Source organism: Falseniella ignava CCUG 37419 (genome assembly GCF_000301055.1).
GTDB classification, from domain to species: domain Bacteria; phylum Bacillota; class Bacilli; order Lactobacillales; family Aerococcaceae; genus Falseniella; species Falseniella ignava.
Genome location: NZ_JH932300.1, coordinates 499,407 through 548,882, shown reverse-complemented (window position 1 = coordinate 548,882; position 49,476 = coordinate 499,407). Strand labels below are relative to the sequence as shown.

Below are 49,476 nucleotides of genomic sequence, written 5' to 3'. Positions count from 1 at the left end.
AGACTAATTATTGCGCTGCTTTGGTTTGGTGGGTTCGCTGCCAGACTAATCACCAAGCTACTTTGGTTTGGTGAGCCCGGGGCCAGACTAATTATCGGGTAACTTTGGTCTGGTGTGCTCTGGGCCAGACCAATTAACGCACTACTTTGGTTTGGTGAGCTCGGGGCCAGACTAATTATCGGGTAACTTTGGTTTGGTGGGCTCGGGGCCAGACTAATTATCGGGTAACTTTGGTTTGGTGTGCTCTGGGCCAGACCAATTATTGAGCGGCTTTGGTTTGGTGGACCTGGGGCCAGACCAATTAACGCACTACTTTGGTTTGGTGAGCTCGGGGCCAGACTAATTATCGCGCTGCTTTGGTTTGGTGAACCCAGAGCCAGACCAATCATCGAGCTGCTTTGGTTTGGCGAACCCAGAGCAAGACCAATTATCAAGCTGCTTTGGTTTGGTGGGCTCGGGGCCAGACTAATTATCGGGTAACTTTGGTTTGGTGAGCTCGCTGCCAGACTAATCACCAAGCTCCTTTGGTTTTGCAACTCAAGAACCATACCAATCATCAAGTGGTTTTGGCTTTATTTGGACCCCTTCCTACTTTTATCTTCTACTCTTCAATTTGCTGTAAAGTTCGAGCATCTGATCAGTGTAAGGATTCTTTTCCAATTTGAAATAATATCCTCTCTTTTCTCGTTCTAAAGTTTTGGCAAGAATCTTGTAAATCCAACCTCTATCGAGTAGTCCATCTGAAAACCGAAAAACATCCTGTGGACGAAGCGTTTCATTCGGATAGAGCGCGCTACATTCTGCAATTAGGTAATTGATTGCCAGTTTTTTCGAAATAGTATGCCCACAATGCAAACATTTAATCGTGTGCTGCATTGATTTCACACGAAAGCTCCCACAATTCAGACAGTAAACTCCACGTTTCAACTTATTAAAGTCGACTGGATTTGTATCATGAGGACTGTGCCAATCTGCAATCTGATACGCTTTTAAAATTTCATGAAGGCTCTTCGGCGAATATGCAGAATCTCCTCCTGGCGAATTAACCATTTGTCGAAAATGCTCCCGAAGTTGGTTACGTGTCATCAGCGAAACTACGTGAGTCCCGTCCGTTTCAAAACTGCCAAAGGGATGCATAAAAACTAAATGTGGTTTAACTTCCAACATAATTTTTTCTTGATGCAATATATTTTTAAAACCCTCAACAGCACGAGTAATTTGAAACAACGGGTTGTGATTCAGTCGTTTATTATCATAGAAAATTCGCCCGTCATTGATTGAACAGTGCGCGTCGTAATTCTTTACTTCGTACAAATGGATTTCGCGTTCGGTGATTACTAGCGCATCAATTTGTACAAAAGACGGGAATTCAAAAATAAAATTCTTAACTAAAATTGAGTTGTGGGGTTTAAAATTTTCAGCGATGCGATAAAAATCTTGCTCCCCATAATAACCAGCGACTAAATTTCCTAATTTGTAAGTGTTCTCTCCTCGAAAAAAACGAGACAGGTACATATTCATTTTTTGCATAGAAATTCCTCCTTAACAATAAGTACACTGAAAGGAGTCAAAATACTTTTTTATTTTATCTTTTTGGGTAAAAAGTTTATTTGTTGGAGTGGGGTTGGTTTGGTGAGTGTGGAGCGAGACTAAAATTTGATTGATATTGGTTCAGCTCACCCGAAGCTAGACCAATCCCCAAGCTACTTTGGTTTGGTGAGCTCAGTGCCAGACCAATCATCAAGCTACTTTGGTTTGGTGAGCTCAGTGCCAGACCAATTATCGCGTTTCTTTGGTTTGGCAACTGCTGAGCCAGACCAATTAACGCACACTTTGGTTTGGTGAGCCCAGTACCGGACCAATCAACAAGCCACTTTGGTTTGGTGATCCCAGTGCCAGACCAATCAACAAGCTACTTTGGTTTGGTGAACACGGTACCAGACCAATTATTGGGTGGTTTTGGTTTGGTGAGCTCTGTACCGGACCAATCAACAAGCTACTTTAGTTTGGCGAGCTCGCTGCCAGACCAATTAACGCTCTACTTTGGTTTGGTGAGCTCAGTGCCAAACTAATTATCGCGCTACTTTGGTTTGGCAAACCCGATGCCAGACCAATCACAAAGCTACTTTGGTTTGGCGAACCCAGTGCCAGACCAATCAACAGTCTTTTTTTAATTCGCCGCCTCCACCCCAGGCAGCACACAAAAACTCCACTGTTTTCGCTTAAAAACAGTGGAGTTTTTGGTTTAGAACAGGCTAAGCTGGTCTTCGTCAGGTAGGTGAGAGAGGACTTGGTGGGCGTCTAAGTATTCGATGATTGACTTTGAGGATTTACCGCGTTTTTGCAAGTCTTCTTTCGATAAGAATGGAGCTTCTTCGCGGGCTTGGACGATTTGCTCGGCCACGTTGGCTCCTAGCCCAGGCACAGCGCGAAACGGTGGGATCAAGCTGTCTCCGTCGATCACAAAGTTATGTGCTTGCGAGCGGTCTAAGTCTACCATCTTAAAGTGGTAGCCACGCTCGAGCATCTCGTTAGCAATCTCCAGCTCAGTTAATAAGTCTTTTTCTTTTTGTGAAGCAGCGAAGCCTTTTTCGTTAATTTCTTGGATCCGCTGCTTGACCATTTCCTTGCCTTGATACATAGCAGCGAGGTCGAAGTCTTTCGCCCGGACACTAAAGTAAGCACAGTAGTAGTACATCGGGTAGTAAACCTTAAAGTAAGCGACTCGCAGTGCCATTAAGACGTAAGCAGCCGCATGGGCTTTCGGGAACATATATTTGATCTTCAAGCAGGAATCAATGTACCATTCGGGCACATTGTGGGCGCGCATCTCGGCGAGCCACTCGTCGGTCAGGCCGCGTCCTTTCCGGACACTTTCCATAATCTTGAAAGCCACACTGTCTTCCAATCCTTGTTGCATCAGAACAACCATAATATCATCCCGACAGCCGATGACTTCCGAGAGCGGAACAATATTTTGATTGATTAAATCTTGCGCATTTCCTAACCAAACATCCGTCCCGTGAGACAGTCCAGAAATTTGTAGCAACTCGGCAAAAGTACTTGGGCGTGTCTCAGATAGCATCCCACGTACAAAGGCCGTCCCAAATTCTGGAATACCGAGCGTACCTGTTTCAGAACCAATCTGTTCTGGCGTCACACCAAGCACTTCGGTTCCTTGGAAAATCTTCATCACTTCAGTATCGACCGCTGGAATTGAGATTGGATCGATGCCGCTCAAGTCCTGTAACATCCGAATCATCGTCGGATCATCGTGACCGAGTATATCTAGTTTTAAGACGTTGTCGTGAATTGAATGGAAGTCAAAGTGGGTCGTACGCCACTCAGAACCGGTCGCATCAGCCGGATATTGAATCGGCGTGAAGTCAAACACATCTTTATAATGTGGAATAACAATTATCCCGCCCGGATGCTGGCCAGTCGTCCGCTTGACGCCTTCAATTCCCTTCGCAATTCGTTCGCGCTCTGCTTGTGGCAAGTACATTGCATGCTTCTCCAAATAGCCGTTAATATAGCCGTGAGCGGTCTTATTAGCAACCGTTCCGATGGTCCCAGCACGGTAGACATAATCTACCCCGAAAAGGTCTTTAGTATAGGCGTGGGCTTGACTTTGATATTCCCCTGAGAAGTTCAAGTCGATATCGGGAACTTTATCCCCGTAAAATCCTAAGAACGTCTCAAACGGAATATCTTGCCCTTCTTTACATAGTTTTTCGCCACATTTTGGACATTGTTTATCCGGCAAATCATAGCCTGATTTGGCTGAAGAACCATCGGTAAAGAACTCGCTAAATTGACACGATGGACAGTAGTAGTGCGGCGCTAAAGGATTGACCTCGGTAATTCCCGTTAAAGTCGCCACCAAACTCGATCCAACCGATCCCCTTGAACCAACTAAGTAGCCGTCATCATTACTTTTCTTCACTAATTTTTGTGAGATTAAATAAATTACCGCAAAACCGTGTTTAATAATACTATCCAGCTCTTTTTGGATCCGCGCTTCTACAATTTCCGGCAGTGGATTGCCATAGAGTTCGTAGGCTTTATTATAAGTTAACTCACGAATTTCTTCGTCAGCTCCCTCAATCACTGGTGGATATAGTTCCGAATGGATGACTTCCACCTCTTCGATTAAGTCCGCAATTTGATGGGTCGTATCAACCACAATTTGTTGGGCTTTCTCGTCCGAAATAAAATCAAACTCCGCTAACATCTCATCGGTCGTTCGGAAATGAACTGGCGGCAAGTGGATTTCACGGTTCAAGTTCGCTTTCATCGACCCCTGTAGAACTTCACGGTAAATCGCATCTTCAGGGTTCAAATAATGAACGTTTCCAGTGACTACGACCGGCTTGTCCAGTTCTTCACCTAATCGAATCATATTTTCTAAAATATGATAAACATCTTCTTGATGACGAATTAGACCGTCTTTAACCAATGGTTCATAGACACTCGGTGGCTGAATTTCAATATAGTCGTAATATTCAGCGAGTTCCTTTGCTTCGTCATACCCTTCTTGCATCATGGCAGTGAAAACTTCACCTGAAGCGCAAGCCGTTCCGATTAATAAGTCCTCGCGATATTGATTCAATAAACTACGTGGAATTCGTGGAACGCGATAGAAATAATCGACATTCGAATGTGAGACAAGCTTAAATAAGTCCTTCAAGCCCGCATTGTTTTTAACCAATAGGATGGCATGGAACGGACGGCCTTGTTTATAGGCGTCCCCTTGCCCTAACTGATTATTTAATTGATCGTGTTGGGTCATTTGGAATTGCTCTTGAGCCTGTTCCAATAATTTATAGAGCAAATAGCCTGTCGCTTCCGAGTCGTAGACCGCTCGGTGATGGTGCTCTAAGTGAATATTGTAGCGCTTGACCAATTGACCTAACCCGTGCGAACCGAAATTCGGATTCACGAGACGCGATAATTCCAGTGTATCGATAGCTGGCTGAGGTGCCGCATCAAGGCCAATTTTCTTGTAGGATTTCATAATGAAGTTAATATCAAATTTCGCATTGTGTGCGACTAGGATGCTTCCTTCGGCAAAAGCTTGAAACTTCCCTAAGACGTCGGCTAATATGGGTGCATCCTTCACGTCATGGTCGGTAATACTGGTCAGTTGGGTAATATTCGCTGGAATCGGGTAACCAGGGTTGACAAACGTCTCAAAGCGATCAATCACTTGCCCGCCTTGCATCTTGACGGCCCCAATTTCAATGATATCGTCATAAATAGCAGAAAGTCCGGTCGTTTCAATATCGAAGACCACATAGGTAGCCTCCGCTAATTCGATCGGTGCACTCTCATAAGCCACTTCCGCTCCATCGTTCACAATATTGGCTTCGAGTCCATAAATCACTTTAATACCAGCGTCTTTACCTGCCGCATATGCTTCGGGGAACGCTTGAACCCCACCGTGATCCGTGATGGCAATCGCTTTGTGTCCCCAAGCAGCAGCCTGTTTAATTAAATCTTTGGCAGAGTTGGTCGCATCAAGTTGACTCATTTGCGTATGGGCATGCAACTCAATCCGACGACAATCTTCAGGCGCTTGATCTTGACGCGAGGCTTTTATAATTTTACGAATACTGCGCGGAGCAAAGGTTAATTCATTCGAGAAACGGTCAATTGTCACGTCACCTTCCGCTCGAATCCATTCTCCTTCCTTAAACTGCTCCAACTTTTCTAATGGATTGCGTCGATTGGAGAACATCTTCAACGTAATCGAACTTGTATAATCCGTTAGATTCATCATTAACAGGTGCGACCCCGAACGAAGTGCACGTAAGTCAATACTAAAGATACGTCCTTCAATGACCACGTTGTTTTGCGGTTGATCTAATTCAACAAGCGGAATCGCTAACTTATTCGAAGGTTCACGCCCAATCAATAAATCTTCATCTTGTGGCGCTTCTTTGTGCGGCGCTTGTTGTTCACGTGCTTTTTCAATTTCAAGCGCAGCAATTCGATTGGCTTCGTCTTCTTCATTCAAACGTTGCATCGTTTTTTGCGACATTTGTTCATAGCGCGTCTCATCCAAATAGACTTCAAAAGTGTAGTCAGCTAGCCCCGCTTGTTTAAACCGTGCTAATAAGAGTGGTTCGTAATGCGTCTGGAAAGTTTGAATATATTGGGCACTTGGTACACCCAGGCGAATCATTGAGGGGTCAACCATTAAAGCACTTTGGTGTAACATGGTTCTTAATAACGGTAAATCACTGGCACAAGAATGCATAATTGCTTGAGCATACGCTGCTAACGACTGAGACGTTGGCGTTTCTTGGTATTCCCACCAAATTTCAACCGAACCCATTTGCTGGAAATATTCCCGCATCACTTGTTCAAAATACACAAACTGATCGACGGGTATTTGATTCGGTGTTAAAAAATGAAAATGCCAAGTCCGAGACTGAACTAACATCTCAACTTTTATTAATTCTGTTCGAGATAAAGTTTCCAGCAAGTCTGAATCATTAATCTTTAAGTGATCTAATAATAATTCAAATAAGTGCCGATTTTTCGACATAAATCCCCCTCCTATTCGCTAAGTTCAAATGAAAACAGGCATTTCGTTTCAGCGAGATGCCTGATAATGTTTGACTAGAAAAATGCTCTCATAATATCATTCCAAGTAACGGCAATCATTAAAATCATCATAATGACCGCACCAATCAAGGTGATCATACCTTCTTTCGATTGAGAAAGTGGCTTGCCTCGAACGAGTTCAATTAAGTTTAAGACAATCTTACCGCCATCTAACGCTGGAATTGGGAATAAGTTGACTGCCCCAATATTGGCTGATAGCATCGCTAAGAACCATACCATCGTACTGAAGCCTGATTGAACGACTTGACCGGTCATTTGAGCAATCGCGACCGGACCCCCAAGATTATTTAAGTTAAATCCTCGGACAAACATGCCGCCAATCATCGCCAACACGCCGGTAGCAACTTGCCATGTCTCACTAAACCCGTAGGCTAGTTTATCTAAAAAGCCAGTCTTGCGTGATACATGGATACCAATTTGACCGTAGGATTGTTCGGTTGCTTCATCGATCACTTTGTTAATTGTAATCATTTCTTCATGGTTTGCACCGTCTCGTTCATAGCTGATCGGCACTGTCTCACCCGGTAATTGTTGAATTTGACTAATTAGTTCTTGCCAATTATTCACCGATTGGTCATTGATTGATACAATCCGGTCTCCAGCAACTAAGCCGGCCGCTTCAGCAGGCGAACCTGCAACAACGTCTCCAACCGTATTCTCATTACTTGGAATTCCCCCAACCAAAAAGGCAAATAACGTAAAGCAAACAATCGATAATAAAAAATTATTCACAGGACCCATCACATTGGTTAAAATTTTGCTGGTTACCGAAGCCGCCTCATAGCGTTGTTCATATGGCGCTACCCGTAAGCTCGTACCGTCGGGCTGAATAATCCGACAATCTGGGGAAACTGAATAAACTTGCATTTCCTCTTGCCCCACCGGGAGCCCTTCAATCGTCATTTGATGAACTAAATCAAAATCATTCACCCGAATCGGTAAACTTTCGTCCGACACATGTTGACGTAGATCAATCGCTTGGACAATCCCTGCTTCATCTAAGCTCAGACTCACTTCCATTCCTGGCTGAATTTCTTCCTCTTCATAGAGTCCAGCTAGACGGACATACCCCCCAAGCGGCAACATTCGCAATGTATAAGTCGTTCCTTGATCATCTTGCGTTGAGAAAAGTTTCGGGCCCATTCCAATCGCAAACTCACGCGCTTGAATCCCACGCTTTCGTGCCATTAAGAAGTGACCTAATTCGTGAATAATCACGATAATCGAAAAAATAACTAAAAATACAATGATTGTTTTCAAATCCGACACCTAACCTATCTTGTAAAATTTACCCATAACATTAAGATAATACTCGCAAATAATGTACTATCAAACCGGTCTAAAATACCTCCATGACCGGGAATCAATCGTCCCGAATCTTTCACTTGGAAATGACGCTTCATCGCAGACTCTACTAAGTCACCAAATTGTCCAATAAATGAGACTGCAACAATTAAGAACCAGTTGGTCTGATTAATTGCGATGGGTGGCTGAACCGTATAGAGATAGATAATCCCTACAATTAATGCAATAATGGTCCCTCCAAATGCTCCTTCAATCGTCTTATTTGGACTAATCTTTGGCGCTAACGCTTGTTTACCAATTGCTCGTCCAACACAATAAGCTCCAATATCCGTCGCCCAGACAATCGCGAATAAAAACATTAACGAAGATAATCCCGCATCTCGCATTCTAATTAACGTCTGAAAGCCAAGGCCGAGATAAAACATCGCTAAGACAAGAACAGCTGCTTTTTCGATATTAAATCGCTCCGGATCAAACACCGTAATTGTCATTAAAGCAACCATTGAGATATAAAGAACATTCTGTGTCATCCCGTTCGTAACCCAACCTGGCCAATAATAGTGCGGAATTAAAACGGCTGTCAAACCAAGCGAAGAGATAAATCCGATATAACTTTGGTAATTCAGCTTCATCATCGAACAAAATTCTTGCATGCCAATTAAGCCTAATAACCAAATAAATAACATAAAGTACGTTCCCCCCAATAGTATGAAAGGAACAAACACGCATAGCGCCGCAATGGCGCTAATCACGCGCACTTTCATATGAGACCCTCCTCTTCTAGACTAAAGCTTCCCATAACGGCGATGGCGTTCAGCGTAACTTGCTAAAGCTAGTTCAAATTCTTTCTCTTTAAAATCAGGCCAATAAACGTCGGTAAAATAAAATTCACTATATGCTGCTTCCCATAGCAAAAAGTTACTTAGACGTAATTCACCACTCGTTCGAATAATTAAATCAGGACATTGTAATTCCCCTAACTTTTCAGTCGCTAAATTTCGACTCAATCGCTCTTCAGTTAGTGGCTGCGTAGCACCTTCCTCTATATATTGGTTGACCGCATGGACAATATCATAACGTGCCCCATAGTTAATCGCAAAATTCAAAATCATGCCATCACAATGCGCTGTCCGCTGACGTGCCTCTTCGATGGCTGATTGGGTCTTATCCGGCAGCTGCTCGAGAGCACCGATTGCTTGAATTTGAATGTTATTTTCAATCGCTTCAGGAACAAATTTTTCAAAAAACTCAAAAGGCAATTCCATTAAATAGTTAACTTCTGCCTCAGGTCGATTCCAGTTTTCCGTTGAAAAAGCATAAAGCGTTAGAACCTTGATGCCCTTCCGACTTGCTATAGCCGCTATCGTACGAATATTTTTAGCACCTTCACGATGACCAAAGTTACGTGGCATCCACCGTTTTTTTGCCCAGCGACCATTGCCATCCATAATCATCGCGACATGCTGAGGGACCTTATTTGGATTCATAATATCATCTTTCTGAATGTTTTTCGTTTGTTTTATCGAATTCTATCTAATTATAGCAAACTATTCGCTATGTGAGAAACATTAAACGAATTCATTCGATTCATTTCTCGATTCGCAATAAAAAAACCCTTCAAAAACGAAGGGATAATCATTTATAAATAACTTATTTCGCGTCATATTGATCGAATCGGTAATAAGGACGGAATTCTTCCGGCGCCTGTTCTACCGTTAAGCGATGGACAACCAATTCTGCTGAATCCTTTGAAGTTTCACCATTCCAACTAAATAAAAAGCGAAAATCAATATGGTGATGGACACCTTCGGCTTTTGCAGGATTAGCGGGAATTGAATGTTGATTAATATCAATCAACTGACCTGAAATGGATGGATTCAAGCGATAACCTGTCTCCTCATGAAACTCACGACGAGCGGCCTCCTCAAAGGTCTCGCCCACTTCGACATGACCTGCGGGTAATAACAATCGGTGCAAATAAGGATGTTCAATAAAGAATGCACGACCATGTTGACAAACAAAAGCTGACGCAGTAAAGTGTAGCTTCGTTGAACGGTCAATCAATGATTCAGCGGAAAGTTGTTCAATTTGCTCCGCCATCGCCATTAATTGTGCTTGATCCACCCAAGGATAATCTTGTTCTTTTACTTGTTCGATTGCTACTTTCGCAGCTTCTTTAATATTCATCACGCCACATCCCTCTGACGCATTTAATAAGGTGGAATGACCCCAATATAATAATCGGATCGTGTTGTCGGTCTAACGCATCAGTTACGGCTTCTCGTGGATCCGTAAAGGTTGGCGCTTCAATGCCTTCTGCTTTAAATATTTTTGCTAATTCATCAACTGGTAATGTTCGCTCTGGGAAATCCGGTTGCGTCAAGATAAAATCTGCATCAAGCTGATGCAACAAATGCACCATCGCTGTTACATCTTTATCCTTGAGAAAACCACAGATAACGTGTAGGCGTTGCCCCTTAAATTCACGTTGCAATGTTTCAAGCGTTGCAGCAACAGCATCCAAATTATGGCATGCATCCAAAATGATCGTCGGCTCAGAGCTTACACGTTCATAACGCCCTGGTAATGAAATATCTTTTAATACTGTTTTTAAATGATCCGGATCCAATGCATGACCTTGCGCTGTTAACCAAGCTTTATAAAACAACATTGCTGTTGTTAGATTCTCTGCTTGGAAATTTCCCCGCAAGCCTAACTGCATCGTAAAAGGTTTCACGTCGGGTAGTGCGACTTGATAAGTCGATCCCTCTTGCAATTTTGTTAAAGGCTTTGCTAAATAAATCCACGAATTATCGAATTCGTCGGCTCGCTCAATCAACGCCTTAACAACCTCTGGCTGTTGGTTAGGCGCAATAATGACTGTTTGATTCGGACGCATAATGCCGGCTTTGGTCTGAGCAATCTCTTCAATGGTGTCCCCTAGTAAGTTCACATGATCAAGCCCAATCTTTGTGAAGATGCTATACTCACTTCGCCCAATCGCATTGGTGGCGTCCAATTCGCCGCCTAAGCCACATTCTAGCACAACCCAATCACACGCTTCTTGCGCAAAGTAACACAGCGCCACGACAAAGGTTAATTCAAACTGGGATAATCGCTGCTCGTCCGGAAGATTCAATGCAGATTCAACTTGCGAAATTTTATTGAGCAAGGCTTGAAATGTTGATGCATCAATAAGTTGTCCATCTACTTGAACCGACTCACGTTCGCTATATAAATGCGGACTTGTAAATAACCCGACCCGCATTCCGTGACTTCTTAGAAGTTGGGCAATCATCGTCGATGTAGACCCTTTCCCATTCGTTCCAGCTAAATGGACGATCTTAACTTTTTGGTCAGGATTGCCTAAAGCTTGAATCACTTGGCGAAGGGGTGCTAAGCGGTCCCCTTGACCATAAAGCATGGCAGGAATCTGTTCAGATAAATCAGACATTATTGACCCACCCTCGGAATTGATTGTAAGAATTCATTACGTAATTGCGCATTATTCTTGAATTCACCAGCATAGAAAGTCGTTCGAGTCGTTGAATTCACTTTTTGAACTCCGCGCATCTCAACACACATATGGCGTGCATCTACGATCACTGCTACACCACGCGCTTTGGTAATATCCATTAAAATTTGACCGACATCACGGGTAATATTTTCTTGAACGTTCAATTTTCGTGAGACGTAATCCACTAGACGTGGGATTTTGGATAAGCCAATAATTTGTCCCTCAGCCGGTAAATAAGCTACTGATACGGTACCAAAGAAAGGTAACATATGGTGCTCACACATTGAGTAAAATGGAATATTATTGACTGAGACCATTTCATTATCTTCACAAAATTCTGTAGGGAACATTTTCCCTTCAGTAAATTCACTTAAACGAGTGGAACCCGTAATAAAGTCTAGAGCTTTGGCTACTCGTTTTGGTGTTTCAACTAACCCTTCACGACCTGGATCTTCTCCAATCTCAATCAAAATCTCACGCACTAACTCCTCAATTTTCGTTAAATTCATTTCTGTCATTTACTTCACTCTTTCTATGCTTTGATCTGTATTTGATTCTAAGTGTTCGATGGCTTTTTGGACTTTTTCAAATTGGTAAAAGTCCGCATCGATAATTTCTACTAACGGTACTAATACAAATAAACGGTTAAACACTTCTGCATGGGGAATCGTTAATTTTGGATCGGGCATCAATACTTTATCGAAGAATAAAATATCGATATCGATCGTACGAGGCCCCCAATGAATTAGGCGTTTACGATGTAATTGAGATTCAACTTGATGGATATACTCGAGCAATTCATACGGATCGAGTGACGTCTCAATATGCATCGCTTGATTAATAAAGTCATCTTGTATTACGCCTCCCACCGGTGAAGTTTGATAATCGCCAGATACTTTGATGACGTTAATTTGTGGGTGTTGTTCGAGTAATGTTTGAGCTTTTTGCAAGTTCCCTTGCCGATCACCCATATTCGAACCTAAACTTAAATATACTTGATGCATTGCTTACGCCTCCAATTCAATCTCGGCACTGTCCAAAATTCCTTCAATCGGCAGTTGAAGTTTACGAACATTAACTTTTACTTTCTCAATTTTATCTGGGCTAGCTTGTTTGATTAGCTTCACAATATCAAATGCCAGCGTCTCAATTAGATCAGCTCGACTCTCATCAATATATGCCGCAATGATATCATAGAAATGCGCATAAGAGACCGTCTCATCTAATTGGTCTTGTTGAATTTCATTTTTAATCGTTACAGTTAAATCAATCGCAATCCGTTGTCCCAACACTTTCTCTTCTGGAAACACCCCAATATGCGAGTGAAATAGCATATTATTTAATTTTATTTTAAACATAATCTCTCCTTACTTTTTCTGATAAGCTCCAAAATTTTGATCCTCTAATTGATCGGCTAAGCGAATATTCGACCCAATTAGACTAGCAATAACGTGCTCTTGCGCGACATGCACCCGAACGACTTCGACCCCCATATAAGCAGCAATCGCCGTTAAGGAGGCAGAAGCTTCATCACGCAGTTTAAATCCTTCTTCCGTTTCAGTATCGACATTATAGCCCGCTTCAGCTAACGTATTTTGAATAAATCGTTTGCGTGAAACACCTAAGAAGCAAGGATAGCCCCAACGGTGAATTTGTCCGACTTCTTTAACCAGATGATAGTTTTCTCGTTTGGTTAAGCCAAAACCAATGCCTGGATCTAACATCAGACGGTCCGATGAGAGTCCCGAATTTTGGGCGATTTCTAACGTTTTATCGAAATAAATTTCCATTAAAGCTAAGTCATCTAATGTCGCAAAGTCTTCTAACTCCTTGGCCGAAAAAATCCCTTCAGCACCAAACTGCGGAAAAATCTTCGCGGACGGATGATCGGGTCTAACAATCACCGGATTAAACATCGCAACACACCCGACATTTGAAGAAGCAATCACTTGCGCCATGTTGGGGTCTCCAAGTAGTCCGGTAATATCATTAATGATATCCGCCCCGGCTTCAATCGCAGCTTTAGCTACGGGTGCTTTCCAAGTATCTATTGAAATAATCACATCGGATTGTTCACGTAATTGGCGAATCACAGGAACGACGCGATTAATTTCTTCTTCGATTTCGACATAGGTTGACCCTGGCCGAGTCGACTCCCCGCCAATATCAATCATCTGACAACCAGCTTCGATTAATTCCATAGCGCGGTTAACTGCCTTCTCTACGCCAAACCATTGGCCACCATCGGAGAAAGAATCCGGTGTGACATTGACGATACCACAAATCATCGTAGAATCGCCATGACGAATCACCGAATCTTTAAAGTAAAAGTCTTGAACTTTATCTTTTATTTTCATCTATATCCCTCAAATTCTTATGAATTCATCAGAAAAAGAGCACCTTAGTTATACTAAGGTGCCCCCGCAACCGATAACAGCGGAGGCAATGGCCGACCGCGCGCACAAAGCACTTCGTCCACTGGCAACATCCCATCCAGTGGCACTTAACGTAGACCATTTACTCTGTTCTTACTTCTTCATTGTAGACGTTTTGTCACCATATTACAATCATAAAGGCTAGTTAAATCAAGGTTATTTGTCTGTCACATAAGCTTTTTCATAACATCATCAAAATTATGGTAGCACTATCATAGTTTGTGAAAATAATTTCAACGCGTTATATCATTGATTACTCATCATGATCGTTTTATTCTTGATGTACTGAAAGATAATTTAAATTTTATTATTGAAACCGTTTTTTTATGTGTTATGATATTATCAAGCTATATATTGATAGCTTTATATGTTGGTTAGATTTTTTAGAAAGGAATGAAGTAGATGAAAAAGCGATGGATAAAGTTTTGTTTACTGCTGATAAGTTTTGTTACTTTGAGTTGGCATATTGATTCTGTTAAGGCGAAAGAAATCAATTACGCTGATTTCATTGGCACTTATCAAGTTGATAAAGATTCACAGTTACAATATCTAGAAATTACTGAAGATGCTGTCATATTATATTCTAACGAATATAACCCATTTGGTGCGGTTGAATCGAAGGATCCCTATCACTTATTACTAGAAGCGATTTACAACTTGATTGTTAATCCACATTTATCTTCTTTAGTTGATCCAACGGATCAACAAGATTCACCTGAAGTCACAATCGAATGCCTTCCATATGATGATGAGTCTGCGAAAAAATTTACTTTTGAAACCGACTATCTCACCCGCATAGAAGCGGAACCCGACTACTTTATTTCAAAATCCAATGAAAAATTTAAGATTAAACTTAACAAGAATCATGCTTCGCTCTTACTTCAACTCAACGAAGACGGCGACTTAGAAGACACCGAGTCTCAAATTACTTTCAAACGAATTGACGTTCCGACGGAATAAAATTCTTACAAAATAAAAGACAGCACGCTGAACCATCAGCGTGCTGTTTGTATGATAAAAGATTAATCGTTCATAATTTCGTCTATTTTTTCTTCAGCCAATTTATCGATTTCTTTGGTTGATTGGTCAGTAATTTTTTGAATTTCTTCTTCGTAGTTACGTAATTCGTCTTCGGTTAATTCTTTGTTCTTTTCAGCTTTTTTCGCTTCATCGATACTATCACGACGAATGTTACGAACTGCGATTTTCGCATTTTCTTGTTCTTTACCAACAACTTTGGATAATTCTTGACGGCGCTCTTTGGTTAACGCAGGAATAATCAGACGAATCACATTCCCGTCGTTTGAAGGGGTGATACCGACATCACTTTGAAGAATCGCTTTTTCGATTTCGCCAAGACTTGATTTGTCGTAAGGTGTAATCAAGAGCATGCGCGCTTCTGGGCTTGCGATACTTGCTAATTGGTTCAATGGCGTAGGCGCTCCATAATATTGGACTTGCACTCGGTCTAAAATTGACGCATTAGCGCGTCCAGCACGAATCGTTCCAAGTTCACGTTTGAATGATTCAATTGATTTACTCATACGCTCACGTGTTGTTTTTAATAATTCACTTGAGTTCATAATTTCCTCCTGAATAAGTTGTATCTTAATAAGTTAATTATATATTACGGCTGACTGTAGTTCCAATGTTTTCGCCCATCACCGCGCGACGAATATTACCAGGTTCGTTAAGATTGAAAACAACCAATGGGATGTCATTATCCATACTTAATGAGCTAGCTGTAGCATCCATCACTTTCAAGCCTTTATTAATCACATCTAGATGTGTTAAGTTCTCATATTTTTGAGCTTGTTCGTTAAAGCGTGGATCTGAATCGTAGACACCGTCTACATTATTTTTTGCCATTAAGATGACATCCGCATTCATTTCAGCTGCACGAAGCGCAGCTGTTGTATCTGTCGTAAAGAATGGATTCCCCGTTCCTCCAGCAAAGATAACAACACGCCCTTTTTCTAGGTGACGGATCGCACGACGACGAATATAGAGTTCGGCAACTTCACGCATTTCGATTGAAGTCTGGACGCGGGTCGGAACTCCTTCATTTTCCAACACATCTTGTAAGGCTAGGGCATTCATTACCGTAGCTAACATTCCCATGTAATCAGCTTGTGAACGTTCCATGCCCATTTCTTCACCGATTTTTCCACGCCAAATATTACCTCCACCCACAACGACGGCAATCTCAACGCCTAAATCGTGAACAGATTTAAACTCTTCAGCCATTAGTTTTAAGGTTGGTGGATGAATCCCAAATCCTTGTTCACCTGCCATGGCTTCGCCACTTAACTTCAGTACAACCCGATGATACTTCGGTGTTTCACTCATCTCATTACATCCTTTCTTGTCTTTGAAAAAAGTCCCAGCGAACTGGGACTGGATCGATTAATTATTGTTTCATTTGTTGAGCGACTTCTTCAGCGAAGTTGTCTTGGCGTTTTTCCATGCCCTCTCCAACTGTATAGCGGATGAATGTTTCGATGGTTCCACCTTTATCTCCAACATACTTACCAACCGTTACATCGTTATCTTTAACGAATGGTTGCTCAGTTAAGCTGATTTCGCCTAAGAATTTATGCATACGTCCGTCGATCATTTTTTCAACGATGTTTGCTGGTTTACCTTCATTTAGGGCAATTTCAGTTTGGATTTTCTTCTCATGTTCTACAACATCAGCTGGAACTTCATCTGGTGAAGTGTAACGAGGTTTCATCGCTGCAACGTGCATTGATACGTCACGTGCTACATCTTCGTCTGCTAAGCCTTTAATTAAAGTAATAACAGAAATTTGACCATTGTTATGGCTGTATGCACCGAATGAATCGCCGTCTTCTTTCGTTAATAAATCGAAACGACGGAATGAGATTTTCTCACCAATTGTATTTGTCGCATCCGTAATTAAATCTGCAATGCTCTTACCATCGATTTCAACCGCTAAAGCAGCATCTAAATCAGCAGGTTGCGCTTTAACTAAAGCTTGTGCAATATCATCAACTAATTTAACGAATTTTTCGTTCTTAGAAACGAAGTCTGTTTCTGAGTTGATTTCAACGATTGCAGCATGGTTACCATCAATTGCCATCGCAGATAAACCTTCAGCTGCAATACGGTCTGCTTTCTTAGCAGCCTTTGCTAGACCTTTTTCACGTAGGTGGTCGATTGCTTTCTCGATGTCGCCTTCTACTTCAACGAGTGCTTTCTTCGCATCCATCATACCTACACCAGTTAAATCACGTAACTCTTTAACTAATTGCGCTGTAATTTTTGCCATTTGAGTTCCTCCTATGAATTTGTTCTTAATAAAAACTGTCTTAACACAGGGCTAGGTACCTCTACCTGTGCATGCGTCCTGAATTAAGACAGTATCTTCGTTACTTATAAATTATTCTGCTGATTCCTCAGTTGACTCTTCAGTTGTTTCTTCTGATTCGAATAAGTTATCAAAGAAATCTTTATCTGAAGTCTCTTCGCTACCTTCTTCGTGGCTTACACCTTGGTTACCTTCAATTACTGCATCAGCAATTGCTGTTGTAATTAATTTAATTGCACGAATTGCATCATCGTTAGATGGAATTACATAATCCACTTCTTCAGGGTCACAGTTTGTGTCAACCATTCCGACAAGTGGAATATTTAATTTACGTGCTTCTTTCACTGCAATTTGCTCTTTGCGTGGGTCTACAATGTAGATCACGTCTGGTAAGCGAGGCATATCTTTAATTCCGCCTAAGTTTTGCTCTAAGCGGTCTAATTCTTTACGTAATTCTTGAACTTCTTTCTTAGGTAATACATCGAAAGTTCCGTCTTGTTCCATTTCTTCAATGCGTTTTAGACGTTTAATACTCTGTTGGATGGTTTCCCAGTTTGTTAACAATCCACCTAACCAACGATGGTTGATGTAATATTGTCCTGCACGTTTCGCTTGCTCTTCAATTGATTGAGCTGCTTGTTTTTTCGTTCCTACGAATAATACAATCCCACCATTTGAGACTTCGTCACGTACAAAGTTGTACGCTTTGTCAACTAATTTCACAGTTTGTTGTAAATCGATAATGTAAATACCATTACGCTCTGTAAAGATGTAAGGTTTCATTTTTGGATCCCAACGACGTGTTTGGTGTCCGAAATGAACACCGGCTTCTAGCAATTGTTTCATTGAAATGACTGCCATAATATTTCTCCTTTTTGGTTTTTATTTTCCTCCGAATAATTCGTCTCATTCACTGACTCGTGAGAGTACCCAGTAAATCATCCTTATTCGTGTGAATTTGGTGTTTTAACACCGTTAATAATCATACCTTAAACAGACATGGATTACAAGCCTTATCAAGGTGTTTGTTAATTATTTTTGTAGAGAAGTCAAACATTTATGACACAGCCTTTGATAAATAGATTGTGCTAAAGAAGCTAATCAGTAAAACTATTTTTGAAAAATTTAGTCAAGGCCTTTAGAGCGTAGCGGTGCCTTACTAAACTTGAAAGAAATAGATAATAGCTACGCTACTTTAGCAAAATAGTCATTAACGACTTCATCTGGACTTTTAAAATTCAGCACTTTACGATAAGTATTGTTGTAACTCGTGTTGTATCTAGCCAAAGCTTTCCGAAGTTCTTCCTCACTTGAAAAACGACGTCTTGAATAAAATCTTTCTTCATCTTCTCTGTGACTTCTTTCTACCAAGCCGTTTTGCCAAGGACTGTAGGGTGCTGTTGTTTTATAGCTAATCCCAAGAAATTCTAAAACCGTTTGAAACCTCGACTTCTTATCTGTTTCATAAGAGTCGTTTGTAAATTCTTTCCCATTATCTGTCTGAACTTTGTCTATCTTAAAGCCCATTCTTTTCTCTAAATCTATAAGAAATTCAGATGTTGTATAAGTGCTATTTTCATTCATCAAATCAAGAACTCTAGTTCTTGAATAAGCATCTATAGCTGTGATTTGATAGTATCGTTTATGGTTACTGGCAAAACCTATAGAATGAATAGGAACGTACTTCACATCGATTTGAACTAATTCTCCTGGATAAGAATAGTTGGGTTTATCTTTTTTCTTGATTCGCCTTTTTTTCTTTTTAGAAGGAGGTTTTAAGTTCATTTTCCGTATTTGACGACACATAGAATCATAGCTTCTAGTATAGCCCTTATCCCTACATTTACGATAGACGTGGGCTAATCCTCGATGCCTATGGTATCGATAGTTATACTTGATTAACTCTAATTCAGTCTGTGTGTGCTGATTAGGATGAGATTTAGGGCGAGTTGACTTCTTTCGAAGGGATTCAATCGTCCCATCGTATCGCTTCCGCCATCTTTGAACATATTGACGGGATGTGTGATACTTTCTCGCTGTAAGAGCATTATTATTCACTTTTATAGCATGCTTAACAATTCGTTCGCGATGTTTCATTCCTTCTGTTATAATAGACATATGAGAGATCCTCCTTGGATGATTTTTGATTGCACATCTATCATACCAAAGGGGGCTCTTTTTTTGTTTGTTTTATGTCACAAATGTATTATCTCCTAACATATCAAGGTGTTTGTTAATTATTTTTCTCGCTTTTTGCTTCTTTCTCACGGTAAAGTTCCGAATTGTTCTTCATGACTTCGGATAATTCTTGTTCAGGCGAAATTGAAGCGCCACGATCACGACGATAGGCTATATCTCGGTGGATAATCGCAGATAAGGCCGAGAACAATGGTACAAAAAGAATCATACCAGGAATTCCGAATAATCCCCCACCAATCGTCACAGCAATAATAACCCATAGTGCAGGAAGGCCAATTGAATCTCCCACGACACGTGGATAAAGTAAATTACCTTCAATCTGGTTAACCATAATCATAAAGACTACATATCCTAACGCTTGAATCGGTGATTGGACAAAAATTAACATAAATCCAATTCCAGTCGCAAGAAATGCTCCGATATATGGGATGAGTGCTGTAACTCCGGTCAGTACCCCTAGCATTGCTGGGTATGGGAAGCGAAGTAGGAATAATCCTAAAGCAACCATAATCCCTTCAATTGTTGCGGAAGTAAGTGTTCCAACAAAGAACCCTTTGAATGATTCATTTAAAATACGTGCGACATACATAATTTGATTATGTAAACGTGACGGCAAGTATGTCTCTGATAATAATACGAATTGGTATTGTAACTTCTCTTTATTTGAAAGCATAAAAATACTTAAAACAAAGGATAAGAAGAAATTGAAGATAAAACCTACCGTATTCCCGATCGTTGAAATAGTCCCATCAATGACATTACTGGTGATAGAGTTCAGGAAACTGATTGCATTTTGTGTAATACTATTCCAATTGAAGTTTAATTGTCCCAATACTTCTTGTAATTGCGGGAAACGTTCTTCAAGCGACATTCCCCAGTCACGAATACTCATGACAAAATTCGGTAAAGTATTGACAATCATTGAAATGACGCCAATTAATTGGGGAATAACTAAGTAAAACACTAAAAAGATAAAGAGTAAAATAACAATGATCGCCGTTGCAATACTGACAGGTCGCCGTGTTCGTTTTACCCAAGTATCTTCACGATCCGGAAAATAATACTCCTCAATCTTAGTCATCGGAATATTTAAAATATAGGCCATTGCGGCGCCAATAATAATTGGCATTAGAACAGCAATGAAATGATTAAATGTCTCTAAGACATTTCCAAAATAACGAATTAAAAGAAACAGCAATCCACTGAATAAAATAATTTTAATAATGGATTTTTCTGTCTTATCTGGTTCACGAAAGAATGACATCTGATTCCTCCTTTCTATTCTAGTATGTATAAATTAACTGAAAAAACCACAAATTTCAATCTAAATAACAAAAGACTGGTAGAAAAACTACCAGTCTGAGTCATAATCTTAGACTAATTTAAAATCTAATTGATGTTCACCGAGCTCGACATCCACGGTCGCATGTGGAGGAACCTCCCCAGCAATAATGCGTTTCGCAAGCGGTGTCTCCAATTCACGCGTTATAAAGCGTTCAAGTGGACGTGCTCCATAGATTGGATCATAACCATTATCAGCAATCCAATCAATCGCAGAAGGTTCCATTTGAAGATGAATATCTTGGCCTTCAAGACGTAAAGTCAATTGGTTGATCATCTTATGGACAATGCCCGTCATGTCTTCTCTCGTTAATGGTTTGAATAGCACGGTATCATCGATACGGTTTAAGAATTCAGGTTTAAAGTGTGCTTTAAGTTCAGCTTGAACAGCATTTTGTGCACTTTCTTCGATGGTTCCATCTTCATTCAATCCATCTAAGAGCAAATGACTACCGATGTTACTTGTCATAATGATGACCGTATTTTTAAAGTCAACTAAATGCCCTTTCGAATCGGTTAATCGACCATCATCCAGTACTTGTAATAAAATATTAAAGACATCCGGGTGAGCTTTTTCAATCTCATCGAGAAGTACAATCGTATATGGGCTACGACGTACTGCTTCGGTTAATTGGCCACCTTCTTCATGCCCTACATAGCCTGGAGGTGCACCCACTAAGCGAGATACGGTATGTTTTTCCATATACTCACTCATATCAATTCGAATCATATGGTCTTCTGAATTAAAGAGTGCTTCAGCCAATGCTTTTGCTAATTCCGTCTTACCAACCCCCGTAGGTCCTAAGAAGAGGAAGGAACCTATCGGTTTCCGTGGATCTTGGATGCCTGCTCTCGATCTTAAGACGGCTTCATAGACTTTATTCACCGCTTCAACTTGTCCGATTACTCGTTCTTTTAAAGTTTCATCGAGTGTTAGTAATTTAGCTCGTTCGCCTTCAACAATTTTATTGACAGGAATCCCTGTAATCCGTCCGACGACTTTTGCAATCTCTTCTTCGGTAACCGATTCTTGCGTTAAACGTGAATCAACATATTCTTCAGCTTGATGTTCTTCTAAATCCGCTAACTCTTTCTCTAGACCTGGAATTACACCATGTTGCAATTGCGCTGCCCGTTCTAAATCATATTGAGCTTGTGCATTTTCTAATTCACGACGTGCTTCATCAAGTTCTTCCCGTTTATCACGGACTTGATTGGTTGCAGCTTTCTCAACTTCCCAGCGCGCTTTGAGTTGACTTGCTTCTTCTCGTAAGTTTGCAATCTCTTCTTTGAGGTCTTCCAGACGTTTCATACTTGCTTTATCCGATTCTTTCTTCAAAGCGGCTTCTTCAATTTCTAACGTCATTAAACGACGATTGACTTGGTCAATTTCCGTAGGCACAGAGTTTAATTCCATTCGGATGGTTGCACACGCCTCATCCACTAAGTCAATCGCTTTATCAGGTAAGAAACGATCGGTAATATAGCGATCTGATAGAACCGCTGCACCAACCAACGCATTGTCATGAATATTCACACCATGGTGGATTTCAAAGCGTTCTTTCAATCCTCTCAAGATAGAGATCGTATCTTCAACATTCGGTTCTTTCACCATCACGCGTTGGAAACGACGTTCCAAAGCTTTGTCTTTTTCAAAGTTTTGGCGATATTCTTCAATGGTTGTGGCCCCAATACAATGCAATTCTCCACGAGCGAGCATTGGTTTAAGTAAGTTCCCTGCGTCCATCGAACCTTCTGTCTTACCAGCTCCAACAATGGTATGAATCTCATCAATAAAGAGAATGATTTCACCATCCGCATTTTTCACTTCTTTTAAGACAGCTTTCAAACGCTCTTCAAATTCGCCACGATATTTGGCGCCCGCAATCAAAGCCCCCATATCCAAGCTATAGATGACTTTGCCTTTTAAATTCTCTGGCACATCGTTTCGAATAATCCGTTGAGCTAAGCCTTCGATAATCGCGGTCTTACCAACCCCCGGATCCCCGATTAAGATTGGATTATTTTTAGTTTTTCTTGAGAGAATTCGAATCACATCTCGAATCTCTTCGTCTCGTCCGATAATCGGATCACTCTTGTTCGATTTCATCGCTTCATTTAAGTTAATTGCATATTGTTTTAAAGCATCGTAAGTTGCTTCTTGGTTTGGTGAGTTCACAGACTCCCCTCCTCTCAATGTTTCAATTTTTTCATTTAAAATCTCTTCCGTAATACCATGTTCTACTAAATATTTCGTAATCGGTTGATTTGGTTGACGATACAAAGCCAATAACAGGACGTCTATCGAGAGATAGGTATCTCCTTTTTCCGTTGCAATTTGGTTTGCATCTTGTAATAATCGATTTAAATTTTGTGAAATAGTCTGTCCGTATTGAATATTGCTGCCGGTGACTACGGCTATTTTATCTAGCTCTTGCTCGACGACTTGTTTTAATCCATCCATCGGAACTTGTAAATCTTGGTAGAGTTGATATGCATAATGATCACTTTGCATGAATACGCGCCACACATGCGCAATATCAATCGCTTGATGATGACGTGTCTGGGCAATTTGTTGCGCATCCGCTATTGTTTGTTGCACCAGTGTCGTATATTGTTCCATCCTGTTCACCACCTTATTTTTTTCTGTCGTTCATCGACTGACCTTAGTATACCAAAAAGGTCAAGATTGGTCAATAATATTTTGACTTTATTTGACCTTTGTTTTTATGGTTAAAAAAACTGCAGGACGCGTCCTGCAGTTTGTAATGATTAATGATGATGTCGCTTAAGTTTGCGCTCCGCTTCAAGTTGTTGGTAATATTTGAGTTCAAAGCGATGCTTATCTTGTTGTTGTTTATTCAAGAAGTTACCGATGACTCGAGTAGATTGAATGATATTAACAAATGCTTCTGGATCTCCTTGCGCAATCGCCATCTGTAAATCATATAACTCATACTGGTTAACTACAATCATTAAGGTGCTATTAGGTTCTCGACTATAGCCTCCGCGCCCATCAAGAATGGTCACCCCACGGCGAAGTCGGGCAAAGATGCTGTCGAGTACGGCGTCCACATGATCGGTCACAATAAAGACCGTTAAGCGCTTCTCATTGGTATGAATGAAGTTAATACAGCGTGCTGAAGCATACATGGAAATTAAGGTATAAAGTGCATATTCCCAACTATAAATATTTCCGGCAAATGAGATAATAATTAAGTTAATTAATAAGTTTACCGATCCGACGTTGACCCCAGTAGCGCGGAATACTACCACTGAAATAATATCCGTTCCCCCAGCTGAAAGACCAAAACGAACGGCCGTCCCCACTGCAATACCTCCGAGAACGCCCCCCATAATCCCATTAAGTAATGGATTTTCAGAAACTTGCGTCACTGGAATAATGGATGAGAAAAATGAAATCCCGAACACCACACAAAGCGTTAAAAAGGTGAATCGTTTACCTAATTTTATAAACGCTAAGGTAATAATTGGAATGTTCAGTATAAAGTTCAATTGACCAGGTAAAATCATATTCGCCCAAGGCGTGTAATGATTAATAAAATAACTTAAAATTTGGGCAAACCCCATTAATCCTCCGGAATAAATATGCCCTGGTAATAGAAATTTATTCATAGCAATTGAATAAACGATTGAAGAAAACAACACGACCAGTAATGCGACAATATTTTCCACAAATGGATACTTATTCGTAATTCTTCCTAACATTTGTCTTTTAATCCTCTACTCTAATTTGTAATTGAACCTGATTCGCCCAGGTTCGCGATTAAATCTTTTTGCAATCCTTTCGCAATTTGCGATCCCATGACTAAAGTTTGGTATAATGGTTCAATATCTTCTCCCACTCGCATCAACGTACGCAAGAAGATTTCCCCATCACCTGCTAAATGTAGTGCATAATAACCTGTTTTCATTTCATTTAATTGATTAATTGTGGTGAGTGCGGTCGCTTCCTTACTCCGTTCTGTGAGTAAATGGACATGGCGGAAGATAATTTGACTATCAACGTATGGCATGTCAGCTTCTTGAATAATAATTTCCGCAACTAATACACGTTCTTTTGTCAGTCGATAGGTCACCCGATATAGTCGATGTCCTTCCTCAATTTCCATCGAATTAAAAGGAATATCAAGCTCATTTAATTTTTCTTCGAAATGCTCATGAATTATAGACATATTCAGCCTCCAATAATAATAGTGATTTCAGTATACCATTAAATTCAAAGCAAGTGTATCCATTTCATAACAAACAGATGAGAATCCAACAACAAAAAACATCCCAGTTTCCTGGGATGTTGATTGATTTGATTAACGACGCTCAGCAATACGTGCAGAACGACCTGATAAGTTACGAATGTAGTATAACTTAGCACGACGTACTTTACCACGGCGTGTTACTTCAATCTTTGCAACGCGTGGTGTATGTACTGGGAAAGTACGTTCAACACCTACACCGTTAGAAATCTTACGAACAGTGTAAGTTTCGCTAATACCGTGTCCACGACGTTTAATGACTAAACCTTCGAAGATTTGCACACGCTCGCGCTCACCTTCAACGATTAATGCGTGAACACGCACGTTATCTCCAGGACGGAATTCTGGAATATCAGAACGTAATTGTCCTTCTGAGATTTTAGCAATAATTGGATTGATACTCATATATTTTCTTCTCCTTCCGACAAACAATCATAAATTAATTCAGTAATAATTTAGCGGATTATCGTGATAGCATAGTCCTTTAGACTACTTAGTTTATTATACAGAATTATCTTTTAATGTAAAGGGTAAATTAGTGAGCAGATAGACTTTCTAGCCATTTTTTCTCTTCTTCCGTTAATTTGGCCGTTTCGAGTAAATCAGGTCGATTCAAATAGGTTCGACGTAAGGCTTCTTGACGGCGCCATGCTTCAATCCGCTGGTGGTGTCCACTTAATAAGACTTCTGGCACTTCTTTGCCTCTAAAATTAGCTGGACGAGTGTACTGCGGATACTCTAATAAAGAAGATTGATGGGATTCCTCTTGAATGGACTGATGATTGCCAATGGCTTCTGGAATCAATCGGACCGTGGCATCAATCATTGCCATAGTGGGTATTTCCCCATTGGTTAACACATAATCTCCCATAGACACTTCATCGGTAATATAATCTCGAATGCGGTGATCAAATCCTTCATAGTGCCCGCAAATAAAGATTAAGTGGTCTTCTTTTGACCATGCTTGAGCCTTGGCTTGATTAAAAGGCTCTCCCGCTGGATCCGTCAGGATCACACGAGCATGTGAGTAATTTTCAATCTGTTCGAGTGCCTGCACAATCGGTTCTACCCGGAGTAACATTCCTGCCCCGCCGCCATAAGGATAATCATCCACATGACCGTGCTTATTGACTGCATACTCTCTAAAATTATGTAAATGAAAACCTAAAATCTCACGTTCACGTGCAAGTTTCATCATTGAATGCTCTAACGGTGCAAACATCTCTGGAAAAAGTGTGAGAACATCAATTCGCATCGTCAATAAGTCCTTCCATCAATTCTACTGTTACCCGCTGATTGGTTAAGTCAACTTCTTTCACTACATCTCCGATATAAGGTAAGAGAATATCACGCCGGCCAGCTTGAGCCGGTTTAACTACCCAGACATCATTCGATCCTAAGGCAAGAATCTCTTTAATTTGACCTAAATGTTCACCACCGACTGTATAGACTTTCAAGCCTTCAATTTGGTGATAATAGTAGTGATCCTCTTCAAGGGCCTGCTGTTGAGAGGCTTCGATCGCTAACCAACTCCCCTTATAGCACTCGACTTGATTAATATCTTGGTATTCTTCAAAAGCAACGATATAACTGCCTTTATGTTGCCGGGCTGACTGAACCGTGACAGCAATCGGTTGATCATCTTTTAAAATATAAAGTGTTGCGCCTTGAGCTAAGCGCTCCTCTGGAAAATCACTGTCAACGATGACTTTAACTTCTCCTCGAATACCAAAGGTATTCACTAGGCGTCCAATTTTATAATATGTCATTTCCAGCTCCTTTTTCATCAAAAAACTGCCAAAACAAAAGCCTCGGCAGTCGTAATATTATTCATCTTCTAGTTGGTCGGTTGCATCATCTTGAACGACGATTTTGGAACGTTTTTGCCCGCGTTGACGAATGCTATAGACAATCGTACGAATCGAACGAATTACTCGTCCGCGACGTCCAATAACACGTCCAATATCTTCTGGATTTAAGTGTAAATGATACTCGGTAAATTCTTCACCTTCAACTACTTTAATTTCAAAATCCTCTGGAAACTCAATCAATGGTTCAATCATCGTTTGAATTAAGGCTTTAATATCTAACATGTTTTATCACCCTTTATGAGTCAGATTATTTTTTTGTTTTAGAATCGTGGAATTTTTGCATAATTCCTTCTTTAGAGAATAAATTACGAACAGTATCGGATGGTTGCGCACCATTACCTAACCATTTCAATGCTAATTCTTCGTCGATTTTCAATTCTTTTGGTTCAGAAACTGGGTTATAAAAACCAATTTGCTCGATAATTCGACCATCACGTGGTGAACGTGAGTCTGCCACTACAATACGGTAGAATGGGTTTCTTTTAGAACCTAAACGTTTCATACGAATTTTTACTGCCATGTCGTCACCTCCTCAAATCAATATCACAAGGAATAATATAACAGATTATTTTACCCCTGTAAAGTCTTTTTACTTTACAGGGTAAATTTTATTTTCGTTTCATTTTTCGAAGTTTACGTTGGATCATTTTTTGTTTACGTTGAGCTTCTAAAGCTTCTGGTGATAGGGGTTCACCTGCACCGCCCATCAAGTTTGATAAATCTCCCATATCCGGCATTCCTTGTCCTTTCGGAAGATTTTTCATTTGTTTCATCATTTTACGCATGGAACCATTCTTACCTTGGGACATTTGGCTCATCATTTTTCGTGTTTGATTGAATTGTTTAATAAGTTGATTCACTTCATTCAATTCACGACCAGATCCACGCGCGATCCGACGGCGACGACTTTGAGAAATAATATCCGGATTTTCTCGTTCTTCCGGCGTCATCGACATCACGATTCCTTTAAGACGGGCCATATCTTTATCTGAAACATCAAATTGATCAAATCCTGGAATTTTATTAACACCCGGGATTAATTTCATCAGATCTTTAAGGGGTCCCATCTTGGTCACTTGATCCATTTGTTGGATAAAGTCATTGAAGTCAAAGCTGGCATCTTTAATTTTTTCTGCCATACGTTCGGCTTCGGCTTCATCAAAGTCTTGTTGGGCTTTCTCAATCAGGGTGAGCATATCTCCCATTCCAAGAATACGCCCAGCCATTCGATCCGGGTGGAACGGTTCTAAGGCATCCAGTTGCTCACCTTGACCGGTAAACTTAATTGGCTTCTCTGTAATCGCTCGAATCGATAACGCAGCTCCTCCACGCGTGTCCCCATCGAGCTTTGTTATAATAACCCCTGTAATATCTAAGGCATCATTAAATGCTTCAGCCACATTCGTCGCATCTTGTCCGGTCATCGCATCAACCGTTAGTAAGATTTCATCAGGATGAACAGCGGATTTGATATTACGTAATTCATTCATCAACTCTTCATTGACATGCAGTCGTCCTGCCGTGTCAATAATAACTACATCGTTTCCTTGTAATTTAGCATGAGCTAGTGCATCTGTTGCGAGTTGAACCGGATTGACATCCGTCCCTTGTGCAAAGACTTCCGCACCAATCTGTTGACCAATCGTCTGAAGTTGGTCAATCGCTGCCGGACGATAGACGTCTGCAGCTACTAAGAGCGGCCGGTTAAGTTGGTGATGCTTAGATAAATAATTCGTTAACTTCCCAACCGTTGTAGTCTTACCTGCCCCTTGAAGCCCTGCCATCATAATAACGGTTGGTGGTTGCTTCGAGATATTTAAGGGCGCTTGCTCACCGCCCATTAAATCCGTTAATTCTTCGTTAACGATTTTAACGACTTGTTGTGCCGGAGAAAGGGACTCTAAAACATCCGATCCTAACGCGCGTTCATTGACTCGCTTCACAAAGGTCTTGACGACTTGGAAGTTTACGTCTGCTTCCAGTAAAGCAAGACGGATTTCACGCATCATCTGTTTTAAGTCAGCTTCCGTAATCTTTCCACCGGCTCCTAGCGAACTGACTGCGCCTTGGAGTCGTTCTGATAATCCTTCAAATGCCATGGATTTCCTCCTAAATTATTCTTCTTGTTGTATTAATTGTTGAATCAATTCACGCCCATCGGAGTCTGCAACGTAGGGTAATAATTCTCGGTAATAATCGAGTCGGCTTAAGCGTTTTTGATTAACTTTTAAAGTCTCTTCATAATGAAGCAATGCATTTTCAGCTCGCTTTAAATTATCGCGCACTCCTTGGCGTGTAATATTGAGTTGTTCAGCAATTTCAGCTAAAGAGAAGTCTTCTTCATAATACATGGCCATCACATCTCGCTGCCTGTCTGTAAGTAACTGCTTATAAATGGGAAATAATTGCCCCATTAAGACCATATTTTCTAGAAACATTGCCTACTCCTCACTGAAAGGTTAATCTGATAATGTCATTAAGACATCACTAATTAAGCTATACATATATTGTTCTGGATCGAAGACTTGTAGGTCTTTTGCTTGTTCTCCCAATCCGACATATTTCACTGGAATATCTAATTCATAACGAATTGATAAAATGACTCCTCCTTTAGCGGTTCCGTCTAATTTCGTTAGAACCAGTCCAGTAATCTCGGTTGCTTCATTGAATTGTTTGGCTTGGGTCAATGCATTTTGACCGGTTGTCGCATCTAGAACTAATAAGACTTCTTGAACGCCATTTGGATTTTCGCGTTCAATAATTCGCTTCATCTTTGCTAACTCTTCCATCAAATTCGCCTTTGTTTGAAGTCTTCCAGCAGTATCAACTAAGAGATAATCATATTGTCCTTCTTTTGCTGCTTGCACCGCTTCATAGACGACGGAAGCCGGATCAGCTTGCGCAACCCCTTGAATTACTGGAATATTTAAACGTTCTCCCCAAACATTGAGCTGCTCGACTGCTCCTGCACGGAAAGTGTCACCAGCAGCCATCAACACTTTGTGGCCTTGTTGTTGTAATTGATAGCCAATCTTTCCTACCGAAGTTGTCTTGCCCACTCCATTTACGCCGACAAAAAGAATCACTGTCGGACCATCGGGGTTCTCATTTAATAAGACCGTTTGCGTATCATCTTTCTCATAGATGCGTACCATTTCACTGACAATCGCTTGCTTCACATCTTCAAGACTTGATAATTGTTGTGATTCAATTCGATCTCGGATTGCATCCGTTAAAGCAATTGTCATATTAAAACCAACATCCGCACTAATAAAGGCTTCTTCTAACTGATCATAAAACTCATCGTCAACCCCGTCAAAACTAGTAAATAATTCCGTTAAACGTTGTGTAAAATTTTTACGGGTTGCTTCAAGTCCTTTATCATACGTATCAAAAACGATTTGTTGCTCTTTTGTTTCAGCTTGTTCGCGAACAACTTTATCTTCACCGGTAAATGCACGACGAATTCGATCGAATAATGACATAAGCTCATCTCCTTATTTTTTGATATAGCGGTAAATTGCGTGCGCTACACCGCTGGCATTATTATTGGTTGTTACCCAGGTGCTCATTGCTTTCACGGCGGGAACAGCATTTTCCATTGCGATACGCACGCCACACGATTCAAACATCGGCACATCGTTAAGTTGGTCACCGATGCCCATCATCGCGGTTTGAGGTATATTTAAATCTTTACTTAATACTTGAAGCGCTGACCCTTTATTTATCCCTTTGGGAATAATTTCTATTTGAAAAGGGTACCCTTGAATAATTTGGTAATCTCGAGCAAGTTGCGGGTCAAGTTGTTTCAGCTGACGTGCTAAGTGGGCTTCATCGGTCGCAATAACCACTTTGTTAAATTGATGATCCGGTAAAATCTTCTCGTAATCCAATGTCGTAACCGGTGCCGTCGTTACTTTGGTAGTATACCAACTCGGATAACCGTCCGGATATTTTAAAGGTTCATAAACCCACTCGTTATCGATAAGATTGACTGGTAAAGCGAGACGCTCTCCTTCAACAATCCAACGTTGAACATCATCATAACTCAAGGGGTAATCATAAAGTAATTGGCCTGATTGAGCATTGCGAATCTGTCCACCATTAAAATTAATCATCACATCATTCGATTGAATCGGAAGTTGCTCGATAATCGTCCGGGCGGATTGATACGGCCGTCCTGTACAAATAACGATTTGTACACCTTGACTTTGCGCCCATTGGATAGCTTTTAAATTTTCCTCGGGAATATGCCCGTAATCATTCACTAAAGTTCCATCAATATCAATTGCGATTAGTCTAATCATTTTTTCAATCCTATCTTTTGCAATGAATTTATTATAACAAATGTTTGCTCTTTCTTCCATCTTATAACAACGCACTTGCTTTTCAAAGCATTCATAAACAAATGTTTTTCAGTGATTTATTTCATTCTGGTGAAATAAAAAAGCTTGGCAGTCTCCCGCCAAGCCGCTAATGATTAAATTTTGACGATGAATATGATTATTCACTATCTCGATGATCTAAGGTAACCGTTGCTAACTTGGAGACACCGGATTTTTCCATCGTAACACCATAGAGTCGGTCGGCACTTTCCATCGTTCCTTGTCGATGCGTAACGACAATAAATTGTGTATCGTGAGTAAATTCACGAATATAGCTTCCGTATCGTACGACGTTCGCATCATCTAAAGCAGCCTCCACCTCATCTAAAATAACAAATGGCACAGGTTTTACTTCTAAGATTGCAAATAACAAAGCAATCGCGGTTAATGCGCGTTCCCCACCTGAAAGTAAAGCTAAACTTTGTTTCTTCTTACCAGGGGGCTGGGCAATAATATCGACACCCGTGGTGAGTAAATCATCTGGTTGTGTCAATTGAAGTGAAGCATGCCCACCTGCGAATAGCTTTTGGAACGTCTTTTGAAATTGTCGATCTATCTCTTCAAAAGATTGAGCAAAACGCGTCACGACCTCATGGTCCATTTCTTGCATCGTTTGGGTCAATTGCTCCATCGCCATTAATAAGTCATCACGTTGATGCGTTAAATTATTATAACGAGCACTTAATTCATCCCAATCATCAATTGCTTGCAAATTAATCGGGCCTAAACGATGAATTTGTTGACGTAATCGTTTCACTTGATCACTTAAATCTTCTGGAATATTCACAACTTGTTCCTCAATAAGCTCTTTAGCCATTTCATAGGTTAATTGGTATTCTTCATTCAAATGATTTAAGTGTTGATCGATGGTCGTTTGATGCTGTTCAATTTGAGTTTCAACTTGAACTTGCTTTTGGAACATTTTTTGTTGTATTTTTACAACCTCTTCCCGTTCCACTTCTAGGGTTTCTAATTGTGCTTGTTGATCCACTTTTTGTTGCTTATATTTTTCAAGTTGTTGCTCATCTTCTTTAAGTAGTGCATCCAGTTGCTGAATTTTTGTTTGCAGTTGTTCAATCTGTTCGGCATAATCCGATTGCTGATTGCGGTGTACTTGTTGCTGTTTGACACTCGCTTCTTTATTTGCATGTCCTTCTGCCTGTTGCAATTGCATTGTTTTAATACGTTCTACTAACTGCTTTACTTCAACTTCTAAGACAGCTAATTTTGTATGTAACGATTGACTCTGTTGATTCAGTTGTTTAAGATGCGCTTGCTTTTCACCTTCATCAAATTGAAGTTGCTTTAACAATGCTTGCTGTGATTCCAATGTTTGTTCGACTTGTTCTAATTGTCCTTGGGCTTTTGTAACTTCTTCTTGATAGGTCACTAATTCTTCTTCAATATCTTGACGTAAATCTTGTTGAATCGCCAATTGATTTTGTTTTTGAAGTAACATTGTTTCTTGTTCCTTAATCAATCTGTGAACTTCATTAGATTGTTCCACAATCTGTCGATTCTTCAATTGATACTCTGATTGTTGCGTCATCGATTGCTGATACTTCTTGGAGAGTGTGTGCTTCTGTTGATTTAACTTCACCACATTCTCTTCAAGTCCCGCTAATTCTTTAGCTAACTTGTCAATTTGGTTTTGCCGCGATAACATCGATTCACTCTGACGTTGAGATTTCCCTCCTGTTACCGAACCACCCGGCATCAGTACATCTCCGTCTAAGGTCACTATTTTTACTTGATGACGGGTCGATTGTGCTAATTTTTGCGCTTCTTTAAGTGAGTTAGCAATCACCGTCCCACCAAGTAGATGCTCTGCAATGATTCGATTTGCAGGCTCTACATGAATTAGCTCACTAGCAATGCCGATATAACCTGGTTGGTTTTCAATTTGAGCCAAATGTGATTTAGAGACGTATTTGGGCTTAATATTTGTACGCGGCAAGAACGTTGCGCGTCCGGCTTTTTGTTGGGTTAAATATTGAATCGCTTGCCGTGCAGCACGATCGTCTTGCACGACAATACTTTGCATACTACTTCCCAATGCTGTCGAAATAGCCAGGTCAAATTGCTCAGCTACTCGTATTAAGTCCGCAACCGTCCCCTCGATCCCAGTAAGTACATGGCGCTCATTCATCACAGCGCGAACGCCTCCGTAATACCCAGCATAATTGTGCTGTTGATCGAGCGCATGTTGATACTGTTGTTCTTTGCGATAACGAAGATTTTCCGTTTCTTGCAGCTGCTTGGTTAATTGCTCTTGTTGCCAATGTAATTTCGTCACTTGTTGATCGATATCTGTCTGGTTCGATTGAATCTCAGATTGTTGCTGCTCGATACGCTTTGCATCTGATTCGTAATTTTTCTTTTGCGAATCGATTTGGTCAATTTCAAGTTGGATTGCGTCAATTAGATCTATTACTTGTGGTAGACGTTGTGTCAAGCGTTCAATTGTCAATTGATTTTGATTTACAATATTTTTAGCTTGTGCTTGATCTTGAAAAAGGGCTAGTATTTCCTCACGAATATCTTCACTTTGATGTTGACTTAAAGATTGGAATTGTTCTAATCGCTCTTTCACTTGATCCAATTGAGCTTGTACTTCTTGGCATTGTTGTTGTTTTGTTTCTTTTTCAGCTTCAGCGGCTTTTAATTGTTCCGCTAATACTTCCAAGTTGGTTTGATTTTGTTGAACGGACGATAGATTAAGTTCCAATTGTTCAATCGAATACGACAAATCACGTTGCAATAATCGTTCGTCTGAGCGATATTGCTCCATCTCTTGCCAACGACGTCGCTGAGTCAGATTGATCGCATCTACCGCTGTTTCATCTTCGTTCATTTGTTGTTTGATGCGTTGAATTGATGCTAAAAGTGATTCATCTTTTTGCGAATGACTGTCAATTTCTTGTTGGATTTCTAGCAATCGTTTCGTTAATTCTTCAGTTCGCTGCTCACTCTGTTCAATTTGTTGGATAAGTAAGGTGACTTCCCATTGTTTTAATTGCTCTGCCGTTGCAAGGTATTTTAACGCATTTTTGCGCTGAGATTCCAGTGGCACAAGTTGCTGTTCAATCTCATAGATAATGTCTTTCAAACGACTTAAATTATCCTCAGACTTTACTAATTTACGCTCTGCTTCTTGCTTTCGATATTGATACTTTTGGACGCCAGCCGCTTCTTCAAAGATAACGCGTCGTTCTTCGGGTTTACTTAAGAAGATTTGTTCGACTTGCCCTTGGGAAATAATAGAAAAGCTGTTTTTCCCAAGTCCTGAATCAAGTAACAAGTCCACAATATCTTTTAGTCGAACCCGTTCTTGATTAATATAATAGAAACTATCTCCATTTCGATTATAACTTCGCGTTAAACTAATCTCACTAAAATCATAATCCAAATAGCGATCTTCATTATTTAAAACAACGGTCACTTTTGCAATATTAACGGGCTTTCGGTCAGCAGTACCATTGAAAATAACATCTTCCATTCGATTCCCGCGTAAACTTTTAATGGATTGTTCCCCTAGAACCCAACGAACAGCTTCAGTAAAGTTACTTTTTCCACTTCCATTCGGGCCGACGACCGCAGTTAGTCCTTGATCAAATTCAATAATGGTTTTATCTGCAAAAGACTTGAATCCTGTCATTTCAACTCGACTTAAATACATAATTCACCTCCTTATTTTAATCTAACTTGGCCAGTGCAGCTTGAGCCGCTGCCATTTCAGCTTTCTTCTTGCTGAGTCCGGTACCTTCGGCTACTAATTCTTGATTAATATACAGTCCCATCGTAAATTGTTGATGATGTGCTGGACCAGACTTAGCTAACTCATGATATTCAATTAAGACAGCTCCTTGTTGTTGCAGACGCTCTTGCAGCAATGTCTTATAATCTTTATTGATCAGCTTCAACCAATTTACATGGTCTTTCAATAATTCTCGATACAAAAAATCACGAACTACTTCTAACCCTTGATCTAAGTAGAGTGCACCTAATAATGCTTCTAAAGCATCCGATAGTATCGAATCGCGCTCCAAACCACCACTTTTGAGTTCTCCGCGTCCTAACTTTAAATAATCTGGTAAATTGAGTTGACGAGCCAATCGTGCTAAACTCGGTTCTCTAACGAGTTGGGCTCGCATTCTAGATAACTCTCCCTCAGCCAAATTAGGGTATTGTTGATATAAGAACTCACTGACAATAATTTCAAGCACTGCATCGCCTAAAAACTCCAATCGCTCATTGGAAGCTAACTTCCTTCGACGATGTTCATTCACAAATGACGTATGTTGCATCGCTTGATCAAACAGTTTCACTTGACGAATGGTTATTGCTAATTTTGAGTTGAGATTGTTAATTAATGGATTCATTCTATCCCTCCTTTCCGTCTCATTATTATAGCATAGATGCGGATATTTCCTAGAATTTCACTTTAAAAAACAGCACAAAAAACAGGCTCTTTCGAGCCTGTCATAAAAAATGGAGATTAAATTATTCAGCTACACGCTCATCAGATAGTAAGTAGATTTCACTCCACTTCAAATCACTACCGATTTGAACATCCCAATGAGATACACGTTTGTTAACAGCTGTTAATTTATAACGGAATAATGTTGGAATTGCTGGTAACTCTTCCATCATATATTCTTGCCAGTTATGGAATGCTTCAGTACGGAATTCTTCGTCGAATGACTTATCAGAAGCAATATCTGCTAATAATTTGTCGTTCTCTTCCGTTGCCCAACGTAGCATATTGAATTTTGCTTTACGTCCCCATAATCCAGCTGGGTTAGGGTCTCCACCTATACCAAATGCTGCTTGATACACCATAATTTCAGGATCATCACTTTCTACACGATCATAGAATGCGTTCATATCGTGTAATTGACCATCAAGCAACTCGATATCAATACCGATATCTCTCCATGATTGGATATAGTATGTTGCGATTGGTTCTGAAACTTCAGCTCCAGACATCGAAGCGAAGGTTAATTTTAATGGTTCTCCTTCTGGCGTCTCAACGAATCCGTCACCATCTACGTCAACGAATCCGGCTTCTTCTAAGATTTGTTTCGCTAATTCAGGATTATATTCTGGCACTTCAATATCTTGATCCCAGTAAGCCGTGAAGTTTGGTGTAATGAATGAGTTAGCAGCTTGACGTAAGCCATGGTAGAAACGTGTAGCAATTGCGTTGTTGTCAATTGCGTGAGCCATTGCTTGACGGATTGCTTTGTTAGAAAGTGGAAGTGTTTCGTCGTACTTCACTTCACCCGCTTCATCATCCCAAGTACCTTGCTTGAATCCGATATAGGTAAATGCGTTATCAATGGTACCTAAAATATCGATGTTGGTTGCGTCTTTATAAGTTTCATATTGATCTGCAGGAAGTGACGCGATATCGTAGTTACCTGCTTTAATTTCTTGAATAACGTTCGTTGCAGCTACAACTTCAACCGTAAGGTTATCAATGTTTGGACGACCTTCATACCAGTCATCAAATGCAGAATAAGTTACCGCTTCACCAGGCACTACACGGTCAACTTTGAATGGACCGAAACCAACCGGTGTACTACGTACATATTCACTATCTTCTAATTCGCCGACTGGAATTTCACCTAAAATATGTTCAGGCTCCATATAACCTGAGATTCCACCACCAGCTTGTAACATTGAGTTTGATACACTCTTATAGTGAACAATTAATGTATAGTCATCAACACGCTCAAGACCAGAAATTTCCTCTGCATCTCCTGCATGGTACTCTTCCATACCGACAACGTTCATATAGTCTTCACCGTAACGAACGCCTGTATAATCTGGGTGTCCAATGACATAGTATGGGAAGATAACGTCATCAATGGTAATTGGCTCACCGTCATGCCATGTTTGTCCTTCAGGAATCGTTAATTTTACAGTTTTTGCTTCTGGGTCAAACTCAATATCTGCAAAACCTGAGTTATCAATCGTGAAGTTTTCATCATAACCTAAAATTCCTGGGTTAAAGTAATTAATTAAGGAAGCATCAGAGTTGTTTGAATAAAGCATGTTATTTAACACACCTTCGAATGGTGTCCCTACCATTGCAACTTTTAATTCGCCACCTTCGATTGGCTCTCCTTCACGGATCACTTCACTCTCGAAGCTTAATACTCCCTCTTCAGTCTCCTCTGCTGTAACAACGTGCGCAACAGGTTGTGCGAATACCGTAGATAATACAGCTGCTGTACTTGCTAAACCAAATACTTTTTTAAATGACTTTCTCATTAGATAACCTCCATTTTTATTTTGGTATGAAATAAGATAATTCCTTTTCCTCAACCAACACTTTATTAACAGTTTATGAGACATAATCAATCGGGAATGCGCGTGATTATCCTATCTCTTAAACGTTATAGACATTGTAACATCTTAAAAATTAGAAATCAACCTCATTTTTTAATTTTAATCTTAAAAATCTCACTTTAATTTCAAATACCATTCATTTTATTCATCGTATCGCCATTTCGCTAACATTTTATTATATTTAGAATTTAAAAAGAGGTATACAAAAACACCCTCGATATGAGGGTGTTAAATGAAGTGATTATTCAGCTACTGGGGAGTCAGCTAATAGTTTAATTTCTGACCATTCTAAGTCGTTACCAACTGTAGTATCCCAGTTACTTACACGGTTATTAACAGCAGTCAAGCTGTAGCTATAGAATGTTGGGAAGCAAGGGATTTCTTCAATCATATATGCTTGCCAGTCATAGAAAGCTTTTTGACGAACTTCTGGATCGAAAGCATCTGGAGAGTTGATTGCTGCTAACAGCTGATCATGCTCTTCCGTTCTCCAGCGATACATATTGAATCCAGCATTTGGACCATAGAATTGAGTTGGGTTTGGATCCCCACCTGTAATCCAGCTCGCTGCGAAGACGTCAATATCTGGGTCGTCAGCTTCAAGACGATCGTAGAAGTTATTCATGTCTAATAATTGACCATCAACTAACTCAACATGGATACCCACATCTGCCCAGCATTGTAAGTGGTATTGAGATAACGGCTCAGCAATTTCCCCACCAGACATGAAGGCATATTTTAATGTGAATGGATTTCCATCTAAGTCCTCAACAAATCCGTCTCCATCTTTATCTTCAAATCCAGCTTCAGCTAAGATTTCTTTAGCTTTCTCTGGGTTATAAGAATATCCTTCTTGATCGAAGTTATGATAATCCTTGAAGAATGGTGGAATATGTGAGTTCGCTGGTTGACGTAATCCATAGAAGAATCGTTCAGATACTGCTACGTTATCAATCGCATAAGCCATCGCTTGACGAATTGCTTTATTCGATACAATACGGCTGTCGTCATATTCTACTTCAGATTTTTCTGCATTCCAAGTACCCATTTGGAATCCAGTATATGAATACCAGTTATCTACACTACCAGCAATTTGGAAGTTAGTTGGATCTTGGTATTGCTCCCATTGGTTAGCTGGTAATGATGCGATATCGTAGTTACCTGCTTTAAGTTCTGCAACCACGTTAGTTGGGCTAACACGCTCGAGAAGAATCTCATCAATTGCTGGGCGTCCACGGTAATACTCATCGAATGCTTCGTACACTACCGCTTCACCAGGAGTGATTGATTTAACTTTGAATGGCCCAAATCCAACTGGATTTTGACGAACTGCATCTGAGTCTTCAAGCTCAGCAACTGGAATATCTTCTAAGATATGTTTTGGTTCAATATAGTTACATACTGCCCCACCCGCTTGAAGCATTGAGTTACTGAACTCTTTATAGTGGATGATCATCGTGTAATCATCGACACGCTCAAGACCTTCAATCTCTTCTGCATCGCCGTTGCGATACTCTTCCATACCAATAACGTTTGTGAAGTAATCTCCATAACGAATACCTGTATAATCAGGATGACCGATAACATAGTAAGGGAAGATTGCATCATCAATCGTAATCGGCTCACCATCATGCCATACATGACCTTCAGGAATTGTGATCTTAACAGTCTTCTCTTCTTGGTTGAACTCTACATCCGCAAAACCAGAGTTGTCAATCGTATAGTTCTCATCGAATCCGTAAAGACCTGGGTTGATAAAGTCTACAACCGCCGCGTCTGAAGAGTTGGTCCATAACATATTATTAAGTAAACCAGCCCAAGGAGTATCAGATACGAACGCAAACTTAAGCGTACCGCCTTCGATTGGCTCTCCTTCATTTTCGATAACTTGTGGGAATTCAACAGTCTGAGCGTTAGCAACTTGTGCTACCGTCCCACTGATTGCAGCTGAAATCGCAAAACCAACTGTGAACATTGATAAAGCTTTCTTCAATGATTTCTTCATATTCTTCCTCCATTTATTTATGATACATTCATTGTAATCGTTATCAGTAGAAATTGCAAGCCTTTTCTTTACATTTTTTCATACTTTAGTCTACATTTTTTCAAATACTATAAAAAATAATGAATCGCATAGAATAAAAAAACAAGAGACCTTTCTGCCTCTTGTTAAAATCAATTATCCACGGCGTTGACGTGAGTCAGCAGCACGTTGGAATGCTTGTCCCATATAGTTGATACTTAACATTAAAACTAAAATAACCAATACCGCTGGTAACCATACCCATGTTTTATTTTGAATAACGTCTGGGTTGTTAGCTGCTGCAATCAACGTACCTAATGATGGTGTCGCTGCTGGAAGACCGAATCCTAAGAAAGAAAGTCCTGTCTCAATCCCGATATTCCCTGATAAACCTAATACTAAGTTGGTAATAATAATCGAACTTAAGTTAGGCATAACTTCACCAAACATAATCTTCCAGTCCGGAGTTCCCATCGTTTTAGAAGCACTTACGTAATCCAGTGAAGCCTCACTTAAAGTAACGGTACGGAAGAGACGCACCCCACCTGCCCAATAAATGGAAGATAAGATTAAAATTAATGAAATTGCGTCAAATCGACGAATAATTTGAGTAATAACAATGATTAAGATAATTGGTGGTAAGATAATGATGAAGTCAACAATACGCATCATAATATCTTCTACCCAGCCACCATAGTATCCAGCCATAATTCCTAAAATGATCGAAATAGTTGTTGTAATAATGGTTACTGAGAAACCAATAAATACTGAGTTACGGGTCCCGATAATTAAAAGTGATAAAATATCACGTCCACCATCATCAGCCCCTAGAATATAGCCATTTTGTCCTGGCGGTGTAAAACGTTCGAACACATCCACTCGAGTTGCCGCATCATGGTCTACCACGAGGGCACCTATGAAAGCAACGAGCAAGACCGTAACAAAGACAATTAAAGCAGTAATTGCGACTTTATCTTTCGCAAACTCGCGCTTAATGACTTCAAACCCCATCGGAGGGATAGCTTCTTTGTCAACTTGCTCTAAAACTTTTTCTTCAGTTGGTAATCCTTGATTAATTTCTGCCATGATCTATCTCCTCCTTCTAGTTAATTCTAATTCGTGGGTCTACGAAGATCATAATAATGTCTGACAATAGAGTCCCCAATAAGGTCATTGTACCAAATAATAGAACTAATGCTGTCATAACGGTAAAGTCACGCGTATTAATCGAAGTAATGAATAATTGTCCCATTCCTTGATAAGTAAAGATGGTCTCAGTAATAACTGAACCAGAAATCAATCCAGTAATGGTATACCCCATTCCTTGCGCAATCGGTAAGATTGAGTTACGGAAAATATGGCGGGAATAAATTTTATCCATTGGCACACCTTTAGAACGCGCTGTACGTACATAGTCTTGTGTCTTCGCGTCAATAACCGATGTACGTAAATATTGAACGGTACCGGTCGTACTTAGTACCCCCATAGTGAAGGCGGGAAGAATCATATGGTAGAATCTCGACAAGGCTGCTTCAAAGGTTCCTGGTGTAACACCTGCAGAAATTGTTCCACGAGTTGGGAACCAACCTAATGAGTATCCAAATGCCCATAAGAATAATAGACCTAAAACAAATACTGGCACTGAATAAGTAATAAAGTTATATAAGTTTACAAAACGGTCAAATGTTGTATTTTGGTAACGACCAGCATATAACCCCATTGGTAAGGCAATTGAGTATGAGATAATAACGGTTAATAGAGATAACCAAAGTGTTGGCCAAATACGAATCCCAATTATTTGTGTAACTGGCATTTTATGGTTCCAACTTCGACCGAAATCTCCCCGTATAATATTTCCTGCCCAATCTAGGTAGCGTTCGTGAACAGGTTTATTCAAACCTAATCTCTCACGCATGGCTTCAATCTGTTCAGCTGAAATCGTTGGGTCAATCAACCCTGTCAGCGCGTCCCCTGGCATTAAGTCTGCAAGTAAGAATACTAAGATACTTAAAATAATAATTTGGGGAACCATTAAAACTAAACGTCTAAGAATTGTTTTCCACATGGATTATAACCCTCCTTCTACTAATTGAGAGATATCTCTCAACGCTACGGAGTGATGATCATTAATTGGCTTAAGATCGAACACTCGGCCATTTTCATCGAAATACTTCGCGTTATTTTGTTGATATTCTTTTTCAACGCGAATACGCTCAATTTTGTGCTCTTCACGATGGTTTGGATCCATCTGTGGAATTGCTGAAAGCAAGCGTTTCGTATAAATGTGTTGAGGGTTTTGATAAATTTCATCTGCTTTACCTAACTCAGTGAAGCGACCGCGATACATAATGGCAATATCATCACACATATGTTTTACGACCCCTAAGTCATGCGAGATGAATAAATAACTGATGTTATACTCTTCTTGAATCGTCTTCATAAAGTTCAGTACTTGAGCTTGTACTGATAAGTCCAGCGCTGATACCGGATCATCCGCAATCACTAGCTCAGGGTTTAAAGCTACTGCTCGAGCAACCCCGATCCGTTGACGTTGTCCTCCTGAGAATTGGTGTGGATATTTTAACAGAACATCTTCCGTTAATCCTACAATCTCAAGTAACTCAACAATCTTACGACGTTCTTCCTCAGGTGTCATATTTGTAAAGTTACGTAAAGGCTCTGCCATCACGTCCAAGATACGTTTTTTAGGGTTAAAACTTGACATCGCATCTTGGAAAATCATTTGAACGTTTTTACGGTAATCTGAACGACGTTGACGTGCTTCTTTCGACACATCTTTTCCGTTATAGAAAATTTGACCGTCAGTGATTTTCTCTAAACCGATAATTGCTTTACCGATGGTTGATTTACCTGAACCAGACTCGCCAACAAGCCCGTAGGTCTTACCACGTTCAAAGCTCATGCTTACCCCATCCACCGCATAGACGTAATCTGTAATGCGGTTGAAGAATCCACTACGAATTGGATAGTGAACTTTTAAATCTTTTACTTCTATTAATCCACTCATTTATTATGCCTCCTCTGGGAAGTAGAAATGCTCATGACAAGTACAACGTACCCAATGATCTTCACCAACTTGATGAAGTACTGGATTAGCTTCATGCGCTTCTGCTGGAATCCAAGGAATACGATGTGCGAAACGACATCCTTCTCTTGGTAAGTTCGTAATTGAAGGGACTACCCCTTGAATTACGTGTAAGTGACCTTTCTCATCCACTAAATCATTTGATTGTGGAATCGATCTTAAGAGTGAGCGCGTGTATGGGTGTTTTGGATTGTTAAACAACTCATGTACTGGTGCAATCTCAACAAATTGGCCTGCATACATTACTCCAACACGGTCTGCAGTTTCGGCAACTACCCCGAGGTCATGCGTAATTAAAATAATACCAGATTCTGTTTCTTCTTGAATTTCATTTAATAAGTCAAGAATTTGAGCTTGAATCGTTACGTCTAAAGCCGTGGTCGGCTCATCTGCAATAATAATATCAGGTTTACATGCTAGGGCAATCGCAATAATAACACGTTGTCTCATTCCTCCAGACAACTCGTGTGGGTATTGTTTTGCCATTCGTTTTGGATTCGCAATCCCAACTTGGTCTAACAACTCCAATACACGTTGTGAACGTTGTTGAGCATTTAATTTTGTATGATAAATCATAGGCTCAGCAATTTGGTCTTCAATTGTCATTAACGGGTTTAATGATGCCAATGGGTCTTGGAAAATCATTCCGATTTCATCCCCACGAATCTTAAGGAAATCTTGCTCAGTAAAGTCTAAAAGATTTTGTCCTTTATAAATAATTTCACCCGATTGACGTGTATTTTTAGGGTCGTGTAAGCCCACAATTGACGTCGCCAAAGTACTCTTACCGCACCCAGACTCCCCTACAATTGCTAGCTTTTCGTTACGACGTAATTCGAAGGAAACACCATCGACCGCATTAAAGTAACTATCTTTAATACGGAAACCTGTATGTAGGTCTTTCACTTCTAATAGAATATCCTTTTTCTCCATTTTTTAGCCTCCGATGTCATTTAGAGTTTTCCGTTTGCACTATGCTCCTTTGAGCTCTTCAATATAATCAATGGCATCTGCGATATTGTTCAACTCCCCAATTCGATCATCATCAAACTGAATGTCAAATCGATCTTCAATATCCATCACAAGTTCAACGACATCCAAAGAGTCTGCGCCTAAATCATCAAATGTCATTGACGGAGCGACTTTTTCCTCTTCGACACCAAAACGCTCAACGATCATATCTCGAACAACTGTATAGGTTTCTGAATTTTCGTTCACTTGCTCACCTCCGTTTATTGAATTATTTTGCAACATGTATCTTATATAATACAAATTAATCTCTCATTTGTCTATAACAAATTTGGGCAAGTTTCCCGCTTAGAAAGCGTTTCACACGGTATACTCAATGCTCCTATTTTTTCTAATTTTTATTTAATCTGAGAAATAATTCGTAATTTGGACCACAGCTTGGCTTTCAATGACATGAATAGATTGACGAATTGCGTTAAAGTATGCTTCTTCGTCGGCGGATCCATGTGCTTTTATAACGGGTGCTTTTACTCCTAAGAGAACGGCTCCTCCTTGCTTAGAATCATCTAAGTTTTCAAGAGTATTTTTTAATGGATTTTTAATTAAAAAAGCGCCGATTTTTGTTAATAAACCGCCCGATTTGAAAGTGCTTTTCAATAATGAGACGAGGGATTTGACCGATCCTTCTAAAGTTTTAAGTATTGCATTACCAGTAAATCCGTCAGTTACAGCAATATCAATTTCTCCGTTTAATAAATTTTTAGCTTCGATATTGCCAACAAAGTGGATCGAATCGAGTTCACTCAATAATGCGTAGGCTTCTTTCGATAATTGACTCCCTTTTGAAGCTTCCGTACCATTATTAATTAGACCTACACGTGGACGCTCTATATTTAACACCTGACGTGCATAAACATTTGCCATCACTGCAAATTGTTGAATATTAATTGGTTTTGTATCTGCATTGGCTCCCGCATCCATTAAGATTAGGTGAGGATGCTCCGAACTAATTGTTGGAATAACTGGCATCAAACCAGGTCGGTCAATTCCCGGAATACGACCTACAATTAGTAATCCGGCAGTCAATAGCGCTCCTGTACTGCCAGCAGACAGTAATACATCCGCTTCGCCTTCTTTAACTGCACGGGCTGCTTTGACCATTGAGGATTCTTTTTTCGTTCGTACTGCCCGAACAGGATCATCTTCGTTATCAATTATTTCATCGCAGTGAATCACCTCGATTCGTTGATCCGTTCGAATGAGCGGTGTGATCTTTGTTTGATCTCCATACACTTTAAATTGTACTTGTGGATATTTATCGATGGCTTGGTTTACTGCTTGAATTGGAACTTGTGGCGCATGGTCTCCACCCATCGCATCAATTGCAATTGTTATCATCGTATCTTCCTTTCTATAATTTCATTTCATTTGCTTCAACTAACCGATCTAATCGCCCTCTTGCCTGTGGAGTGATTGGTTGTTGACCGGATAAAATTTGTTCAACATCTTCTTTCGCTACTCGGTATATATGTTGGTCTTCAATTAAGTTAGCATAGTGAAAATCTGGTAACCCACTTTGGGATATTCCGAGGACATCTCCCATCCCTCGTAAAGCCATATCCGCTTCACTGATCAAAAATCCATCAGATTGTTCTGCCATAATTTGCATTCGTTGTTTACCAGCGTCTGTCTTAGGGTTGGCAATCAGATAACAATAACTTTGCCATTGCCCTCGGCCGACCCTTCCCCTTAACTGGTGTAACTGACTGAGACCAAATCGCTCAGCAGATTGAACGACCATCACAGTAGCATTACTTACACTCACACCGACTTCTACCATTGTCGTTGCAATGAGGATATCGATGTGATGATTTACAAAACCTTCCATTGTTTCCCGCTGGCTTTCCTTATCTAATTGCCCATGTAAATAGCCGATTCGATATTGAGGAAATTGGTCAGCCAACCGTTGTGCAACGGACTGAACGCTCTCCACCTCTTCTAACGCATCAGAGGGATTAATTAGCGGCAGTACATAATAGACTTGGTGCCCTTTAGATAACTGTTCATGAATTCGCTGATAAACACGATTAATTTGGTTTTCTTGAATCCATTCAGTCTGAATGGGTAAGCGACCCTGTGGCATTTGATCAATCGTAGACACCGCCATCCCTTGATAGATAGCTTGTGCTAACGTTCGTGGTATGGGTGTAGCCGTCATCTGTAAAATATTGATCGTCACTTCTTCAGGTCCTTTAGCCATCAGTGCATGACGTTGATTAACGCCAAAACGGTGTTGCTCATCGATTATTGCTAACCCAAGTCGTTTAAATTGAACACTATCTTGAATTAATGCATGGGTCCCTATAACAATTTGACACTCTCCTGAAGCTATCGCTTGTATTACGCGTTCTTTTTCTGAACGTTCCATCGAGCTCACAAGAAGTTCTGCCTGAAATCCATAGGATTGGAATAATTGATTAAAGCTTTCCACATGTTGACGCGCTAAAATTTCTGTAGGAACCATCAAAGCCGCTTGTAAGTCATTCGATAAGGTCTCAATCATCGCCAAGAATGCAACAATCGTCTTTCCACTACCCACATCCCCTTGCAGCATTCGACGCATTGGATAAGGTTGATACAAATCATGCATAATTTCATCCAAAGCTTGCTGCTGAGATGAAGTTAGTTCGAAAGGTAAGGATGCTTGAATTTGGTGCCTACGATCTGTTCGATCTAAATATTGAACACTTGGATATTTCTCCCATTGTTCAGCCTGATTCATCAAACGCCATTGATACAAGAAGAATTCTTGATAGATGATCTTGCGTTCCGCTTGATGATAATGCTCAGCACTCTTAGGAAAATGCATTCGATATAGCGCTTGATTCAGTGGCATTAGGCGATAAGCAAGATTTAAAGATTCCGGTAATATTTCTGGAATATCTTTACCATACAGCTCGAACGCTTGATAGACTGACTTTGAAATTAAAGACTGGCTTAATCCTTTGACCGTTGAATATATCGGTTCTAAATCGTTCGTATGGCTGCGTTGAATGATTTTCATCCCCATTAAAGTCTGACGGCTTTGTTGCCACTTCCCTAGAATGGCCACTTGATTCCCCAATTCAAGTTGTTTCACTAAATAAGGTTGATTAAAGAACACAACCGTAATTAAAGTTTGCGAGTCAACGGCTAACCTACATGATAGACGACTTTTGCGACGTCCATAGTAGCTTACAACAGGGTCAGAAATAATCTTTCCTTTAAGAACTACTTTCTCTTGGTCGAGAATCGTCTCGATATCTCGCTCTTGAATATTTTCATAACGAAATGGAAAATGGAATAGTAGGTCTTGAATCGTTTCAATATTTAATTGTTTAAACCGTGCCAAAGACGCAGGGCCGATCCCTTTAAGTTGCTCAATGGAGTCCATCCAATCCACACTATCATCCTCCTTATCCTATGAAAAAAAGGGGCGCGAGGCCCCTCATAAAATGACTACTCTACTGACATAATATAATTATAAACTGGCTGATTGCCTTCAACTACTTCAAATTCAATATCTGAGTATTGTTGGCTTAAGCGTTCAATCACATCATTAACTTCGTTTTCATCGCCCTCTTCACCAATGTAAATCGTCACAATCGAACTAAATGTATCGATCATTTGATCTAACGTATGGTAGAGTGCTTCCGTTAAGTCCTGATCAACCAACTCAATTTGATCATCAATTAATCCCATATAATCGTCTTTATGAATATCAATATCATTAATTTGCGTGTCACGAATCGAATAAGTAATCTGACCAGTCTTCACTTGCTCCATCATTTCAAGCATCATTTCCTGATTATCTTCTAAGGTTGCTTCTTCGTTATAAACTAACATGGCACTGACTGCTTGAGGAATACTACGTGTTGGAATGACCACAACAGGTTGATCAATCAACTCTGAGACTTGCTCGGCTGCCATAATGATATTTTTATTGTTTGGCAAAATAATATATTTATCGGCTTTCACAGTCTCAATCGCCTTAACAAAATCTTCCGTCGAAGGATTCATGGTCTGGCCTCCAGATAAGACGATATCCGCTCCAATCGACTCAAATAATTGATGCATTCCTTCACCAGCCGCTACCGTAATTACTGCCGTTGGTTTACTTAAAATCATCGCTTGATCATCTACGGTCGGTTGGTCTGGACGACTTGCTTGGTGCTGACGATCAATCTCTCGGACTTGCTCACGCATATTGTCCACTTTAATTTTAATTAACTCACCGAACTGCTGTCCGAGTTGCATAATTTCTCCAGGATTCTCAGTATGAATATGGACTTTAATAATCTCATCATCCGCAACGACTAATAACGAATCTCCACGAGTATTTAATGTTTCACGAAACTGTTCCGTATCAAATGTTTGATCTGTGGTAGCAAAATCTGGGTCAATGCGTACCATAATCTCCGTACAGAATCCATAGGTAATATCATCCATCGAAAGTGGATGCTCTTCCTCATTATTAAAAATTGCATGTGTAAGTTGTGGTGCTACTTCATGAGCTTCCTCTGATTCTTCTTGGAGTGACTCACCAGTCAAGCTCTCTAGGAAGCCTTCATAAATACATAATAAACCTTTCCCACCACTATCAACCACACCAACTTGTTTTAGAACAGGCAATAGATTCGGCGTGTTGTCTAAAGAACGGCGTGCTCCTTCAACAATCGCTTCCATAATCTCAACAATATTATCGGTAGATTGTACCGCATGCTCTCCAGCCATAGCTGATTCACGGGCAACCGTTAAAATTGTTCCCTCTACAGGTTTCATCACCGCTTTATACGCTGACTCTACCCCTCCCGAGAAGGCACTCACAAAACCTTCAGCATCTAATGTTTCAAGATGCTCAATTGCTTTACTAAACCCACGGAAAATTTGTGATAGAATTACCCCAGAGTTACCACGCGCTCCCATTAGAAGCCCTTTTGCTAGAGATTGAGCTAACTCACCCACATGATCGCTCACTGTTTGGGTTAACTTTTCATTTCCAGACGTGAACGTCATATTCATGTTCGTTCCAGTATCCCCATCTGGAACAGGGAATACATTTAACGAATCGACTAAATCTTTATTACGCGTTAAATTATTCGCGCCACTTTGAATCATTTTACGAAAATCTTTCGCTGAAAATTGCTTAATTTCCACGATGACATGTCCTCCTCATATCAGTTGAATTAATCAACCTTTACTCCTTGTACATGAACATTTACATAATCTAGTGAAAAACCAAGCAAACGTTCAACATTGTATTTTACTGTTTCTTGAATATTACGACAAATAACTGAAATCTTTGTTCCGTAGGATACTAATATATAGACATCCACTGAAATCAAATTACCATTTTGTTTTAAAACAATCCCTTTTGCGTAATTTTCATTTTTTAAGACTTCAATGAAATTATCTCGAATCAGATTTTTGCTCACCATTCCGACTACGCCATAGTTATCCGTTACTGAAGCTCCAATGACGGTGGCGATTGCATTCAAGTTAATGGAGACTTGGCCATCTTTTGTTGAAATTTGAACTGCCATTGTATTGATCCTTTCTTTCATTTATTCCTCTTCATTTTACCACATTTGGATATAAGATAATAATAAAAATAAAAAAAGTCAATTTGTAAGATACAAATTGACTCAGACTGTAGACAAAGCTTATTAAATCACTTCTTTCGAGTGATTT

Annotated in this window: 45 protein-coding genes and 1 riboswitch; of the genes, 3 read left to right on the top strand and 42 right to left on the bottom strand. The window is 40.2% G+C overall.

Annotated features, from left to right (window positions below):
- Positions 1-594: 594 nt before the first annotated feature.
- Positions 595-1,530, bottom strand: coding sequence for an NERD domain-containing protein (locus HMPREF9707_RS02710; protein ID WP_006701184.1), 936 nt, complete (start codon positions 1,528-1,530; stop codon positions 595-597).
- Positions 1,531-1,656: 126 nt separating this feature from the next.
- On the opposite strand from HMPREF9707_RS02710, the gene HMPREF9707_RS02705 reads away from it, so the two are divergent.
- Entirely contained in the window at positions 1,657-1,845 is a 189-nt protein-coding gene (locus tag HMPREF9707_RS02705) for a hypothetical protein (RefSeq protein ID WP_040442848.1), read from the top strand.
- Between the two features lie 47 nt (positions 1,846-1,892).
- Positions 1,893-2,072, top strand: a complete 180-nt coding sequence (locus tag HMPREF9707_RS08895; protein ID WP_156790225.1) for a hypothetical protein — start codon at positions 1,893-1,895, stop codon at positions 2,070-2,072.
- 173 nt (positions 2,073-2,245) lie between these two features.
- Here the strand turns inward: HMPREF9707_RS08895 and HMPREF9707_RS02700 are convergent, their stop codons facing one another.
- The 10 genes from HMPREF9707_RS02700 to folP form a co-directional block, all read right to left on the bottom strand.
- A complete protein-coding gene (locus HMPREF9707_RS02700; RefSeq protein ID WP_006701183.1) occupies positions 2,246-6,553 on the bottom strand; it encodes a PolC-type DNA polymerase III in 4,308 nt (1,435 codons plus the stop codon).
- Positions 6,554-6,627: 74 nt separating this feature from the next.
- Complete coding sequence (gene rseP, locus HMPREF9707_RS02695) at positions 6,628-7,902, bottom strand: RIP metalloprotease RseP (protein ID WP_232217655.1); 1,275 nt, start codon at positions 7,900-7,902, stop codon at positions 6,628-6,630.
- 5 nt (positions 7,903-7,907) lie between these two features.
- Positions 7,908-8,702 (bottom strand): phosphatidate cytidylyltransferase, encoded by a 795-nt coding sequence (locus HMPREF9707_RS02690; protein WP_006701181.1) that lies wholly within the window; start codon positions 8,700-8,702, stop codon positions 7,908-7,910.
- Positions 8,703-8,723: 21 nt separating this feature from the next.
- A complete protein-coding gene (locus HMPREF9707_RS02685) occupies positions 8,724-9,461 on the bottom strand; it encodes an isoprenyl transferase (protein ID WP_040442847.1) in 738 nt (245 codons plus the stop codon).
- Positions 9,462-9,588: 127 nt separating this feature from the next.
- Complete coding sequence (locus HMPREF9707_RS02680) at positions 9,589-10,125, bottom strand: NUDIX hydrolase (protein WP_040442845.1); 537 nt, start codon at positions 10,123-10,125, stop codon at positions 9,589-9,591.
- Positions 10,115-11,392, bottom strand: a complete 1,278-nt coding sequence (locus HMPREF9707_RS02675) for a bifunctional folylpolyglutamate synthase/dihydrofolate synthase (protein ID WP_006701178.1) — start codon at positions 11,390-11,392, stop codon at positions 10,115-10,117. Before HMPREF9707_RS02675 ends, HMPREF9707_RS02680 begins: the two co-directional genes overlap by 11 nt.
- The gene (gene folE / locus HMPREF9707_RS09315; RefSeq protein ID WP_006701177.1) at positions 11,392-11,973 is read right to left on the bottom strand and encodes a GTP cyclohydrolase I FolE; all 582 of its coding nucleotides are present in this window, start codon (positions 11,971-11,973) and stop codon (positions 11,392-11,394) included. The genes HMPREF9707_RS02675 and folE overlap by 1 nt, the downstream gene beginning before the upstream one ends.
- On the bottom strand, positions 11,974-12,459 hold the full coding sequence (gene folK, locus HMPREF9707_RS09310; protein WP_006701176.1) for a 2-amino-4-hydroxy-6-hydroxymethyldihydropteridine diphosphokinase: 486 nt from the start codon (positions 12,457-12,459) through the stop codon (positions 11,974-11,976).
- 3 nt (positions 12,460-12,462) lie between these two features.
- Positions 12,463-12,813 carry a dihydroneopterin aldolase gene (folB, locus tag HMPREF9707_RS02660; RefSeq protein ID WP_006701175.1) on the bottom strand — a complete coding sequence of 117 codons (351 nt, stop codon included), beginning with the start codon at positions 12,811-12,813 and terminating at the stop codon, positions 12,463-12,465.
- A gap of 9 nt (positions 12,814-12,822) precedes the next feature.
- Positions 12,823-13,812 (bottom strand): dihydropteroate synthase, encoded by a 990-nt coding sequence (gene folP / locus HMPREF9707_RS02655; RefSeq protein WP_006701174.1) that lies wholly within the window; start codon positions 13,810-13,812, stop codon positions 12,823-12,825.
- A gap of 75 nt (positions 13,813-13,887) precedes the next feature.
- A riboswitch (THF riboswitch) is annotated at positions 13,888-13,982 on the bottom strand.
- 310 nt (positions 13,983-14,292) lie between these two features.
- Between folP and HMPREF9707_RS02650 the strand changes: the two genes are divergently transcribed.
- The gene (locus HMPREF9707_RS02650; RefSeq protein WP_006701173.1) at positions 14,293-14,850 is read left to right on the top strand and encodes a hypothetical protein; all 558 of its coding nucleotides are present in this window, start codon (positions 14,293-14,295) and stop codon (positions 14,848-14,850) included.
- Positions 14,851-14,912: 62 nt separating this feature from the next.
- On the opposite strand, the gene frr is transcribed toward HMPREF9707_RS02650, so the two are convergent.
- The 31 genes from frr to HMPREF9707_RS02495 form a co-directional block, all read right to left on the bottom strand.
- Complete coding sequence (gene frr / locus HMPREF9707_RS02645; protein ID WP_006701172.1) at positions 14,913-15,473, bottom strand: ribosome recycling factor; 561 nt, start codon at positions 15,471-15,473, stop codon at positions 14,913-14,915.
- Positions 15,474-15,510: 37 nt separating this feature from the next.
- Entirely contained in the window at positions 15,511-16,239 is a 729-nt protein-coding gene (gene pyrH, locus HMPREF9707_RS02640) for a UMP kinase (RefSeq protein ID WP_006701171.1), read from the bottom strand.
- A 61-nt stretch (positions 16,240-16,300) separates the two neighbouring features.
- Positions 16,301-17,182, bottom strand: coding sequence for a translation elongation factor Ts (tsf, locus tag HMPREF9707_RS02635; protein ID WP_006701170.1), 882 nt, complete (start codon positions 17,180-17,182; stop codon positions 16,301-16,303).
- Positions 17,183-17,293: 111 nt separating this feature from the next.
- Positions 17,294-18,082, bottom strand: coding sequence for a 30S ribosomal protein S2 (rpsB, locus tag HMPREF9707_RS02630; RefSeq protein ID WP_006701169.1), 789 nt, complete (start codon positions 18,080-18,082; stop codon positions 17,294-17,296).
- Between the two features lie 324 nt (positions 18,083-18,406).
- Entirely contained in the window at positions 18,407-19,339 is a 933-nt protein-coding gene (locus tag HMPREF9707_RS02625; protein ID WP_006701141.1) for an IS481 family transposase, read from the bottom strand.
- Positions 19,340-19,454: 115 nt separating this feature from the next.
- Entirely contained in the window at positions 19,455-20,684 is a 1,230-nt protein-coding gene (locus HMPREF9707_RS02620) for an AI-2E family transporter (RefSeq protein ID WP_006701168.1), read from the bottom strand.
- Positions 20,685-20,792: 108 nt separating this feature from the next.
- Positions 20,793-23,384, bottom strand: a complete 2,592-nt coding sequence (gene clpB / locus HMPREF9707_RS02615) for an ATP-dependent chaperone ClpB (RefSeq protein WP_006701167.1) — start codon at positions 23,382-23,384, stop codon at positions 20,793-20,795.
- A 149-nt stretch (positions 23,385-23,533) separates the two neighbouring features.
- Positions 23,534-24,490: a YitT family protein gene (locus HMPREF9707_RS02610; protein ID WP_006701166.1), complete on the bottom strand. Its 957-nt coding sequence runs from the start codon at positions 24,488-24,490 to the stop codon at positions 23,534-23,536.
- A 20-nt stretch (positions 24,491-24,510) separates the two neighbouring features.
- Positions 24,511-24,957 carry a hypothetical protein gene (locus tag HMPREF9707_RS02605; RefSeq protein WP_006701165.1) on the bottom strand — a complete coding sequence of 149 codons (447 nt, stop codon included), beginning with the start codon at positions 24,955-24,957 and terminating at the stop codon, positions 24,511-24,513.
- A gap of 132 nt (positions 24,958-25,089) precedes the next feature.
- Complete coding sequence (gene rplS / locus HMPREF9707_RS02600) at positions 25,090-25,440, bottom strand: 50S ribosomal protein L19 (protein WP_006701164.1); 351 nt, start codon at positions 25,438-25,440, stop codon at positions 25,090-25,092.
- 130 nt (positions 25,441-25,570) lie between these two features.
- Positions 25,571-26,290 (bottom strand): tRNA (guanosine(37)-N1)-methyltransferase TrmD, encoded by a 720-nt coding sequence (trmD, locus tag HMPREF9707_RS02595; protein WP_006701163.1) that lies wholly within the window; start codon positions 26,288-26,290, stop codon positions 25,571-25,573.
- Positions 26,280-26,804, bottom strand: coding sequence for a ribosome maturation factor RimM (gene rimM / locus HMPREF9707_RS02590; protein ID WP_006701162.1), 525 nt, complete (start codon positions 26,802-26,804; stop codon positions 26,280-26,282). The genes trmD and rimM overlap by 11 nt, the downstream gene beginning before the upstream one ends.
- Positions 26,805-26,861: 57 nt before the next feature.
- The gene (locus tag HMPREF9707_RS02585) at positions 26,862-27,128 is read right to left on the bottom strand and encodes a KH domain-containing protein (protein WP_006701161.1); all 267 of its coding nucleotides are present in this window, start codon (positions 27,126-27,128) and stop codon (positions 26,862-26,864) included.
- Positions 27,129-27,153: 25 nt separating this feature from the next.
- Complete coding sequence (gene rpsP / locus HMPREF9707_RS02580) at positions 27,154-27,426, bottom strand: 30S ribosomal protein S16 (protein WP_006701160.1); 273 nt, start codon at positions 27,424-27,426, stop codon at positions 27,154-27,156.
- A gap of 88 nt (positions 27,427-27,514) precedes the next feature.
- On the bottom strand, positions 27,515-29,005 hold the full coding sequence (gene ffh, locus HMPREF9707_RS02575) for a signal recognition particle protein (RefSeq protein ID WP_006701159.1): 1,491 nt from the start codon (positions 29,003-29,005) through the stop codon (positions 27,515-27,517).
- A 15-nt stretch (positions 29,006-29,020) separates the two neighbouring features.
- Complete coding sequence (gene ylxM, locus HMPREF9707_RS02570; protein WP_006701158.1) at positions 29,021-29,344, bottom strand: YlxM family DNA-binding protein; 324 nt, start codon at positions 29,342-29,344, stop codon at positions 29,021-29,023.
- A gap of 21 nt (positions 29,345-29,365) precedes the next feature.
- Positions 29,366-30,391, bottom strand: coding sequence for a signal recognition particle-docking protein FtsY (gene ftsY / locus HMPREF9707_RS02565; protein WP_006701157.1), 1,026 nt, complete (start codon positions 30,389-30,391; stop codon positions 29,366-29,368).
- A gap of 12 nt (positions 30,392-30,403) precedes the next feature.
- A complete protein-coding gene (locus tag HMPREF9707_RS02560; protein WP_006701156.1) occupies positions 30,404-31,213 on the bottom strand; it encodes a Cof-type HAD-IIB family hydrolase in 810 nt (269 codons plus the stop codon).
- 196 nt (positions 31,214-31,409) lie between these two features.
- Entirely contained in the window at positions 31,410-34,970 is a 3,561-nt protein-coding gene (gene smc / locus HMPREF9707_RS02555) for a chromosome segregation protein SMC (RefSeq protein ID WP_006701155.1), read from the bottom strand.
- A 16-nt stretch (positions 34,971-34,986) separates the two neighbouring features.
- Positions 34,987-35,673 carry a ribonuclease III gene (rnc, locus tag HMPREF9707_RS02550; protein WP_006701154.1) on the bottom strand — a complete coding sequence of 229 codons (687 nt, stop codon included), beginning with the start codon at positions 35,671-35,673 and terminating at the stop codon, positions 34,987-34,989.
- Positions 35,674-35,794: 121 nt separating this feature from the next.
- Positions 35,795-37,570 (bottom strand): oligopeptide ABC transporter substrate-binding protein, encoded by a 1,776-nt coding sequence (locus HMPREF9707_RS02545; RefSeq protein WP_006701153.1) that lies wholly within the window; start codon positions 37,568-37,570, stop codon positions 35,795-35,797.
- A 319-nt stretch (positions 37,571-37,889) separates the two neighbouring features.
- On the bottom strand, positions 37,890-39,653 hold the full coding sequence (locus HMPREF9707_RS02540; protein WP_006701152.1) for an oligopeptide ABC transporter substrate-binding protein: 1,764 nt from the start codon (positions 39,651-39,653) through the stop codon (positions 37,890-37,892).
- A gap of 174 nt (positions 39,654-39,827) precedes the next feature.
- The gene (locus HMPREF9707_RS02535; RefSeq protein ID WP_006701151.1) at positions 39,828-40,757 is read right to left on the bottom strand and encodes an ABC transporter permease; all 930 of its coding nucleotides are present in this window, start codon (positions 40,755-40,757) and stop codon (positions 39,828-39,830) included.
- Between the two features lie 16 nt (positions 40,758-40,773).
- Entirely contained in the window at positions 40,774-41,736 is a 963-nt protein-coding gene (gene opp4B / locus HMPREF9707_RS02530) for an oligopeptide ABC transporter permease (RefSeq protein ID WP_006701150.1), read from the bottom strand.
- A 3-nt stretch (positions 41,737-41,739) separates the two neighbouring features.
- The gene (locus HMPREF9707_RS02525; protein ID WP_006701149.1) at positions 41,740-42,699 is read right to left on the bottom strand and encodes an ATP-binding cassette domain-containing protein; all 960 of its coding nucleotides are present in this window, start codon (positions 42,697-42,699) and stop codon (positions 41,740-41,742) included.
- A gap of 3 nt (positions 42,700-42,702) precedes the next feature.
- The gene (locus tag HMPREF9707_RS02520; RefSeq protein WP_006701148.1) at positions 42,703-43,710 is read right to left on the bottom strand and encodes an ABC transporter ATP-binding protein; all 1,008 of its coding nucleotides are present in this window, start codon (positions 43,708-43,710) and stop codon (positions 42,703-42,705) included.
- Between the two features lie 39 nt (positions 43,711-43,749).
- On the bottom strand, positions 43,750-43,995 hold the full coding sequence (gene acpP / locus HMPREF9707_RS02515; protein WP_006701147.1) for an acyl carrier protein: 246 nt from the start codon (positions 43,993-43,995) through the stop codon (positions 43,750-43,752).
- A gap of 153 nt (positions 43,996-44,148) precedes the next feature.
- On the bottom strand, positions 44,149-45,144 hold the full coding sequence (gene plsX / locus HMPREF9707_RS02510) for a phosphate acyltransferase PlsX (RefSeq protein WP_006701146.1): 996 nt from the start codon (positions 45,142-45,144) through the stop codon (positions 44,149-44,151).
- A gap of 13 nt (positions 45,145-45,157) precedes the next feature.
- On the bottom strand, positions 45,158-47,179 hold the full coding sequence (recG, locus tag HMPREF9707_RS02505) for an ATP-dependent DNA helicase RecG (RefSeq protein ID WP_083857161.1): 2,022 nt from the start codon (positions 47,177-47,179) through the stop codon (positions 45,158-45,160).
- Positions 47,180-47,244: 65 nt separating this feature from the next.
- On the bottom strand, positions 47,245-48,942 hold the full coding sequence (locus HMPREF9707_RS02500; protein WP_006701144.1) for a DAK2 domain-containing protein: 1,698 nt from the start codon (positions 48,940-48,942) through the stop codon (positions 47,245-47,247).
- 29 nt (positions 48,943-48,971) lie between these two features.
- A complete protein-coding gene (locus HMPREF9707_RS02495) occupies positions 48,972-49,328 on the bottom strand; it encodes an Asp23/Gls24 family envelope stress response protein (protein ID WP_006701143.1) in 357 nt (118 codons plus the stop codon).
- Positions 49,329-49,476: the final 148 nt, after the last annotated feature.

Coding starts and splice junctions, on each gene's coding strand:
- clpB (WP_006701167.1), bottom strand. CDS start 23,384: ATGGAACAATATACGACACTGGTGCAACAAACAATAGCGGATGCGCAA.
- HMPREF9707_RS02585 (WP_006701161.1), bottom strand. CDS start 27,128: ATGTTAGATATTAAAGCCTTAATTCAAACGATGATTGAACCATTGATT.
- folB (WP_006701175.1), bottom strand. CDS start 12,813: ATGTTTAAAATAAAATTAAATAATATGCTATTTCACTCGCATATTGGG.
- HMPREF9707_RS02605 (WP_006701165.1), bottom strand. CDS start 24,957: ATGTCTATAATTCATGAGCATTTCGAAGAAAAATTAAATGAGCTTGAT.
- HMPREF9707_RS02710 (WP_006701184.1), bottom strand. CDS start 1,530: ATGCAAAAAATGAATATGTACCTGTCTCGTTTTTTTCGAGGAGAGAAC.
- HMPREF9707_RS02495 (WP_006701143.1), bottom strand. CDS start 49,328: ATGGCAGTTCAAATTTCAACAAAAGATGGCCAAGTCTCCATTAACTTG.
- pyrH (WP_006701171.1), bottom strand. CDS start 16,239: ATGAGTGAAACACCGAAGTATCATCGGGTTGTACTGAAGTTAAGTGGC.
- plsX (WP_006701146.1), bottom strand. CDS start 45,144: ATGATAACAATTGCAATTGATGCGATGGGTGGAGACCATGCGCCACAA.
- ftsY (WP_006701157.1), bottom strand. CDS start 30,391: ATGTCATTATTCGATCGAATTCGTCGTGCATTTACCGGTGAAGATAAA.
- folE (WP_006701177.1), bottom strand. CDS start 11,973: ATGACAGAAATGAATTTAACGAAAATTGAGGAGTTAGTGCGTGAGATT.
- HMPREF9707_RS02545 (WP_006701153.1), bottom strand. CDS start 37,570: ATGAGAAAGTCATTTAAAAAAGTATTTGGTTTAGCAAGTACAGCAGCT.
- folK (WP_006701176.1), bottom strand. CDS start 12,459: ATGCATCAAGTATATTTAAGTTTAGGTTCGAATATGGGTGATCGGCAA.
- HMPREF9707_RS02540 (WP_006701152.1), bottom strand. CDS start 39,653: ATGAAGAAATCATTGAAGAAAGCTTTATCAATGTTCACAGTTGGTTTT.
- HMPREF9707_RS02680 (WP_040442845.1), bottom strand. CDS start 10,125: ATGAATATTAAAGAAGCTGCGAAAGTAGCAATCGAACAAGTAAAAGAA.
- recG (WP_083857161.1), bottom strand. CDS start 47,179: ATGGACTCCATTGAGCAACTTAAAGGGATCGGCCCTGCGTCTTTGGCA.
- trmD (WP_006701163.1), bottom strand. CDS start 26,290: ATGCGAATTGATGTTCTCACACTTTTTCCAGAGATGTTTGCACCGTTA.
- smc (WP_006701155.1), bottom strand. CDS start 34,970: ATGTATTTAAGTCGAGTTGAAATGACAGGATTCAAGTCTTTTGCAGAT.
- tsf (WP_006701170.1), bottom strand. CDS start 17,182: ATGGCAAAAATTACAGCGCAATTAGTTAAAGAGTTACGTGATTTAACT.
- rimM (WP_006701162.1), bottom strand. CDS start 26,804: ATGACATATTATAAAATTGGACGCCTAGTGAATACCTTTGGTATTCGA.
- ylxM (WP_006701158.1), bottom strand. CDS start 29,344: ATGTTTCTAGAAAATATGGTCTTAATGGGGCAATTATTTCCCATTTAT.
- HMPREF9707_RS02535 (WP_006701151.1), bottom strand. CDS start 40,757: ATGGCAGAAATTAATCAAGGATTACCAACTGAAGAAAAAGTTTTAGAG.
- HMPREF9707_RS02690 (WP_006701181.1), bottom strand. CDS start 8,702: ATGAAAGTGCGCGTGATTAGCGCCATTGCGGCGCTATGCGTGTTTGTT.
- HMPREF9707_RS02620 (WP_006701168.1), bottom strand. CDS start 20,684: ATGTCATTCTTTCGTGAACCAGATAAGACAGAAAAATCCATTATTAAA.
- HMPREF9707_RS02520 (WP_006701148.1), bottom strand. CDS start 43,710: ATGGAGAAAAAGGATATTCTATTAGAAGTGAAAGACCTACATACAGGT.
- frr (WP_006701172.1), bottom strand. CDS start 15,473: ATGAACTCAAGTGAATTATTAAAAACAACACGTGAGCGTATGAGTAAA.
- ffh (WP_006701159.1), bottom strand. CDS start 29,005: ATGGCATTTGAAGGATTATCAGAACGACTCCAAGGCGCAGTCAGTTCG.
- rplS (WP_006701164.1), bottom strand. CDS start 25,440: ATGAGTATCAATCCAATTATTGCTAAAATCTCAGAAGGACAATTACGT.
- rpsB (WP_006701169.1), bottom strand. CDS start 18,082: ATGGCAGTCATTTCAATGAAACAATTGCTAGAAGCCGGTGTTCATTTC.
- folP (WP_006701174.1), bottom strand. CDS start 13,812: ATGAAAATAAAAGATAAAGTTCAAGACTTTTACTTTAAAGATTCGGTG.
- opp4B (WP_006701150.1), bottom strand. CDS start 41,736: ATGTGGAAAACAATTCTTAGACGTTTAGTTTTAATGGTTCCCCAAATT.
- rpsP (WP_006701160.1), bottom strand. CDS start 27,426: ATGGCAGTAAAAATTCGTATGAAACGTTTAGGTTCTAAAAGAAACCCA.
- HMPREF9707_RS02610 (WP_006701166.1), bottom strand. CDS start 24,490: ATGTTAGGAAGAATTACGAATAAGTATCCATTTGTGGAAAATATTGTC.
- HMPREF9707_RS02675 (WP_006701178.1), bottom strand. CDS start 11,392: ATGTCTGATTTATCTGAACAGATTCCTGCCATGCTTTATGGTCAAGGG.
- HMPREF9707_RS02560 (WP_006701156.1), bottom strand. CDS start 31,213: ATGATTAGACTAATCGCAATTGATATTGATGGAACTTTAGTGAATGAT.
- HMPREF9707_RS02650 (WP_006701173.1), top strand. CDS start 14,293: ATGAAAAAGCGATGGATAAAGTTTTGTTTACTGCTGATAAGTTTTGTT.
- HMPREF9707_RS02625 (WP_006701141.1), bottom strand. CDS start 19,339: ATGTCTATTATAACAGAAGGAATGAAACATCGCGAACGAATTGTTAAG.
- HMPREF9707_RS02525 (WP_006701149.1), bottom strand. CDS start 42,699: ATGAGTGGATTAATAGAAGTAAAAGATTTAAAAGTTCACTATCCAATT.
- HMPREF9707_RS02700 (WP_006701183.1), bottom strand. CDS start 6,553: ATGTCGAAAAATCGGCACTTATTTGAATTATTATTAGATCACTTAAAG.
- rnc (WP_006701154.1), bottom strand. CDS start 35,673: ATGAATCCATTAATTAACAATCTCAACTCAAAATTAGCAATAACCATT.